The sequence below is a fragment of the Salipiger sp. PrR002 genome (assembly GCF_010500775.1).
Lineage (GTDB): Bacteria > Pseudomonadota > Alphaproteobacteria > Rhodobacterales > Rhodobacteraceae > Salipiger.
In genome coordinates, this window is sequence record NZ_JAAGOU010000029.1 from 1 (window position 1) to 55,284 (window position 55,284).

40 protein-coding genes are annotated in these 55,284 nt (G+C 63.6%); 16 read left to right on the forward strand and 24 right to left on the reverse strand.

Annotated features, from left to right (window positions below):
• The 3 genes from G0A00_RS20755 to G0A00_RS20765 all read left to right on the forward strand — a co-directional run.
• The coding region (locus G0A00_RS20755) for a LamG domain-containing protein (RefSeq protein ID WP_164182829.1) at positions 1 to 1,623 on the forward strand (1,623 nt) is incomplete at its 5' end.
• Between the two features lie 398 nt (positions 1,624 to 2,021).
• Positions 2,022 to 2,882, forward strand: a complete 861-nt coding sequence (locus tag G0A00_RS20760) for a sulfotransferase domain-containing protein (RefSeq protein WP_164182828.1) — start codon at positions 2,022 to 2,024, stop codon at positions 2,880 to 2,882.
• A gap of 232 nt (positions 2,883 to 3,114) precedes the next feature.
• On the forward strand, positions 3,115 to 3,879 hold the full coding sequence (locus G0A00_RS20765) for a family 16 glycosylhydrolase (RefSeq protein ID WP_164214273.1): 765 nt from the start codon (positions 3,115 to 3,117) through the stop codon (positions 3,877 to 3,879).
• A 64-nt stretch (positions 3,880 to 3,943) separates the two neighbouring features.
• Here G0A00_RS20765 and G0A00_RS20770 read toward each other — a convergent pair whose 3' ends face one another.
• The gene (locus tag G0A00_RS20770) at positions 3,944 to 5,257 is read right to left on the reverse strand and encodes an O-antigen ligase (RefSeq protein ID WP_164182826.1); all 1,314 of its coding nucleotides are present in this window, start codon (positions 5,255 to 5,257) and stop codon (positions 3,944 to 3,946) included.
• Entirely contained in the window at positions 5,254 to 6,891 is a 1,638-nt protein-coding gene (locus G0A00_RS20775) for a GMC oxidoreductase (RefSeq protein ID WP_164214274.1), read from the reverse strand. The genes G0A00_RS20770 and G0A00_RS20775 overlap by 4 nt, the downstream gene beginning before the upstream one ends.
• A gap of 540 nt (positions 6,892 to 7,431) precedes the next feature.
• On the opposite strand from G0A00_RS20775, the gene G0A00_RS20780 reads away from it, so the two are divergent.
• The 4 genes from G0A00_RS20780 (at position 7,432) to G0A00_RS20795 (ending at position 13,260) form a co-directional block, all read left to right on the forward strand.
• On the forward strand, positions 7,432 to 9,489 hold the full coding sequence (locus G0A00_RS20780; protein ID WP_164182824.1) for an acyltransferase family protein: 2,058 nt from the start codon (positions 7,432 to 7,434) through the stop codon (positions 9,487 to 9,489).
• Positions 9,490 to 9,562: 73 nt separating this feature from the next.
• Positions 9,563 to 10,504: a hypothetical protein gene (locus tag G0A00_RS20785; RefSeq protein WP_164182823.1), complete on the forward strand. Its 942-nt coding sequence runs from the start codon at positions 9,563 to 9,565 to the stop codon at positions 10,502 to 10,504.
• A 174-nt stretch (positions 10,505 to 10,678) separates the two neighbouring features.
• On the forward strand, positions 10,679 to 11,368 hold the full coding sequence (locus G0A00_RS20790; protein WP_164182822.1) for a sugar transferase: 690 nt from the start codon (positions 10,679 to 10,681) through the stop codon (positions 11,366 to 11,368).
• Positions 11,369 to 11,772: 404 nt separating this feature from the next.
• Complete coding sequence (locus G0A00_RS20795) at positions 11,773 to 13,260, forward strand: oligosaccharide flippase family protein (RefSeq protein ID WP_255455367.1); 1,488 nt, start codon at positions 11,773 to 11,775, stop codon at positions 13,258 to 13,260.
• Positions 13,261 to 13,299: 39 nt separating this feature from the next.
• On the opposite strand, the gene G0A00_RS20800 is transcribed toward G0A00_RS20795, so the two are convergent.
• The 5 genes from G0A00_RS20800 to G0A00_RS20820 all read right to left on the reverse strand — a co-directional run bounded on the left by G0A00_RS20800 (position 13,300) and on the right by G0A00_RS20820 (position 22,666).
• Positions 13,300 to 14,367, reverse strand: a complete 1,068-nt coding sequence (locus G0A00_RS20800) for a glycosyltransferase family 2 protein (RefSeq protein ID WP_164182818.1) — start codon at positions 14,365 to 14,367, stop codon at positions 13,300 to 13,302.
• Positions 14,364 to 15,329: a glycosyltransferase family 2 protein gene (locus G0A00_RS20805; protein WP_164182816.1), complete on the reverse strand. Its 966-nt coding sequence runs from the start codon at positions 15,327 to 15,329 to the stop codon at positions 14,364 to 14,366. Before G0A00_RS20805 ends, G0A00_RS20800 begins: the two co-directional genes overlap by 4 nt.
• Positions 15,326 to 16,246 (reverse strand): glycosyltransferase, encoded by a 921-nt coding sequence (locus G0A00_RS20810; protein ID WP_164182814.1) that lies wholly within the window; start codon positions 16,244 to 16,246, stop codon positions 15,326 to 15,328. Before G0A00_RS20810 ends, G0A00_RS20805 begins: the two co-directional genes overlap by 4 nt.
• A 118-nt stretch (positions 16,247 to 16,364) precedes the next feature.
• Positions 16,365 to 20,549: a PQQ-dependent sugar dehydrogenase gene (locus G0A00_RS20815; protein WP_164182812.1), complete on the reverse strand. Its 4,185-nt coding sequence runs from the start codon at positions 20,547 to 20,549 to the stop codon at positions 16,365 to 16,367.
• Positions 20,550 to 20,896: 347 nt separating this feature from the next.
• Positions 20,897 to 22,666: a hypothetical protein gene (locus G0A00_RS20820; protein WP_164182803.1), complete on the reverse strand. Its 1,770-nt coding sequence runs from the start codon at positions 22,664 to 22,666 to the stop codon at positions 20,897 to 20,899.
• Positions 22,667 to 23,203: 537 nt separating this feature from the next.
• On the opposite strand from G0A00_RS20820, the gene G0A00_RS20825 reads away from it, so the two are divergent.
• Positions 23,204 to 24,391, forward strand: a complete 1,188-nt coding sequence (locus tag G0A00_RS20825; protein ID WP_164182801.1) for a glycosyltransferase family 4 protein — start codon at positions 23,204 to 23,206, stop codon at positions 24,389 to 24,391.
• Positions 24,392 to 24,425: 34 nt separating this feature from the next.
• Here the strand turns inward: G0A00_RS20825 and G0A00_RS20830 are convergent, their stop codons facing one another.
• Positions 24,426 to 26,030 (reverse strand): glycosyltransferase family 39 protein, encoded by a 1,605-nt coding sequence (locus G0A00_RS20830; RefSeq protein WP_164214275.1) that lies wholly within the window; start codon positions 26,028 to 26,030, stop codon positions 24,426 to 24,428.
• Positions 26,031 to 26,477: 447 nt separating this feature from the next.
• Positions 26,478 to 27,170, reverse strand: coding sequence for a GntR family transcriptional regulator (locus tag G0A00_RS20835; protein ID WP_368667731.1), 693 nt, complete (start codon positions 27,168 to 27,170; stop codon positions 26,478 to 26,480).
• A gap of 196 nt (positions 27,171 to 27,366) precedes the next feature.
• Between G0A00_RS20835 and G0A00_RS20840 the strand changes: the two genes are divergently transcribed.
• Positions 27,367 to 28,299, forward strand: a complete 933-nt coding sequence (locus tag G0A00_RS20840) for a hydroxyacid dehydrogenase (protein ID WP_164182795.1) — start codon at positions 27,367 to 27,369, stop codon at positions 28,297 to 28,299.
• A 38-nt stretch (positions 28,300 to 28,337) separates the two neighbouring features.
• Here G0A00_RS20840 and G0A00_RS20845 read toward each other — a convergent pair whose 3' ends face one another.
• The 3 genes from G0A00_RS20845 to G0A00_RS20855 form a co-directional block, all read right to left on the reverse strand.
• Positions 28,338 to 29,336 carry a formylglycine-generating enzyme family protein gene (locus G0A00_RS20845; RefSeq protein WP_164182794.1) on the reverse strand — a complete coding sequence of 333 codons (999 nt, stop codon included), beginning with the start codon at positions 29,334 to 29,336 and terminating at the stop codon, positions 28,338 to 28,340.
• A gap of 77 nt (positions 29,337 to 29,413) precedes the next feature.
• Entirely contained in the window at positions 29,414 to 31,048 is a 1,635-nt protein-coding gene (locus G0A00_RS20850) for a chloride channel protein (protein ID WP_203595462.1), read from the reverse strand.
• Between the two features lie 201 nt (positions 31,049 to 31,249).
• Positions 31,250 to 32,683 carry a sulfatase gene (locus G0A00_RS20855; RefSeq protein ID WP_164182790.1) on the reverse strand — a complete coding sequence of 478 codons (1,434 nt, stop codon included), beginning with the start codon at positions 32,681 to 32,683 and terminating at the stop codon, positions 31,250 to 31,252.
• Between the two features lie 346 nt (positions 32,684 to 33,029).
• Here G0A00_RS20855 and G0A00_RS20860 point away from each other — a divergent pair, with 346 nt between their 5' ends.
• The 6 genes from G0A00_RS20860 to G0A00_RS20885 are packed head-to-tail and all read left to right on the forward strand — an operon-like array spanning position 33,030 to position 39,698.
• Positions 33,030 to 33,995, forward strand: a complete 966-nt coding sequence (locus G0A00_RS20860; protein ID WP_164182788.1) for a tripartite tricarboxylate transporter substrate binding protein — start codon at positions 33,030 to 33,032, stop codon at positions 33,993 to 33,995.
• Positions 33,996 to 34,052: 57 nt separating this feature from the next.
• The gene (locus G0A00_RS20865) at positions 34,053 to 34,535 is read left to right on the forward strand and encodes a tripartite tricarboxylate transporter TctB family protein (protein WP_164182787.1); all 483 of its coding nucleotides are present in this window, start codon (positions 34,053 to 34,055) and stop codon (positions 34,533 to 34,535) included.
• Between the two features lies 1 nt (position 34,536).
• Entirely contained in the window at positions 34,537 to 36,030 is a 1,494-nt protein-coding gene (locus G0A00_RS20870) for a tripartite tricarboxylate transporter permease (RefSeq protein WP_164182785.1), read from the forward strand.
• Positions 36,027 to 36,746, forward strand: coding sequence for a FadR/GntR family transcriptional regulator (locus G0A00_RS20875; RefSeq protein WP_164182783.1), 720 nt, complete (start codon positions 36,027 to 36,029; stop codon positions 36,744 to 36,746). The genes G0A00_RS20870 and G0A00_RS20875 overlap by 4 nt, the downstream gene beginning before the upstream one ends.
• Positions 36,747 to 36,760: 14 nt before the next feature.
• Entirely contained in the window at positions 36,761 to 38,194 is a 1,434-nt protein-coding gene (locus tag G0A00_RS20880; RefSeq protein WP_164182780.1) for a sulfatase, read from the forward strand.
• A 31-nt stretch (positions 38,195 to 38,225) separates the two neighbouring features.
• Positions 38,226 to 39,698: a sulfatase-like hydrolase/transferase gene (locus G0A00_RS20885; RefSeq protein ID WP_164182778.1), complete on the forward strand. Its 1,473-nt coding sequence runs from the start codon at positions 38,226 to 38,228 to the stop codon at positions 39,696 to 39,698.
• Positions 39,699 to 39,861: 163 nt separating this feature from the next.
• On the opposite strand, the gene G0A00_RS20890 is transcribed toward G0A00_RS20885, so the two are convergent.
• From G0A00_RS20890 to G0A00_RS20925, 8 genes are read right to left on the reverse strand one after another with little or no spacing between them, the layout of a single operon-like run.
• Positions 39,862 to 41,235, reverse strand: coding sequence for an amidase (locus tag G0A00_RS20890; RefSeq protein ID WP_164182776.1), 1,374 nt, complete (start codon positions 41,233 to 41,235; stop codon positions 39,862 to 39,864).
• Positions 41,236 to 41,277: 42 nt separating this feature from the next.
• The gene (locus G0A00_RS20895; protein ID WP_164182774.1) at positions 41,278 to 42,351 is read right to left on the reverse strand and encodes an AbrB family transcriptional regulator; all 1,074 of its coding nucleotides are present in this window, start codon (positions 42,349 to 42,351) and stop codon (positions 41,278 to 41,280) included.
• Between the two features lie 11 nt (positions 42,352 to 42,362).
• Positions 42,363 to 43,775 carry an amidase gene (locus G0A00_RS20900; RefSeq protein WP_164182772.1) on the reverse strand — a complete coding sequence of 471 codons (1,413 nt, stop codon included), beginning with the start codon at positions 43,773 to 43,775 and terminating at the stop codon, positions 42,363 to 42,365.
• Between the two features lie 30 nt (positions 43,776 to 43,805).
• Positions 43,806 to 44,693, reverse strand: a complete 888-nt coding sequence (locus tag G0A00_RS20905) for an ABC transporter permease (protein WP_164182770.1) — start codon at positions 44,691 to 44,693, stop codon at positions 43,806 to 43,808.
• Positions 44,694 to 44,698: 5 nt separating this feature from the next.
• Positions 44,699 to 45,616, reverse strand: coding sequence for an ABC transporter permease (locus tag G0A00_RS20910; RefSeq protein ID WP_164182768.1), 918 nt, complete (start codon positions 45,614 to 45,616; stop codon positions 44,699 to 44,701).
• 7 nt (positions 45,617 to 45,623) lie between these two features.
• The gene (locus G0A00_RS20915) at positions 45,624 to 47,165 is read right to left on the reverse strand and encodes an ABC transporter substrate-binding protein (protein ID WP_164182766.1); all 1,542 of its coding nucleotides are present in this window, start codon (positions 47,163 to 47,165) and stop codon (positions 45,624 to 45,626) included.
• A 50-nt stretch (positions 47,166 to 47,215) separates the two neighbouring features.
• Positions 47,216 to 48,025: an ABC transporter ATP-binding protein gene (locus G0A00_RS20920; RefSeq protein ID WP_164182764.1), complete on the reverse strand. Its 810-nt coding sequence runs from the start codon at positions 48,023 to 48,025 to the stop codon at positions 47,216 to 47,218.
• Positions 48,018 to 49,007, reverse strand: coding sequence for an ABC transporter ATP-binding protein (locus tag G0A00_RS20925; RefSeq protein WP_164182762.1), 990 nt, complete (start codon positions 49,005 to 49,007; stop codon positions 48,018 to 48,020). The genes G0A00_RS20920 and G0A00_RS20925 overlap by 8 nt, the downstream gene beginning before the upstream one ends.
• Positions 49,008 to 49,147: 140 nt before the next feature.
• Here G0A00_RS20925 and G0A00_RS20930 point away from each other — a divergent pair, with 140 nt between their 5' ends.
• Complete coding sequence (locus tag G0A00_RS20930; RefSeq protein WP_164182760.1) at positions 49,148 to 50,080, forward strand: LysR family transcriptional regulator; 933 nt, start codon at positions 49,148 to 49,150, stop codon at positions 50,078 to 50,080.
• A 49-nt stretch (positions 50,081 to 50,129) separates the two neighbouring features.
• Here the strand turns inward: G0A00_RS20930 and G0A00_RS20935 are convergent, their stop codons facing one another.
• The 4 genes from G0A00_RS20935 to G0A00_RS20950 all read right to left on the reverse strand — a co-directional run.
• Positions 50,130 to 52,112: a TRAP transporter fused permease subunit gene (locus G0A00_RS20935; RefSeq protein ID WP_164182759.1), complete on the reverse strand. Its 1,983-nt coding sequence runs from the start codon at positions 52,110 to 52,112 to the stop codon at positions 50,130 to 50,132.
• Positions 52,112 to 53,062, reverse strand: coding sequence for a TAXI family TRAP transporter solute-binding subunit (locus G0A00_RS20940; RefSeq protein WP_164182757.1), 951 nt, complete (start codon positions 53,060 to 53,062; stop codon positions 52,112 to 52,114). The genes G0A00_RS20935 and G0A00_RS20940 overlap by 1 nt, the downstream gene beginning before the upstream one ends.
• A 318-nt stretch (positions 53,063 to 53,380) precedes the next feature.
• A complete protein-coding gene (locus G0A00_RS20945; RefSeq protein WP_164182756.1) occupies positions 53,381 to 54,079 on the reverse strand; it encodes a GntR family transcriptional regulator in 699 nt (232 codons plus the stop codon).
• On the reverse strand, positions 54,076 to 55,284 hold a 1,209-nt coding region (locus G0A00_RS20950; protein WP_203595463.1), incomplete at its 5' end, for a MalY/PatB family protein. The genes G0A00_RS20950 and G0A00_RS20945, both read right to left, overlap by 4 nt.

Sequence of the window (55,284 nt, forward strand, 5' to 3'; positions counted from 1 at the left end):
GGGACCAATCCGGGCGATGGCTCTGGCGGCGACACCGGGACCAATCCGGGCGATGGCTCTGGCGGCGACACCGGGACCAATCCGGGCGACGGCTCTGGCGGCGACACAGGGACCAACCCGGGCGATGGCTCTGGTGGCGACACCGGGACCGATCCGGACGAAGGCTCTGGCGGCGACACCGGAACCGGTGGTGGCGGGACCAATCCCGTAACCGGAAAGGGGCAGGCGATTGCCGGTGGCAGCGCGCTGGAACTGACCGACAGCGGGGCGACGATCTCGGATGTCGTGCTGAACGGCGATTTCACCATCGAAGCTTGGGCGCAACTGGCCGCGGGCAAGAACATTTCGGCGGCGGATGCGATCATCAGCGGTGCAGGCTTTGAGCTGACGTTCCGCGATGGCAAGCTCAATGTCGAGGTCGATGGCCAAAGCATCGCAGTCGCTTCGGTCGATGCGGTGGACGGCGTCTGGACCCACTATGCGGTGGTTCGCGAGGATGGCGTTGTCACGATCTACGCCGATGGCGAAGCGGTTGGCTCGTCTTCTTCCAAGTGGACGGGGTCGGTGACCCTCGACACGCTCGCGGATGGGCAGAACTATTCGCGCGGTTTTGTCGGGGCCCTCGATGAAGTCCGGGTTTGGGACGAGGCCCGCAGCCAGTCCGAGATCGCCGATGGCCGGTTCAACGAAGTGGCAGCCGATGCGGCAGATCAGCCGCTGCAAAGCTTCACCTTCGAGGACAGCTTCGATTTCGGGTCTGGCACAAGCTATGTGGAATCGACCGTTCCCGCGCCTGTGGACAGCGGCGACACCGGCGGCTCGCTCCCCGTGGCAAAGCTGGAAGTTGGCGGTGCAACCTTTGGGCAAAGCTCGGGGGATGCGTGGTATCAGGCCAGCTTCCAAGAGACCATGGACAACCCTGTGGTGATCCTTGGGCCGCTCAGCTCGAACGGTTCGCACGCAGCCTTTGGTCGCGTCAGTCAGGTGACGGACACGGGCTTTAGCATGCAGATCGAAGAGTGGGACTATCTCGACGGCGGTCATGTGGCCGAAAGCGTCAGCTGGATGGCGCTGCCGAGCGGCACCCACAGCCTGTCGGACGGTCGGCAATTAGTCGCCATGGCGGTCGAAACCGACGCGCTTGGCGAAGCGACCGTCGATCTTTCGGGGCTGAACGGCGAATTCGCGGTTCTCACTCAGATCGGTACTCACACCAACGCCGAGGCGATGGTCGTGCGCAGCGATGTGGCGAGTGACGGCACGCTTGATCTGTTCCTGCAGCGGCAGGAAGGAGACAAAGGCAGCTTCGCGTCCGAGACCGTCTATGTCGTGGCGGTCGAAGTCGGCACGTCCGACCAGGGCATCTCTGCGGGCGTGACGTCGGGGATCAACCACAAGACGGGCACTGTCGATTTCGCTCAGAGCCTGTCTGATGTGGAGCTGATCGCGTCGATCTCTTCGAGCAAGGGCAGCGATCCGGTCGCGCTGCGTCTGGAACAGCTCGCCGCTGACAATGCGAGTGTCTATCTTCAGGAAGAACAGGCGCGCGATAGCGAGGTCTCTCACCTTGCCGAAGACGTGAGCTGGTTTGCCGCATCGCAGGGTCTTTACGACCTCGGCTGAACGGCCTGATCCGTTGTGAACTCTTTCCGGCCCGCCCCTGCGCGGGCCGGAAACGCGCGTCTCGCTTTGTTTGGTACGCGACACTTCCGCGAATTTTGCGTGGTGCTTGCCAAATGCGGCGGCGCAGAACGCGCCTGTTCCGCCAATATTTTGCGCAGCTTTCCGCTGTTTTTTGTCCCGCCCAGAATTGGCAGCCGTTCCTTTGGCAGCGATGGGGTGTTTGTGTTAGGGTCGAATTGAATGTCTTGAGCGAGATCCCACCCAAATTACTTTCTGACCTGACCGCGTTATATTTCCTTTCGTATCAGATGCTTACTTTTTGACCTTGATGCTCTGAGCTTGCTGGGCAGGCATGCATTCGCACCGCTCTTCAAGCGCGATTTCAAAGGTGAGATGCAATGAAGCAGGAGATGCTGGCCGCCGATGCCGCGCTGCGCTTGCCGCATTTTATTGTGGTGGGGGCGATGAAATGCGGCACGACCACGCTCTACCGCCTGCTCGCCAATCATCCAGATATCGATATGTCACGCGACAAAGAGCCGGATTTCTTCCTGAAAAAGAGGAACTTCGACAAGGGTCTGGAGTGGTATTCCGATCAGTTTTCCGGAGAAGGTTCGGTGCGCGGGGAGGCAAGCCCCAACTATTCGAAGTGCCACATCTTTCGGGGTGTGCCCGAGCGTATCGCGCAGCTGACGCCGGACGTGCGCTTGATCTACATTGTGCGGGACCCGGTCGTGCGGGCGGAGTCGCACATCCGGCACAATGTCATCATGGGCAATCTAGAGGTCGGCCTTGATGAGTTTGTCGCGCAAGAGGATTACCGGCATGTGCTGGACACAAGCCGCTATGCGCTTCAGCTCGAGGCATATCTCGAACATTTCCCGGCTGAGGCGATCCTCGTGGTCGATTTTGACGAGCTGACCCAAGATCCGCAGCGCGTGATGCCGCGCATCCATGCCCATATCGGTGTGGCGGATCGAGAGATTTCAATCGCAGGGGTGCAGAATGACAGCGGCCAACTCGCGCGGGTGCCCGCGCCCATTCTCAGGCTTGCTCAGACCCCGCAGGGCCGGGCGGTCGCAAGACGGATCGGGCGCGGCTTTCGAGATCGGCTGCGATCAGCGCTGGCCAAAGGCACTTCACGCAAGCCGCCGCCGCTGCCCGAGGAGCTTCGCGCGCGGCTGCGCGCCGATCTGACCCCGGATGCCGCGAGGTTCCGCGAGCTTACCGGCCAGACCTTTCCAACTTGGTCGCTATGAAAGGCGTCGGCCCGCCGCGGCGCGCGCTGAACGTCCAAGCCATCTTTCCCGCCGATTGCCTGCAAATCTCCCGCAGTGATCTGTTCAGAAACCTCGAGGTGACCTCATGACCTTGGCACTCCATGGCTCTCGTCTCTGGCCCGATGCAGCGCGCGTGAAGGGTTTCGCGCTTGCCGCGTGTCTTGCGGCTCAACCATGCGTCGCGCTGGCTCAGGAGGGCAGGAACCGCGAGATGGGCGCGCCGTTCCGCACAGTGTTTCCCTTCGCCGGGCTGACGTCAAATTGGTGGCGGGCAGAGTATGACCACTCCGGTCCTTGGCAGGAGACCGGCTGGCGCAAACAGGCAGTGACGGTCGACGAGTCTGGCGTGACCCTGAGCCTTGCACCCACCGCCGTCGAGAACCGTGTGCCTCTGGAGGAGATGAACACCAATGGCGCGGCCCTCATTCAAGAGGGCAAGATCGCCAAGAAGTTTGTCAGCGGACAACTGCAGAACACCAAATGGTTCAGCTACGGCCGCTTTGAGATCGTCATGCAGGCCGCTGCGGGCGAGGGGCTGATTACCGGGTTCTACCTCTATACGGGCGAACATTTCGGCGACAGCCACGAAGAGATCGACATCGAGATCCTCGGGAAGGACAGCACCAAGGCCCAGTTCAACCGGTTCCTTGATGGCAAGCAGCTGCAGGAGCACCCTTGGATGGATCTGGGGTTCGACTCTGCGGAAAAACCGAGGCTCTACGCCTTCGAGTGGGCCGAGGACTCGATCTCTTGGTACGTCGAGGACAAGCTGATGTTTCGGTTTGAGGGGGCCGAAGAGATGCCGAGCCTTCCGATGAAGATCTTCATCGATCTATGGGCGGGGGGACCCAAACATGCGACGTGGTCGGGCATGGCGCCGGAAGATGCGGAGGCTGAAATGCTGGTGCAATGCGTGTCCTACTCGCTGCCGGGCGGGGACACTCCGACCTGTGGCGACCTGATGACCGGCGACTGACCACCGGCTGTGACATACGCAGTTTTCCACGGGTTCTGCGTTTCGAGTCGCAGGCCGCCGGCGGCTATTCCGCGCCCGTGGAGGCGGTGCGCTGCGCCGCATCCGGCACAGCACCGCTTCCCCCTGTTCGCCGCTGAATGCCGTGCCGCACGACCCTTTCGGGCAGAAAGATGGGGTTGCGGTTCTTGATGGCATAGCATGCGCCGATCCAGATCAGCATGTTTGCCAGAACGAAAGGGCGCATCAGGTCGCTTTCGACCATGGTGCGCACGGTCTGAACCAACGCGCCCGTCAGCAGGAAAACGAAGGGCATGCCGCCGCGCCGGAACACTAGAAAGGCCAGATGCGTCAGCGCCCATGCCAAGGTGACAAGGATGCATCCCAAGCCGATAAGGCCAAAATGAACCGTGATTTCGTAATAGGCGTTGTGGAACGAGAAGACCTGGTTCGGGCTTTTGTGAAATTCGGCAAAGATTTCCTGCACAAGCGGGCTCTCTTGGTAGCGCCAGAAGCCGCCAGCGCCTTGTCCGATGATCGGGTTTTGCCGGATCACGTCTTCGGCGTAGTTCCAAAGCTCGGTTCGTCCGGTCAGAGTTTTGGACTTGCCGACGCTTCCAAGGAAAAGTTCAAGCAGATGCTCACGTTCCTCGATCAGGAACGGGGCAAGAGAGGCCATCGCGCCGAGCACGATCAGTCCGGCGGCTATACGGTCTGCGGAGCGCGAAAAGAAGCTGAAAGCGCCGATGATACAGACCACCGTGAACGACAGGACAAGCGCCGTCGCCGAATGACTGGCGAGAATGAGCAGGAACGCCAGCGCGGCGAGCGCGACCGCGACCAGACGTAGCCAAGGCCGGACCCAGCGGTCGCAGGCAAGACAGAGCGCAGCCGCCCACAGCACCACCATTTTCGCGCCGAGCATGTTCTTGTGGGCGAAAATGCCGGTCATGGCACCATCGTGGATTTTCGTGAAGAAGACGCTGAGGATGCCGCAGATCCCGGTTGCGATGAAGGCAGCGATCAGCACCTGTCGCGGGCTCATCCACGCGGCGAAGAGCACGCAGATCAGCGAAGTCAGCAACATCTGCAACCCGCTTCGGAAGGCCACATCCGGCTCCACGCCAAGCGGCGAACTGGCGAGGGCCCAGAGGGGCAGCAAAAAGAGCGGCCACGCGCCGATGATCAGAGGAAAGGTTGCGCGGCGGTCTCGGAAGGTCGCGTAACTAAAGTAAATCGCAAGAGGGTAGAGCACGAGGTGATCGTTGCGGAAGGTGTTGAACGTCACCAGAAACCAGATGATGGCGAGGCCGAACTCGAACGGGCGCACGGGCGCAGAGTGGGTCGGGGCGAGCGGCGTTTTGGCTTTTGCGGTGCTCATGATGCGCTCGAGCTGCGCTGTGCGGCGGCGCCCGTTCCGGCGGCGATATGCTCGGCGATCCGCATGGACAGCGCGACGATCGAATGCGTCGGTTGCACGCCAGCGCTGCTGCGGAACACGGCGGCTCCGGCGATGAACAGATCGGCGATACCATGCACCTCACAATCCGGCCCCACCACGCTGTCTTTGGGGTCTGCGCCCATGCGGGCCACGCCTGTCTGGTGATAGCCATCCTGTGCAAGCGCCCGGATCGCGGCTCTGCGCGCCCCGATGGCGGCGTCATATTGCAGTTCTGCAATGCCGCTGCTCGAGAGCGACTGAGCAAGCATCTCATGTCCGCGCACGACTCGGTCGATGTCCGGTTGCGAGAAATCCAAGGCAATCCGGATCTTCGGCAGTTTGCCCGGCTCGACCGGGCCGGCAAGTTCGATCCTGTTCTCTGCCCGCGACTCCTGCTCGGCATGATAGGCGAGGCGGTAGCGGTGCGCCCCGTTCGGAACGAGATGATCGAGCGCCTGCCGCCGCTGGCTGAACCGCGCGCGGATCACTCCGGGCAATCCGCGCAGAACGGTTGGGCCATCGCTCAGAACATTTTGCAGATGCGCCGGGGCGGCAGAGGTGCGCTGCGGGGCCGCGACGCCGGGGCCGAGCGGATCGGTATTCTGCTCAGGCCGCCGGAACGCACGTTTCGCGAGGAATTTGGCCGACAGCAGGCCGGATCCATGCTCGGCATCGGCGATCGGCCAGTTCTGAGCCCAGAAGAACATGTTCACACCCTCCGCCATCGCGGCGGAGGTGCTGCGGAAAATCCGCCGGACAGAGCCGCGCTCTGCGAGCGGCCGCCAGCCAAACGCGTCGACCTCATCTTCCCGGCGAAAGACGATGCTGGCCACACTGCCGGTGAGATGCCCGGCGTAATAGCGGCCCAGGGCCTGCAGATGGCCAAGCTCTTCGGGCCAGCGGACCTTGTCTGCCAGCAGCAGCCGCAGGGTTTCGATGCCGCCCTGCGCCAGCACGGTCTTTGGCGCTCGAAGTTCGAGTGTCTCTGGGATGCCCTGCGCGCGGACCCGAAGCCCCTCGCAATGCGTGCCGCCGCGCGGGCTCTTGCCGAGGATAATGCCTGTCGCGGTGGCGTTCAAAAGCACGTCGGGCCCATAGGGGGCCTCCATCCGCGCGCGATGCCATTGCAGCAAAGAGCCGGTGTTCGCCAGCACCTCCTGAGCGTTGAGGTCAAAAGGCTCGGTCGTCTGCGGATCAAAGAATGGCTGCTCGGGGGGGGAGGCCCCCAGAAATATTGCGGCGGACTGGTAGTGCCGTGCGAGGTCCGCGTAGTCCATCGGCCATCCGCTTGCCAAAAGATCATGCGGCATGAGGGGGATGGTGCGCCCTCCCCAGAGCCAAGAGGTGCCGCCGAGCGCGCGGCAATGGGTGATCGAGGCGGCGGCATGTGCCTGCGGTGTTTCATATTCAGCATCAGGGCCGGGGCTGGGCTCATGCGAGCCCGCCTCGACGATCAGCACGCGGTGGCCAGCTTCGGCCAGCGGAAGCGCAACAGAGAGCCCGGCAGGACCCGCACCGGAGACGATGCAATCATAGCTTTTGCTGCGGGCAGTGCGCGCGTCGATCAAGGGCATCGCCAGACCCTCAACCGGCGGCGACGCGCTGTGGCGCAACATGGCGCGCTGATGATCGTATGCTGGTTTTTCGTGCTTTGGCTGGATTTTCCGGCACATCCGAAATTCGGCAATTGTCAAAACGGAAGAACGCCAAGGATATGTTTGAGATCAAGCGCATAGGATAAATTCCGCAGGCTGAAAATGGATCAAATAAATCTAAAGTAAGTGAATTGCAGGATGTGCCGACCCGGCAAGCCACGCAAGCCTTGAATTGCGAAACTATAGGCGTCTACCGTTCCAGAATAGGAATCGAGATTATCTCAACGTCTTTCGTGCTCATTATTTCAGCCATGATTGGGAAACCGCTGTGTCACCCCAACACGAGGATTTTGACGACTGCAACAGCTTCGGGTGCGGGGCCGAGATATGGGATTTATTCCATAGTGGCAGTGCCTTTCATGACGTTTCTCACCCCGGAGGACCGTCTGATGGACCGGCGCGCGGAAGGCCGTGTAGGCGATCCCCGCTGCCCAGAGGCGGAACACGGATGCGCGCAGAATGATCGGATACCGCCGGGATATCGACGGGCTGCGCGCCGTGGCCGTGCTTCCGGTGGTCCTGTTCCACGCGGATGTCCGGGTGTTTTCGGGCGGCTTCGTCGGCGTTGACGTCTTCTTTGTCATCTCGGGCTTCTTGATCACCACCATCATTCATCGCGAGATCGAAGCGGGCGAGTTTTCCATCCTGCGCTTTTACGAGCGTCGCGCGCGGCGCATTCTTCCGGCGCTCTTGCTGGTGATCGCGGTGACCTTGCTGGCCGGCTATTTCCTATTAATGCCAGCTGATTACGCCGCTGCCGGGCGGGCGGGGCTTGCCGCGGCGCTGTTCGTTTCGAACATGCTGTTCTGGTCCGAGACGGGATATTTCAGCCCGGGCATCTACGATCAGCCCCTTCTCCACACGTGGTCGCTGGCGATCGAAGAACAGTTTTATATCTTCTTTCCGCCGTTGATGCTGGCGATCGCGGCCCTGCGCTGGAGGCCAGCGTTGCCGATCGCGGTGCTTACGCTTTTGTCCTTGTGCCTGAGTGGCCTGACGACCGAAGCGCGCCCTGCCATGGGCTATTACCTGCTGCCTTGGCGCGCTTGGGAGTTGGGGCTTGGCGCGCTGGTTGCCCTGCTGCCGCTGCGCAGCATGGGGCGTGTCCCGCGCGAGGTCATGGGGCTTGCGGGGCTCGTCCTGATCGGGGCCGGTGTGCTGGGCTTTGATGAGGCGACCGTCTTTCCGGGGTGGGCGGCGCTGATGCCTGTGGCCGGTGCCGCGATGATCATCGCGGCGGGCGGCAAGATGAACACGATATGCGACCGGCTGCTGAGCGTCCGGCCATTCGTCTGGACGGGGCTGATCTCTTACTCGCTGTATCTTTGGCACTGGCCCGTCATCGTCTTCTATCAGCAGATCGTCTTTGACAGGCCAGATGTGCTCGGCTGCGTGCTGGTTGTCTCGCTCTCCTTTGTGTTGGCTTGGGCAAGCTGGGCATGGGTCGAAGTGCCCTTTCGGCGGCGGAGCAGCAGCCCCACGGTCTCTGCGCCTCGATCCGGCGGGCCGGTGCGGACCCTTCTGGTCGCTCTGGCGGGCATCACGGTGGTCTCGCTCACGGCGCTGGGGGTCACGGCGGGGGGCGGTCTGCCCTCGCGGTTGCCGGCAGAGGCCGCGCGGCTCGCCGCCTTCTCGGATGGTCAGCATCCGCGACTGCGCGAATGCACCGGGCGCGACGACGCGTGGCGTGCACCGGGCGATCCCTGTCTTTTCGGGGCCAAGGCGGAGGTTGCGCCTACGGTCGCGCTCTGGGGCGACAGCCACGCGGGCGCGCTGCTTCCCGAGGTCGAGGCCGCCGCGCGTCGCAGCGGGCGCAGTTTGGCCTATCTGGCGCGGGCAGGATGCCTTCCGGTTCCCGAAACGGAGCGGTTGGACGGCCAGACCGGACGCTGCGCAGAATACGGAAGCGGTGCGCTCGACTACCTGCTGCAAAGCGAGACGATCGAAACCGTCATTCTTGTGGCGCGATACGCGCTGGCGTCCAAAGGATATATGGCCGACTACGGGCTGTCCGAGCGCGACTGGAGCCCAACGCGCTATGCCGATGTGACGAGCGGCCCATGGCCGGAGGCTGACCGCCTCGAGCGGCTCATGGCCAAACTGGACGAGACGGTGGAGCAATTGCGTGCCGCCGGGCGCACTGTCGTCATCGTCTATCCCATTCCCGAGATTGGCTACAAAGTGCCGGAGACATTGGCCAAATACTCGCTGCAGGGGCGCAGTACCGAGCCGTTTGGTCTGCCACGAGACGTGTTCGAGGAGCGCAACGCCGCCGTGCGTGCCGAGCTCGACAAGATCGTCGCGCGGCACGACGCGCTAAAGATCGTACCCAGTGAGGTCTTTTGCGACGAGGAGATGTGCCATGCCATGCGGGATGGGACGCCGCTTTATTATGATGACGATCATCTAAGCGCTGCGGGAGCGGCCTTTCTCGGCCCCGCCTTCGACGGTTTGATGGCAGGACGCGTGGTGCAGACGCGCGGCCCGGAGCGCGATGCTTTGCGCCGAACGCCTTGATCCCAGCGTGGGCACGCCGGGACGGGATTGAACCGATAAGACCAAGGACCGCAGCACAGAGGACGAAACCGCAATGAAACAGGCACTTCGCGCGCGCTTCATCTCGACTGCCCTGCGTTTCAAGGGCTTTGAGCCCGAAGACGCCATACTGCTGTCCTGCGACCCGCGCAGCGGCTCGACGTGGCTGAGCGAGCTTCTGTGCGAGTCCCGCCCCAGCGCGGTCATCTGGGAGCCGTTTCACCTCGACAACGCCCCGCGTGTTCGGGATTTGGGGTTCTCTTGGCGGCAGTACATCCCGCCGGATGCCGACTGGCCCGAGGCCGAACTGTTCATCCGGCGCATGCTGTCCGGCGGCTACATCAACCAATGGACCAGTTGGGCAAGTCCCGTGGCGGATTTCGTGCGTGCCGAGCATCTTTTGGTGAAATGCTGCCGAGCCAACGGGTTCTTGCCGTGGCTGGTGCGCCGCATCGCGTTTCGGCGCAAACCGATCCATTTCCTGCGGCACCCTTTCGCGATTGCCGCGTCGCAGAAGCGCATGGGGAATTTTGGAACGGCGGGCATGGATGAGGTTCTGTCGCGCGGCAGGTACTCTGAATATCTATCTGAATATGCGGGATTTATTCGCGGACTGGAGACGGATGCAGAGCGGATCGTCGCCATGTGGTGCCTGATGCAAAAGCCCGCGCTCAGCGATGCGCTGACCCAAGAGCGCACAATCCGCATGCACTACGAGACGCTCAAGCTTTACCCGGAACGCGAGGTGGCGCGATTGTTCCACACATGGGGCGAGCCGGTGCCCGAGGGGGTTCTTGCCCGCGTCAACCAAGCCAGCCGCATGACCGTCGATGGGGCGCTGCTGAATGACCCCCTGTCGCAGGTCGGAAAGTGGCGGCAAGAGTTCAGTGACAGGCAGGTGGATCGGTTGGCGCGGATTTTGACACAATTGGGTGTAACGGAATACAGCGACGCGTTGCTGCCCGCCACGGAACTATTGCCAAGCGATGAAAAATAACGCGAAACGGACCATCCTACATCCCGCGATTTGCGCTTTTCCGCCATTGGGGAAAAACGTCTTGATGTGTGGCGTCTCTTGCGTAGCATAGGGAAAGAAAAAGTATATTTCAGATTTTTTACACGCAATTTGAGTTGTTCGGTGCTGTGGTACATTTAACAGCGAGGACTTTTCATGGCACATCGACCCGATGTCTCTCGGCTCGACGACACGCCCGATATTTCGGCGACAAGTTCATGGACGCGGAATTCGCGAGGGAAACGCGTGTTCGACGTGGGCTTTGCGATGCTGATGATCCTGCTCTTCCTGCCGGTCTTTGTGACGATCCTCGTTGCGATAGTGCTCACCGATCGTGGACCGGCGATTTACGCGCATACGCGTATCGGGAAGGGGGGGCGCAAGTTTCAGTGCTACAAGTTCCGCACGATGGTGCTGGACGCTGACACCCGGCTCGACGCGCTGCTTGCGCTGAACCCGCATCTTCAGGCCGAGTGGGAGGGGACGCGGAAGCTGAAAGAAGATCCTCGGATCCTTCCCTACATCGGCAGTGCCCTCAGAAGATCGAGCCTCGATGAGCTGCCGCAAATCCTGAACGTGCTCAAGGGAGACATGTCGATCGTCGGGCCGCGCCCGATCGTTGAGGACGAACTCAAATACTATGGCGTGGCGCAGCACCTCTATTTGCAGGTCCGCCCGGGTCTCACCGGCCCTTGGCAGGCGACCGAACGCTCGGATTCGAGCTACAGCAAACGGGTTAAGCTCGACGCAACCTACGTGCAGTCAGGCTCATTCGCGACCGACCTTCAGGTGATCTGGACGACGGCGCGCAAGTTCGTCACCCTGTCCGGGCGCGGGGCTTATTGATTGCGCGGACCGCTCAACGGAGCTTGTGCCGCTTTTTGCCCGGGCTCCTGGGCTTCGCTTTGGGGTTTCCCTTGGGGCTTCCCAGAGCGGGCGTCCAGCAAGATTGAATCAAGCAAGACAAGCGGCCCGCTTACGATCCAAGCACCCAGCAGCCACAGCCAAGTGCGTCCTCCGAAAAGGGTGCTTAGCAAGAGCGCTGAAATCATAGCCAGCACAAGGATCGCGAAGCAGCGATACATCCACATGCTGGACGATGGTTCCTTTTTTCGTTTCATTTCAACACAGCTAAACCGATTACATGGAGCTTTCATGCCACAGGCGCGCGTTTGGTCGAACAGTTTGCCTTGGATCAGCTACATAGCAAGTAAGCGCTGCTCTCGCAAATTCCAGATCTGTGATCAGTAATGGCAGGTTTGGCGGGAAATATACCTAGAGGTATATATTCAGGCGGCTTTTTCTCGAGCATCAGTGCGCTGATCGGGGCTCGCGCGGTTTTGACGCTGCTGCAACTTGCAAGCGTGCCCCTTCTGGCGCGCGTGCTCGACATGCATGACTTCGCCATCATGGCTCTTGGCATGACCATACCGCTCTTCGCCAATACGCTCAGTGACGCTGGCCTTGGACGTTCGCTGGTCCGCAGGCAGGAGTTCGACGCCGACGAGTGGAGCACGGTGTTCTGGTTTCTGGGCTTGGTCGGGCTCGCACTTGCGGTGGCGGTTGTGGCGACGGCGCCGATCTACGCGGCGGTGATGCACGAGCCAGAGCTGATCGGCGTGGTCTCGGTGCTGGCGGCGGTGCCCTTCATTCAGGCCTGTATCTCGACACACCAATCGGCGCTGGAGCGCGATTTTCGCTTCGATCAGATCTCGAAGGTCACGGTGACATCAGGAATTTTTGGGGTTCTGCTCGCATTGGGGTTGGCGCTGGCCGGGGCTGGATACTGGGCCTTGGTGGCGCAGCAGATTGCCACGGCGGGGCTGCGGGGTGCTGCCTTCGCTTGGCTCTCGGGGTTCAGGCCGCATCTGGCGTTCAGTCGGCGTTTGCTCATGCCGCATCTGAACTTCGGCAAGAACACCTTGCTGTTTTCGGGGGTCATGACATTGCAAAGCCAGACGCCGGTTCTGGCTTTCGGGCAGGTCCTCAGTAGCCACGCGGTCTCGCTCTGGTCCATGACAGAACGGGCCGCACGGCCCGCGAGAACCGGGCTTGCGGGGCCGGTGGCGCAGGTCACTCTCGTGTCGATGTCACGGCAATGGCGCGAAGGGCGCGGTGCCGATGAGGTTGCGGCGCTCTATCTTGCGGCGACCCGGCTGTTGGCGACGCTGCTCTTTCCCGGGTTCATCGTTCTGGCGCTCGCGGGCGAGACCGTGTTCGTCTGGCTGCTGTCCGAACCGTGGCGCCCGGTGGCAAGTATTTTCGCCCTCGCGGTGCCGGCGCTTCTTCTGGAATCGATTTCGTCGAACGGTGCTCGGGTCTTCATGGTGGCGGACCGGACCGATCTGAGGCTTCGCATGGCGGTCGAAAGGCTGCTGCTCGGAACGGTGATCTTTCTCGCGGCGCTGCCCTTTGGACTGGAGATGGCGGTTGCGGTGCGCAGCCTCTTTGCGGTGGCCTATATGCCGCGCTACTGGGGCTATCTGTGCCGCTGCGTTCCGCTCGACAGATGGGCTGCCGCGCGCGTGCTGGTGCTGCCAACTGCGGTTGGGGTCGTGGTTGGCCTTGCGGCCCGGCAAGTGATCGCCGGGGGCGGCGCGGGGGAGACCGTATCGGCGCTGCTGACGCTTGCCTGCGCGGCTGTGTCGGTGGGGCTCGCCGGCCTCGTGGGCATGGGGCCGCTGCGGAGTGATGTCGCACGGCTGCGGGCCTCGGTGCACCGGCGCGCCGACGGGTAGGGCGAGAGCGACTTGAGAACGCTTGCAGATGTGGCGGCGCTACCCGAGGGTGCCAGCTGACTGCCTGCGCCCGGCCCGCCATGCGTCGGGGCTTGCCATTGTCCGCAAGAAGCCCGCACCCCACGCATTATGCGCGATCCCCAGCACAACTCCGGCCCAGAGACCGGTCAGATCCCGCGAGGACACCGCGGCAAATATCGACACGGCCACCAGCAAGATCAGATAGGAAATCGGCCATGCGAGCGCGACGGGAAAGACAGGCGCAAGGGCGCTCGAGCCCGCCATGCCGATGAGATTGAGCGCCGGAATGATCTGCCGCAGGCGCGGACGGATGCGGTGCTTCAGAACGGTCCGCCCCCGGCCACGGCCGTAATTCCAGTACTGCCGCATGAGCGCGCGGGGCGTGCGGCGCATCTTGTAATCGACGCGAATGCTCGCATCCATCCAGATGCGGCCACCGGCCTCGAGCAGCCTGCGGTCGAATTCGGCGTCTTCATTGTGGCTGAAACTTTCGTCGTAGCCTCCGATGCGCCGGAACCAATCCAGCACGAACCCCGCATGATGCCCGTGGTCGACCCAGCCTGAACGCATGCCGCCGCGATGCGCAGCGCCGCCGGATCCGAGCGGGGTATCGACGATCCATGCGCTGGCGCGCTGGAACGGCGCATCGCCGACCGCATCCATCACGCTGACCACCGAGGCCACCTGCGGACGGGCCGCGATGACTTCGACAATCCGGCGCACATAGCCCGGTGGATAGATCGCATGCGCGTCGCAACGGACGAGCACGCGGTGGCAGGGGCGCGCCACCTGCTGCACCGCCCGATTGACCGCAGCCGATTGAATACGCATGGGATTGTCGATGAGACTGAGGTGCGGGTCCACCTCGGCCAGCTCTTTTACAATGGCGCGCGTCTCATCCGAGCTGCCGCCATCGGCGACCACGATTTGCACGCCTTGCATGAAGGGATCGGACGCCCTGAGCGAATGCAGACAGGCCTCGATCGAGCGCGCCTCGTTGAGCGCGGGCACGACCACAAGGATCTGCTCCGGCAGGAACGTCCGGGGCATGGGCTCTTGGTTGAGATCGGTTTCGTCGCGCATCATGGTTGCCGCGCGATTGGGTGACGAGACGACTGACGCGCGGGGTCCGCGGCTTTGACTTGAATGCCTCCGTAATGTTCCTGTTCTCGCACCCCAAGGCAGCGCCCGGCCGCCCCAAGATGAAGCGCCCCGCGAATGAGCCAGTAATTTCGGCGGCGCTGGTCGGCCACCCGCAGCAGCGCGGACGCGCCGCACAGGAACGCCTTGCAGGTGGACAGCGCCAGCACGCGGACGCGCGTCGACGCGGGGCGCTCGCTGGTGACGATGGCCGCCCGCGCGGTGCTTTGGCCCGCCCGCAAGCGTCGCTGCAACAGCCAGCCAAGCGAAAGCCGCCGCGGATCGACCTTTTCGTACACCAGCGCTTTCGGGGCGAAGGTCATCCGCGCGCCGAAAGCGTGGAGTTGCGCGAAGAAGACGGTGTCTTCACCGCCCGCGCGCCCCAGAGCGATATCGAAGCGCAGCCTGTCGAGGCCGGGGGCAGAGCGCCGGATGAGCACATTCGCGCTGCAGCCGGTGGTGATCTTTACCCCCGGCGCAGGCGGCTTGGTCGAATGAAAATCCCCCTCGACCATCCAAGCAGGGGTTTGAGCCGGGTAGATCGAGACCGCGGGTCCAAAGACCACATCGGCAGAGCTTTCCGCAGCGGTCGCGAGAAGTTCTGCCAGCCAGCCGGGGCTTACGGTTTCATCGTCGTCGATGAAGGCCACAAAATCTCCCTGCGCGTAGGCGAGCCCGGCATTGCGCGCCACAGAGATATTCCGGGCAGGGACATGCTGGTAGGTGACCTGAAAGGGCAGGGGGATCTCGGTGGTTATGGGTTTGGCCGAGGGCTCATCGTCGTTGTCGGCGATGAACACACAAAGCTCATAGCCCTCGGGCACGACCACATCCCTTAGCGAGCGGAGCGTGTCCGCGAGGGCCGGACGCCGGAAGGTACAGATGCACAGATCAATGCGTTTTGTCATCGCGCATACTCCTGTCGCTTGAGCCCCATCGCTCCTGAGAACACCCCGGTGCCCCGCGCGATGAGCGCCACACCGTCCGCCAGTCCCGCGCGGCCTTTCACCAGCGCTGCGGGCAGCTTCAAAACGCCAAGACCAAGCATCGCGCCGCCGGACATCGTGCAGTAGAGCAGCGCGTAGCCCAGTGGCCTGCGCAGCAGCACCGTGTTGGCGCGCGTGATGCCGTAGCGATATTGCCGAAGGATCGCCCACCGCCAGTTCAGGCGGCTTTTCTTCTGCACCTCATAGACCTTGGCCTTTGCTGCAAAACGCCCCTGTCCGCCCGCCGCAGTGAGATCCCTGAAGAACAATGTGTCCGAGCCGCCGTCGTAGCGGAGCGCGGAGTCAAAGCGGCAGTTCTTTTCCGCGACGAAGCTCAGATCGACCATCACGTTGTTGGTCCAGCCCTCAGAGCGCGGGCTGAGGTCGGGGTAGATTTTGTGACGAAAGAAATCGCTGTGAAGCCACCAAGTGTCGCTGTGGTCTTCGACGGTCATCACAAGCGGCCCCTGCACGAAAGCCGCCCGGGTTTTCTGCGCCACGTCGAAGAGTTCGCTGAGCCAGTCGGGGGCCACCGTTTCGTCGTCATCCACGAAGGCTAGAAAGCCTTGCCGCCCGGCCTCGGCGATCGCCCGGTTGCGCGCGATGGGAATGCCGGGCTCCGGCTCCGAGACATAGCGCACCGGCCATGGGCATCGCGCCGCAAAGGCGGACACCACGGGCTCTGCGCTGCGCGCCCCGTCGTTGTCGACGACGATCACGCTTGCATCGATCCGGTCGCTGATCTCGAGCGCCAGAAGGGACTCGAGCAGACATGCCAGATCCGTCTGACGCGCAAAGGTGCACACGGCGATCGCGACCGGCGTCTTAGGCGGTGTCATTTCCGGACCCTCCGGACATGCGATGCACTTTCCGGCTGGCGCGTCGCGCGCGCGACCGCAGACGGCCAAAGTGCGCGAAACGCTTTGCGAGAGCGCACCCGATCCGGCCGCCCGCCGGTCAGACTTCCCATGTGGCCAACCCGTTCGCAATCAGCAGGGAAATCGTTCCGGTGTCCGTGTCTGCGCCGGAGGCAATGACATAGTCGATCGACACCTGAACGCTGTCGCCCGCGGCCAAGCCAGAGAACTCAAAATCCCGATCCCTGAACTGAAGGCTGCCATCGTCGAAGACGCGGAAAATGCCGCCGCCATCCGCGAAGGCGCGCAGCGAGCCTTTGGAGTCAAAATTGCTGAAGGACTGAGCTACGCCATTGGCCTTGTAGCCGTCGATCTGCACCAAGGCGAAGCCGGAGCCATCGTCGGTGTCATTGTCGAAGATGTTGATGCCCAGATCCGTCCATTTGCCGTCGGCGATTTGGGACAGATCGATCTGGATGTCATCGTCAACCGCAGCGAGCGTCGTCGGCGAAGTATTCGTCACAGAAATCGTGGCGGTGGCGGTGTTGGACCATTCGCCCTCTGTGTCCTGAACACGGTAGATGAAACTATCGACACCTTCGAAATCGGGGTCGAAGGGCGTGTACTCGGCATGCCCATAATGACCCGCGGGCAGCCCGCGATCGATCAGTTCCTGCGCGGTGTCCATGATTTCGACGGTGCCAAAGCTCGGCCCGCTGACAATCTCGACCATCTGCATATTGAGCGCGCCGTCGGGATCATAGTCATTGTCGAGGATATGCAGATGGTTCGCCAGCGGATCGAAGCCGACAAGCAGGTTGAAACTGTCATCCACGGCGACCGGGGGCACATTCCCCACATCGATATCAACCGTGTTGAAGGCGGTTGCGGCGCCAAGCTCGTCCGTCACCGTAAGAGAAACGGTGTAAACGCCGGTTCCGGTGTAGGTGTGGCTGGGGGTCGCCTCGGTCGATGTTGTCCCGTCCCCGAAGTCCCAAGCATAGCTCAGCGCATGGCCCTCGGCGTCGCTGACGTCGACATCGAAGGTCACCTGATAGGGCACCGTCGGCGAGCTTTCCTCGCCCGGGTCGAGAACGATCCCGGTGCCTGTGGGCGCAGAGTTCGTCGGGCCGGAGGCGCCATTGGTGATCAAGAAAGTGATCGGTGCGCTGTCCGTGTCACCGGTGGAGCCAATCGTGTAGCCGATGGAGAGCGAAACGCTTGCTCCGGGCGCGAGACCGGCAAACTCAAAGTCGCGGTCTTTGAACTCGACGCTGCCGTCGCTGCCGATCCGCACCAGCCCGCCGCCATCGGTCCAAGTCTTCAGACGCCCGGCGTTGTCGAAACTCGTTGTGGTGTCGGCGATGCCATTGGCTTTGTATCCATCGAGCTGAACGAGGGAAAAGCCGCTGCCACTGTCGGTGTCATTGTCGAAAATATTCAGCGGCAGATCTGTCCAATTGCCGTCGGCGATATCCGCAAGGTCGATGGTCACGCTGTCGGCCACCGCATCCAGAAGCGCGACTTGCGAGCCTTGGACATAGACCGGGGCCAGAGTGCTGTCGGTCTCGGGCACCACGAACAGACGGCTGGCGCTGGTCAGCTGCGGATCATCCGACCAGTGCGAAAAGACCCATTCATAGCCGCCATCGACATAGGTGTCGGGCACGGCGATCTGATGGTTGAACCCGATGATATTGTCGCGCAGTTGATCGCCGGTGAACGCCAGCCCGTCGATGGTGAAGGTGAAGCCTTCGACCTCGGGCATATCGTAATTGGTCGTGCTTTCCTCGGGGTAGATCATCACCGTCTTGGTGGTCGAAAGGCCCGAGCTGTCGATGGCCGTGAGCGCCACGAGATAGCCGACATTCTCGTAATAGTCGTGGCCGGTGGTGGGGATCGAAAACTGAATGCCGCCCGCGACATTCGTCGCCGCTGTAAGCTCGGGGTGGAAATGCTCGTTGTGGGCCAGGTTCACCGACCAGAAGACATCCGGGCCGGTGAGTGTGCCGTCCTGAGCGTCGAATGCCGAACCGGTGAAGGTCAGGACGTCTCCGGCGCGGAAGGTCTGACCGTCCAGGGGGGTGTTGATGGTGACCTCGGGCGCATCCCCCACGGTGATCACCACCGGGTTAAAGACAGTCTGTGCGCCATGCTCGTCGGCGACGATCAGTTCGACCGTATATTGCCCGGCGGCGGTGTAGGTATAGGACGGGCTCTGCTCGGTCGAGGTGGCACCGTCTCCGATGCCGTCCCCGTCGATGTCGGGCCCGTCTCCGAACGACCACAGATAGGTGAGGGCGTCGCCATCGGGATCAACGGCGTCGGTCTCGAAGGTCACTGTGTAGGGAACCGTGGTGCTCGACTCTTCGCCGGGATCGAGCAGGATGCCCACGCCTTCGGGTGCCGAATTCGAGCTGCTGTACTCAAGCCGGTTCACCGCGCCTTCGAAGGTGAACACGTTCCCGGTCTGGAAGGTGGTGATGTAATAGAGCGAGCCGTCGGGGGCTTCGGCAAATGTAAGCACCTGCCCGGTCGCGTTCTTGAAGTGGTTGTCGGACACCAAGACCGGCTCGCCGGACGAGTAGTCGATGACCATGTAGCGGATCCAGTTGCGGACCCAGTCTCCGTAGAAATAGACGCCGTAGTATTCCGATGGGAACTGATCGCCGCGATAGACCACCCCGCCCGACACCGCCGCGCCTGTGTCGCCATAGCTGGGCAGCTGATCTTGCCCGGGGGCCGAGGCGTGGACGTAGCTGTAGATCGGGCTTCCGGGATCACTGGGATCGGGCCCATAGCCTTCGTAGTCGGGCCAGCCATGGTCCGCCCCGGCGGCGGCAATATGGATGTCTTCGGTCGAAAAGCGGCCGTTGCCGCCGACCTCGCCGATCCACAGCGTGCCCGAGACCTGATCGTATTCCGCGCGGAAGGGATTGCGCAGCCCATAGCTGAAGATCGTGGTGATCACGCCCTCGGGGTCGAGCGCGAGGTTGGCGGCGCTGGTGGAGATGGCCGACAATGTGTTCACGCTGGGCGTGTAGCTCGCCGCGACCGCCGCATCGTAATAGGGATTGTCCGCGGGTATCGAGCCATCGGTCATGTTGATCCGATGCACCTTCCCATCGTCGTGGGTCAGGTCCTGCGCGTTCAGGCTCTCGAATTCTTCGCCGATGGTGATGTAGAGCTTGTACGGGCTTGGGTCATTCGCATCGATTGGCTCATAGGCGACCGCAAGACCGCCGCCCTGATGGTCCGCGTCCGAGTAGGTATCATACTCGCGCCATAGAACGGTCTCTGAGCTGAGGTCGCCGGTGCTGGTCGCGCCGCCCGCGTTTTCCTGATGCACAAAGCGCGAGACGGTCGTGCGCTGCTCTGCAAGGTTCGTGTAGAGCAGGTAGAAATAGCCGTTCTCATCGAAGTTCGGATCGACAACGATATTCAGCAGCCCCGCCTCGCGCGAGTTCTCGACGTAGGGGCTGAGGTCCATGTAAACCGCTTTGGCGCTGCCTGCGACGCTCGGATCCTCGACGATGATCACCTCGCCGCTCTTTTGGATGACCAGCGCGCGCCCGTCGGGAAGGAAGGCAAGATCGGTTGGCAGGGTGAGCCCGGTGACCGTTCTGGTGTCGATGAAGCCGCCGACATCGCCAACCGGCGTGTCGAAGACGGTATCGTCCTGAATGATCGCGGCGCCGGTCGGCAGATGCAGATCATGTCCGGTCTCTGCGTTGCCCGTCGCATCCACGATATGACCGGTGTCGTCGTCGAACCGATAGTAGCGCTCGAGGCCGGTCGGGATGCCGGAGCTCAGGTCCAGCGCGTGGTCGGCATTGGCGAGGATCTCGGCGCTTGGGCGGGCCAGCGACCAAATGCGGACCTCATCGATCCGCCCCTCAAGCGCTCCGACCACGCTGGAAGCCAGTTCCGAAACATAGAACGTGTCTGTGTAGTTCTTCGTGAGCGAGTTCGCCTCGTTGACGCCATTGACGTAGAGTCGGACGACCCCGTCTTCGCGCACCAGCGCGATGTGGTTCCACTCACCGGTGTTCAGTGCGGAAACGCCCGTGACCACATCGCCCCAGTCGGAATCGTAGAGACGCGGGATCCCATTGAAAAAGTTGATGTCGTTGCCGCCGTCCAGCGACGAGGACACCGCGCCATCGTTCTTTGCGATCTCTGTGCCGGGCTCGAAGTAGATGTTGAACTCTATGGTGAAGTTACCAGAGAGCGATATGTCCTGAACGTCGATGCCGACATTGTCAGTCTCGAGGACTTGGTTCATGACTAATTCTTCCCAGAAAATAGGTTGAGAATAGTATGTTGGGGGAGGTAAATTCAGCCGCGAGGGAAATTCACGCAGCAGGAACAGATAAATACATGGTTGGTAATTCAACGACGAAAATTTTATTTAGGAAACCGACCTGTGTCAACGACTATACTCTGGGTTGTGGTCGAGTTTCGCTTGTTTGAAGTCGTCGATTGAGGTTTGAGAAATTTTCTTTCTTATCCGTAGAATAGGTGAACCCGGCGCCTTGCCTATGGAACTGGCCGAGCTGAATATTCGCGCAGAAAATCAATTGTAAAAATCCAGCGCAGTTTTCTGCGCATACTCCTAATGATCATAATGCGTTAGTCGTCTGCCTCGGGCGAGAGCGCGTCCCATTCGAGCACCGAGACGCGCCCGCCTTGGGCCCGCGCCAGCCAGTCACGCGCCGCAAAAGCGTTGGCGCAGGCTCCATCCGCGCGTTCGAAGGTCACCGGGGCGTAAAGTTCGCGGAACCTTTGTTGAGAGAAAAGCTGCGAAACCCCGGTGGACGGGAACCTCGCGGTGGCCGACCATTGCTCGCTCTGGCACTTGCGTTTGTTGAATTGCGCAACGACGTCTGGGGGGTACTTCCAGAAGGTGTCGACGTCGAAGCTGGCGTGGTTTCTGACCCCGATCTTGATGGGATTGGCATGCGCCATTTCTACCCAGTTGAGGCCCATCAGGTCGCGCAGCTCTCCATCGAACGTCAGCGCGACGCCGCCTGCCGCGACAACCCCGATGCTGGGTGTGGGGGAAAAGCCGTTCATCATCTCGCCGAACGCCTCGCCGCGCGCCGAGAGCTGGTATTCTTTTGCGACATCAAAGCGGGCCTGCCGATAGTACAGATTGCTCAAGGCGATCCACACCAAGAGACTTGTCACTGCCGCGGCCAAGAGGGTGCTGCGGGGGACCTCCGATGCCACGGATCCCAGCCGCAGACCGCCAAGGATGAGCGGGAAAAGCAGGACCGGCATAAGCGGCTGATAAAAGCGCCAGAGCGTGAAGTGATCCCCGCCGAGCGCGACATATACGAGCAGCAGGCCAAAGACAGTCGCGCAGACGAGAAGGCCGCTGCGTTGTCCTGCTGCGGGTCCGCGCAGGACCGACGTAAGTGTCGATCCCGCAAACAAAATCCACGACAGCAGGATCACCTCTGCAAAGGGCATCCCCAAGATGAAACTGCTAAGATATTTCGCCCCGTCAACGACGTTTTGCATCCGATCCGCGGACACTTTGGCATAATAGGTGTTGGGAAACGGGACGCCGAAATAAGCGAGCCGCGCGATGGTGAGAGCCGCGCAGGAGGCAAGGGCTGCGCATAGGGCCAGCCCGCTCACGCGCCATGTGCGCGGGCGCAAAAGCAGCGCGAGGCCGATCAGTCCCACGGCGACGGCAACGCCCTCGGGCCGGGTCAGCGGCAAGGCGATCGCCGCGGCGAACAGGGGCCACCCCATTTGCTCTGCCGGATCCGGGCGCTCGACGAGGAGCGACAGCCGGTCTAGCAGCAGCATGATCAACGCGCTCCACAGCGCGATCTCCATCATCGACCAGACCGACCAGATGAAGAACCCCGGCAACCCGACATAAGCGATGCAGGCGACAGCGACCGCCTGACTACCTCGGGCACCGGCCATGCGGCGCAGCAGGCCAAGCGAAAGCCAGATCGCGCAGACTGTCAGCGCCGCGCTGATCGAGAGGATCGCCAGCTCAGGATTGTCATCGAAGAGATAAGGTATGACGAGGATCATCACCCACAGGAAAGACGTCGCGCCTTCCACGTGTTCTCCGCCCTCGTTGTACACAAAGCCAAAGCCGCGGGCGATATTGTCGGCGTAGGATCGCGTGATGGCGGCGTCGTCGATGCCATTCGTTCCCGGAGCGCCTGCCAGCCACCAAGACAGCGCGGACATGATCGCGACAACGACGAAAGAGGCGAAAAGGTCACGCAGTTCCGGACGAATGTCCGAGCCGCTGCGCGCGGCCGAGGGCGCTGCTCGTGCTTGCAAAGACATGATCGAATCCAGGTGCTTAATAGGTAAGAAGAAATTCGGGATTTTGTGCGCAAAATTGTGCGCGACGGTCTGCCAAGGCACTACAAGCCTTGAAAAAATCGCAAATCGATGCCTAGCTTACATAGACGCTATTAAATTGTACTTCAGACCTTGTGTCTAGATGCGCGTTCCGGTCGGGAATTCGAGCGGGTGCAGAGATTCCCGACGGTTTCGGACAGGATAAGGTCAAGCGTGACAACTGCAGGCAGAGGTAAAGCCGGAGGAAGCAGTGGCGGTCGGCTGGTCTGGATGACTCTACTATGCCATGAATGGCTTCGCGAATTGAAGGTTTTGTCCGCGCGTATCAGGTGAAGTTCGCGAGAATTTGATCGCTATGTATTAGAGTGCTCAAAATTCCATCTATTTCGCAGCTGTTCGGAATTTTTGGGTTTGGGGTGGTTATTTGAATTGTGCCGGACTTGGAATTGTAAATTTGCGATGCGCTTCTCCTAAGGATTGAGGATTGAATGATCTTTATTGATTATGTCGGTCTTTTGGAATTCATATTGAGTGCGCCTCAAGGTTGGCGCCGGATCACTGGCCGAGCAGCCTGCTCGAGCTTTGTGCGAGGCGGCGCCGATGCTTGATGTTCTATGTGTGATAGACACCCGCTTCACCGGGGGCACACCCGCGGCGATGGGCAGTGACATTGCGGTGTTTCTTGAGGCTGGGCTGCAGGTTGGCGTGGCCGGCGTCCGCAGCGCCTATCTTTCCGACATGCCCGATGGCTGGAGCAGCAAGGTCAGCGAGGTGATGGCAGATCGCCGATTGCAGTGGGTCGCGTCGAAAGAGGGTGCGCCGATCGCTGCGCAGACGGTCTTTCTGCATCATCCGATGACCTTCTTCTACGGCCTCGAAAAGCCTTTGCGCTTGCAGGCGGACCGGGTCTGTCTGGTGGCGCATCACCTGCCGTTCCGGGCAGACGGTTCGATGCAATACGATCCAATCGCCACATCCCAGCGCATTTACCGCAAGACCGGCGCGCGGCCCGAATGGCTCCCGGTGTCCGGTGTGTGTCGCGAGCAGCTTGATGCGTTTCGCCCGTTTATCCGGTTGTCGGCGCTGGACTGGCCGAATGTTTTCGATGTGGATGCATGGAAGCCGCGCCGCGATCCTTTCTCCGATGGGTCTTTGGTGATTGGCCGCCACTCGCGCCCAGATCCGCTGAAATGGCCCGACCGTGCGGCGGATGTTCGGGGCAGCCTGCCGAACCTGCCCGGCGGAGAGATCCGCGTGATGGGCTGCCCTCGGGCGGAGATGACGAAGCTCAACGTCGACATGACCGGCTGGAAGGTGCTTGAGTTCGACGAAGAGCCCGTTGCCGGTTTTCTCGATGGGCTGGATGTTTTCGCCTATCACTATCACCGTGCCTATAGCGAATGCTTCGGGCGGACCGTCGCCGAGGCGATGTTGATGAAGGCGGTCTGCGTTCTCGATCCGCGGCTCGAGCCGACGTTCGGAAACCTCGCCGTCTATTGCCCGCCCGAAGACACCGCGCAGGTGATCACGCGGCTGCAGGGGGATCCGGTCGCGGCCCGTGCGCTGGCGTCCCGCGCCCGAACCGAGATCGTGCGGCGACACGGCACCTCCAGCGTCATGCCGCGACTGGAGGTCTTGAGGGGCAAGACCCCGCAGCCCGCTGCCGTGCGCCCAACTGCCGAGCGGAAAATCCCAAGGCATGTGATCGCCAAAAAGCTGGTCGGCATGGTCCGGCGGCGCGAGTATTTCGAATGGCAGATCGCGGCCCGGGCGCATCACGGCGAGTGACCATCCGCCATACTCTTTGAAGCCGGCGCACCGCCTAGTCAGGGCACGTCCGGCGATAATAGGTGAACGACACGGTCTTCACCCCCGGGCGGGCGCGCTCGGTGCTCGGGGGAACATCCAGCATTTTCTGTTCCATAGCATAGCATTGCCCGAACTCTTCCATGCCGCGCAACTCGACCCCGGTCAGAAACCATTTCTCCGCGTCGGCGATGTCGATCCCCTCCGAGCCGCCAAGGATAAGGTAGTCCGGCGCGCGGGAGATCACATAGGCTCCATCGCCCTTGCCATGGCCCGGCATGTTCTGACGGCGCGCCAGCACGGGCACATCCTCACGCAATGCGATCGTGCGATCGTTGAGCCCGAGCATGTCGATGAACCGATGCGACGGCGCGTAGAAGGGGGTCGACCCCGCCGTATTCAGGCCGACAAGCGACCCGACAGGCCAAGCCTCCTCGATGTAGCGGCCCACCACAGAGCCATTGTAGGCCGCCCAATCCATCCGAAACGACCGCGCGTTGACCGAGGCAGCGGTCAGCACGGCAAGGATCACGAGTGTCGCGGCACCGGCTTTCGGTGCCTGAAGCGTGGCGAGTGTCGCGATGCACAGCAGCGCCGCCGGCCCGGCCATGGGCAGCAAAACGCGCGCGGCTGCCATGTGATCCCCCCCGGACCAGAGCACATAGGCCAGAAAGCCAAGGCACACTGAAAGCAGCACGATGGCGGGCTTGCTGATGCGTCCCCAGATCAGCGCGACGATGGTGCTCAGGCCAGCACAAACGAGCACCGGCAGATACAGGGTCGCGGATTTCAAGAAGTAGTCTGCCACCTTCCCGAGGCGGTGCGACAGCTCGAGCCCGACCTTGGCGTGGAACGTGTTGGGCACAACATCGCCATAGTAGGAATAGCGCCAGCCCATGTGAATCAGGAAGACCACCAGCGGGATACCGGCCACAAGCAGCGCCGACCATGCGTTTCGTTTGAACTGGCCTCTGGCGGTCAGCACGAGGCCCACGGTGGCGAAGATGACGATGATGACCGCATCGGGCCGCGTCAGGATCGCCAGCGCCAGAAACGCGCCTGACAGGGCAGCATATCGCGTTACATGCGCGCGCTCTGTCAGCGCAGCCATAAGGACCGCGACCGCCCAGCCGATGAGAGCAGCCGACACCGGCGCTTCGAGGCCGCCGAACAGCCAGACCGCCAAGGACACGTTGCCAAGCCCAAGAGCCACGGCCAGCGCATGTAGCAGCTTTTGATCCTGGGCGAGTTGCTTCGCGCCAAAATAGAGTGAGGCGACGAACAGGCAGACGGCAGAGCCATTGATCACACGCAACGCAGTAAGCGGCTCGAAGCCGATCTTCATCAGCCCAGCGGTCATCAGGACATAAAGAAAATTGGTATACCCTTCGACGCGCTCGCCAAGGTTCCAGCTAAGCTCTCCATATTCCAGAAGATTCCGTGCGTATTTCAGCGAAATGAAGGCATCGTCATGCAAAAAAAAGTGATTGCGCCAGATCGCGACGACAAAGAGCAGTAGTCCTATGGCGATAACAACCGCAGGGCCATATGTTGCGATTGAAGAGTTGCGTTCGTCCGAGGGGACGCTTCGGCCGTCAAGCCTCTGTTTCATTGAAACCATTTGGCGAGTCCTTGAATCCTCAGGAGATTGGGGCGCGCGCGAATTTTCGCGGAGTTGAATGCTTGGTGGGTCGTTCGGCCATGGCCGGGCACGAGAAAGACTCATGCATTTCCGCTTTGGGGGGATTTTTTATCGTGAACTTCGGAAATGTCTGAAAGGACAGTGTCTTGCTAAAAGTCGTCAGGCCGAAAATTGTCTCGCGCGTGCACGCGAATTTCTAAGGTTAATTCCAAAAGACTAGGAACAAGGCAAAGACCTGTCAATGCGGCGACACGCAGGTTGGCACGCCTGTGAGGCCCGGCAGGCAATTCGCAGCCAACCGCCCGCGCCTGACCGCATTCGAGCGTCGTGGGTGCGCGGTCGTGGGTACGCGGCAGTCAGCGGGACGTATCACTATGGGCCAAGACGGCGCGGCCGCCGCTTGCGGCATGGGGTTTCTGTCCGGTGTCACGTCTCAGCGGGCTGGGACAGGGTGATGCAATATCGATGCGTTTGCGTCAGGCACTGAACCGTGCGCAACTCCACCGTCCGATCAAGGAAGTCGATGGCTTCTCGGTATATTTTAAGGACGGGCGCCCCCTCGTCGAGGCCGAAAGCGCGGGCAGCAGAAGCCGAGGCCGCGCCGATCCGAAGCTGCTCTTCGGCTTTGAGAATGATCACCGAATAGGCCTGCTGGTACAGAACATAGATCGCATTGGGCAACGGCGCGCGCTCCTGAAGGCCGGGAAACAACCTTGCCGGGACAACCAGAACCTCATGGGTGGCGTTGCGGCTGTTGAGGCTGCGAATGCGGACAATCTCTATGACGTCTTCGGGCGCGCCGAAAAGTTTGGCGGTTTCATGTGCTGTGGCCGGGCGTTTGACCACCACCTCGCTTTCAAGATGCGGAGGTGTCAGAGTGCCGTCCGGTGCCCGAAGCCGGAAGAAGTTGAACATCGAGGTTTCCGGCGTTCGCACGGTCACGAAACTGCCGCGCCCCTGACGGCGCTGGACGAGCCCGCGCGCCTCAAGCTCCATCAGCGCTTTGCGCGCCGTTCCCTGACTGACACCAAGGTCTTTGCCCAGTTGCGCCTCGCTTGGCAGCATGGCGCCGGGCAGCAGGTCGCCGCTGGCGATCCGACCGATGAGCGTATCAATCACGACCTTGTAAAGGGGAGTGCTCATCACTGTCTCCGTGTGGGCATGAGGAGAGCCGGCAATTCCGGCGCTACGCGGTAAATGCCCTTTGTCATGTATAAGTAGTCTTATATAAGAATCGATGAGGTTTTGGGAGGGCCGAACTCATGAAAAAACTCTGTTCGCGATGGCGGCGACGCGCGGCCTCTGAGGGCTTGGGATGAAAGTCGTCATTTCCGAGTTCATCGACGAGCAGGCCTTGGGGAATTTCGGCAGCGAACTCCGCGTCGATTATGACCCGGCCTATGTCGACACTCCGGCGTCGCTCCGAGCCGCATTGGCGGATGCCGAGGCTTTGATCGTGCGAAATCGCACTCAGGTGGATGTGGCGCTGCTTGAGGCCGCGCCGCGGCTTCGGGTGATCGGGCGCCTTGGCGTGGGGCTCGACAATATCGACCTTGGGGCCTGCCGCGATCGGGGCATCGCACTGCATCCTGCGACCGGTGCGAATGCGCTGCCCGTTGCCGAATACGTCATCGCGTCGATGCTGGTCCTTTTGCGGGGCGCGTATTTTTCAAACGCCGAGATGATCCGTGGCGATTGGCCACGCGGCGCCTTGATGGGCGGCGAAGCGTCCGGGCGGATCATAGGTCTGGTCGGATACGGAGGCATTGCGCGGGGTGTCGCCGCGCGTGCTCGCGCCTTGGGGATGACCGTGGCGGCGTTCGATCCCCATATTCCGGCCGAAGATCCTGCGTGGGCCGAAACGCGGCGCTGCACGCTGGAGGAACTGCTGGGCCTGTCGGATGTCCTGTCGCTCCACGTGCCTTATGCGCCCGAAACGCGTGGCCTGATCGGTGCCGATGCGATCGCCAAGATGAAACCGGGGGCCATCATCATCAATACGGCGCGCGGCGGCATTCTTGATGAGGACGCTCTGATCGAGGCGCTGCGCGACGGGCGTCTTGGCGGCGCCGCGCTCGATGTGTTCGAGGTGGAGCCGTTGACCGCCGAAGCCGGAAAACGCTTCGACGGGATCGGCAATATCATCCTGACGCCGCATATCGCCGGCCTGACGCATGAGGCCAACACGCGCGTGAGCGAGGTCACTGTGAGAAACGTCCTGCGGGAACTGGGCGTCGCCGAGACCTGACACCCGGCACGTGCACCGGAGCGGGGCCCAAGCCAATGTTAGCTGTTGCCGCCACAGGCGACGCGAAACCCGCTGTTCGAGGTGGAACTGTCGGGGTCGTTGCTGGTGCGCGAATGCACGTGGTACCGGTCGCAATAGCTGACATGGCACAGAAACGATCCGCCGCGCTGCACTTTCGACGTGCCGCTTTCCGGTCCCTTCGGATCGCGGGGCACGCTCTTGGATGGAACGCGGGGGCCGAACCAGTCCTGCACCCACTCCCAAACGTTGCCGGTCATATTGTAGAGCCCAAAGCCATTGGGCTCATAGCTCCCCACCGGCGCGGTCCCGATGTAGCCGTCGGCGGCGGTGTTCTCGTCGGGGAAGCGCCCCTGCCATGTGTTCATCGCAAAGCGCCCGCCGGGTTCCAGCGCATTGCCCCAAGGGAATTTCATCCGCTCCAGCCCGCCGCGCGCCGCCCGCTCCCATTCCGCCTCGAAAGGCAGACGCAGCCCGGCCCATGTGCAATAGGCCAGAGCGTCGAACCAAGCGATATGGGCCACCGGATGGTCCTGCCGCTCGGTGATGTCGCTGCCCGGACCTTCGGGGCTTGACCAGAAGGCGCCATCGACGCGGCGCCACCAGCGCAGACCGGGCGGAGAGACGGGCCAATCCTCGGGGCGGTCAAGCAGCAGATGGAACACGTAGCTCCAGCCTTCGCGTTCTGCGACTGTGCGATAGCCGCTGTCCGCCACGAAACGCGCGTATTCCGCATTGGTCACCGCGTGCGGCGCGATGGCGAAGGGAGAGACATGCACCTTTCGGCGCGGGCTGTCGAAATCGGAGGCAAAGGTCGACTTGCGCGCCCCCATCTCGAAAAAGCCGCCGGGAATGTCGCGCAGCCGTGCGCGAAGCTCTTGCCGAATTTCCTGCGAGGCCTCGGGCACCGCCAGCGCCGCGCCGAGATAGTCTGCCTCTGTCTGTCCGTTGCGCTGGCCGGGGCGCTGGCCGCCGCAGCAGGCTTTCTTTTCGGTCGTCATGTCTGTTTGATGGGTCATCTTTGCCATCTTTCTTCGCGGGCGAGGCCTTTGAGGTGTATCGCGCTCTTGCGGGCGGAGTCCAATACGCCTCTGCCTCAGTCGGTGGCGCCGATTATGTCCCGCCGCTGTTTTTCCAGTTCCTCGCTGTAGCGCCGCAGCGTGTGAGCCTCGCTCAAAAGCCCCACAACACGCGGGCTAAAGCGATCGCTCACCACGGCAAGCGCCTCGGCCCTGCAGGTCTCGAATATCTCTGCCGCCTGTCTGGCGTTCATCGTGGGGTAGAGTACGTCATCGCTGTGGTGGAAAAAATGCGACAGCTCGCCCTGTGGCTCCGAGGCATTTGCATCCGCGTGAACCTCGGCGACATTGACCATGGCCACATAGTTCTGCGCGTCGTCGGTTATGATGACGCGCTGGGTCGAGCCAAGGGGAAAGCTCGCGCGGAACTCGTCAGGGCTGATCCCCGCCCGGGCCGTCCGCAGATCACTGCGCATCAGGCGGCGCACGGTCAGATTGCGCACCCAGCCGACGTCATGCGCGCCGCGGATGGTTTCGCCGCGCAGATGGAAGCGCCATGTAGAGAACGAATATCCAAAGGCATGGCGTGCCACGAGCGAAGAGGTGATCGAGGCCACCAGTACGAGCACAGTGATCGGAAATTCCCCGGTCAGTTCGAGCGCAAGGAAGGTCATTGCAAGCGGGCCGCCGATCACCGCCACGCCAAAGGCGCTCATGCCGATCACCGCGAGCGCGGTCGAGGACATAAGCCCCGGGGCGATCTCTTCGAGAGGCACTGCGAAACTTTTGCCCACCAGCGCCCCGAGCAGAAGGGAGGCGAAGAACAGCCCGCCGCGAAAACCGCTGCCAATGGTGATCGCCGAGGCCAGCGCTTTCAGCGCGAAGATCGCCAGCAGGCTCCCCAGCGTGACGCCGGGCTCTAGGCTCAGGTGCATCGCACCATGCCCGGACGAAAGCACTTGCGGCGTCACGAGGCCAATGGTCCCGACCAGAGCGCCGCCAACCGCCGGGCGCATCCACGCCGGGATGCCGCAGCGGCTCGACAGGCGCTCGGTGCGCACGACGGCGATCATCACCAGAATGCCAAGCGCGGCGCAGAGCGCGCCAAGGGTGATTGCCGGCACGATGTCGAGCGCGGAGATCGAGCCGATGGGTCCGATCTCGATTTCAAAGGATTTTCCGGTCAGGCTCCGCGAGACGAGGGTTGCGGCGATCACTGCGGCGATCACCGGTGCGAGCGAGACAGAGGTATAAGTCCCGATCACCAGTTCGAAGGCGTAGAAGGCTCCGGTCAGCGGTGCACCGAAAGCCGCCGCGATGGCCCCGGCCGAGCCGCAGCCAACCAGCACCCGCATGTCCTCGCGCCGCAGTTTCAGCTTCAGTCCAAGCCGCGACGCGATGCCTGACGAGAGCTGCGTATAAGCGGCCTCAAGCCCCGCCGACAGCCCAAAGCCGTTCGAGGCAAGGTTCTGCAGCGTGAGCCACAGGCCGTCGGACAGTGACATGCGGCCACCATAGAGCGCGTTCGCCTCAATCGGATCGACAATCGCGCCGCGCCGCCTGCGCAGCGTGACAACAAGGGCCGTCAGCGCGCCACCCGCCACGGGCACAGCGATCAGCGCCGCGCCGCCCGCAAGTTCGGCCCCGCTTAGGCCGGTCATGAAGGGCACCCCGTAAAGCAGGCTGTGCAGAAGGTGTGACAGGGTGCTCACCCCGCTCACCACCGCACCGGCACAGGCACCCACCAAGGTTGCGAGCAGGAGAAAGCCAAAGGCATTCCCCCGCGCAAGGATGCGGCGCCTTCCCCAGGACAGGCGCGCCGCAATGGCGAGCCCGTGGTGTTTCTTGAGGTGTTTACTGGGGACCGGCGCGCCGCATTGGCTCGGAAAGGACGGGGGAAGCTGCATGTGGCGTCAGGCGTCGAACTGCCATCCTTGCGTTTTCACACTGCTTCGCAGGCGCCAGTTGAGGATCTGCGTCAACAGATCGCGGCGGGTGTCCTCATGCGCCGGGTCCGACCACAGGTCGTTGACCTCGGTCGGGTCGGCCTCCATGTCGAACAATTGCCCGCATCCCTCGACGAAGTAGATCAGTTTCCAGCGTGGGGTGCGGATCATCGTCATGAACTCTGTCCCGTCGAGGATCCGGTCGCCCGCGTGCTCGGAAAAGGCCACCTCGCGGCGCTCTTCGGGGCGCTCGGCGGCGAGATAGGGCACAAGGCTCTGCGCCTCCATGAAAGCGGGCACTTCGCTGCGCGCGGCTTCAAGAATGGTCGGACCAAAATCGAAGAGCGAGACCATGTCGTCGACAACCCGGCCCGGCGCGGCGCAGTCGGCGCTCCAGATCATCGCGGGGATGTGGCAGCTGCCTTCATACATCGACCATTTCTGGCTCAGGCCGTGGTCGTTGAGGGAATCGCCATGATCGGAGGTGAAAATGACGATCGTATCCTCGAGCACGCCGCGCCGCTCCAGCGCGGCAAAGAGCTTGCCGACCTGATCGTCGATCAGCGTCACATTCGCGAAATAGTGCTGCCGCTGGGCCCGCATCTGCGCTTCGGTCGGGGATTCGAGATGCGCCACCGAATCGTGGTCGACCGAGATATGCTGTTGCCGCAGACGTTTGATCGCCTCGGGCTGGGCTTGCATCGCGGCCTCATCGCGGATCGGCAGGGGAATCTCCCGGTCCTTGTAGATCTCAAGATACTCGGCAGGCGGATCATAGGGCGGGTGCGGTCCTGGCAGGCCGATCTGCAGAAAGAACGGACCGGTGTCGGGATAGGTGTCGAGCCATTCGCAGGCCAGATCGGTCACAAAGACATCCGCGTGCAGGTCGGTCGGCAGCTCCCACGTGAAGGCGCCAAGCCGCTCGCGGTAATCCTCGCGCAGTCGGTAGGTGCGGCGGCTCGGTTTCTTTTCGCCGCGCGCAAAGATCGCCTTGTCCCAATTGTCCATGAAATAAGGCAGGCGCGAGGTCGCCCGATCCTTGTTCTCGACCACGTGGCGCTCGTGAAAGCCAAAGGATTGCTCGAAGGGCGACGTGTGCATCTTGCCCACGTTCACGCAGCGATAGCCCGAATTTGCCAGCCGGCCGACCCAGCTTTGAGGCCAGCGCTCGTCGTTGCGGAACACCCCGTTGGTATGCGGGTAAAGCCCGGTGAACAGGCTTGCCCGCGACGGCGCGCAGGACGGCGATGTGACGTACATATTGGAGAACGAGACGCCCTCACCCGTCATCTTGTCGAGGTTGGGCGTCACCATATGCGGATAGCCATGCGCTGCGATCGTGTCGTGGCGCTGCTGGTCGGTGATGATGAAGACGATGTTGGGTTGCTTGGCTGAGGGCATGCGGCGATCTCCTGCAGATGTCGCGTCCGATCCGGCGGCGTGATGCCATTTTGGTCTAACCTCTGGGATTCCCAGAACTGGTCCTACCGATGTGTCCTCCGGTGACGGCGGCGCGGTGCGACTGAGTCTGCACTCTCCTTTTATCGCTATTTCAATAACATAAAGGCCATTATTCGCGCGTTCAGGCGCCTGGTGGCGCGCCTGTCTGGCACTGACCTTGCCATAATCGGTTAGACCAAGCGCCAGTTTGGATCAACCAAAAACGTATTTACTAAATTTTGGTCTAGACAGTTTGGCCGGGGGGTTTGTATGACTTTGGCAATGACATCTGATCGAGGAGGAGCACATGTCTCGCCGTAACTTCCTGAAACAGAGCCTTGCCGGTGTGGCCGGGCTGAGCTTGCCGTCCGTCTTTGGGGCGACCGCTGCCCGCGCCGAGGGTTTCCCCGAAAAGCCGATCCGCGTGGTCGTTCCCTTCAAACCCGGTGGTCGGACCGATGCGGTCGCACGTCTTCTGGCCGAAACCATTCAGGAGAAAGCGCTTCTGCCGCAGCCAATGGTGATCGTGAACGCCGATGGCGGCGCCGGGTCGAATGGCGTCCAGCAGATGAAACGCGGCGGTGACGACGGCTACACCATCATGCATTGGTCCCACCAAATGCTCATCGCCGAGGCCATGCAGATCGCCTCCTTCGGGATGGATGATTTCCGCTCGATCGGGTTCACCGGCGGTGGCAGCCCGGTCTGGTGCGTTCGCGAGGATTCGCCCTTCGAGACCCTCGAAGACCTCGTCACCGAGCTGAAGGCCAATCCGCAGTCGCTGATCGAGGCGGTGGGCATCGGGTCGGTGCCGCATTTTGTCGGTGCCATGCTGGCCAATGCCGCCGGGTTCGAGACCCGGCTGGTCACCGCGAACTCTGGGGCGGATCGCCTGCGCCTTCTGCTCGGGGGCAGCGCAGACATCGCGCTATTTGCCGCGCAGGAATACATGGCGCAGGGGGAGGGGCTGCGCCCGCTGGTCTATTTCGGCGAAGAGCGGCTTTCGCAGCTTCCCGACCTGCCGACAGCGACCGAGCTTGGCTACGACGTGACCTGGTCGAACCCCAACTGGTGGCTTGCGCCTGCAGGGACGCCGGACGAGGCCGTGGCGGCGATCGGTGCCGCCCTCGAAGAGGCGATGAAGGATCCGGCGATCCTGGAATACTTCGAAGGCAACACGCTGGCGCCCTATTGGACGGGCAGCGAGGACTCCGAAGCGCAATCGCGCGAGATGCTGGCGCGTCTGAAGGACGTTGCCGCGACGATTCAGTGACATCGCTCGGGGCCGCGCCAGTCGCGGCCCTGAAGATACGCCTCGGAAGGAAAAGCCATGTCTCTCCGGAACCCTCTCGTCCGGGACCTCGGGCTATGCGGTGCGGCCCTGATCCTTGCGGCGCTGCTGCTGATTGGCGCGGCCTCGCTCCCGGCCCCTCGTTTTGAACCGCTCGGCTCTGCGGCGCTGCCGCGCGCGATGGCTGTGGTCATCGCGCTGCTTGGTCTCATCGTCGGCATCGGAGCGATCCGGCGCAAAGCCGGGAAGCTGCCCGATCCCGAAGATGAGTTCGCAATCGAGGCCCCGCCCGGAGGCGCGTTCAAATCGCTCGGGGTGTTTGTCGGCCTCGTCGCCTTCGTGTTCTCGCTCGACCGTCTTCACGTGCCCTTCGAGGTTGCGGCCACCTGTTTCGTCGTATGGTCTGGCTGCGTGATCGGCGGATGGAGCCTGCGCTCGGCTCTTGGGCTGGCGATCTTCGGAGCGGCCCTGTCTCTTCTTGTCGCCTGGGTCCTGCGCACCTGGCTCTATATCGAGTTTTGACATGATCGACGCATTTCTCACGCTGCTTCAGTGGCACAATCTGCTTTACCTTTTGCTTGGCACCGCGGTCGGTATCGTCGTTGGCGGTATCCCCGGGCTGACCTCGACAATGCTCATTGCATTGACGCTGCCGCTGACCTTCCACATGGACCCGGTCTCGGCGATGACACTGCTGATCGGCGAATATGTCGGTGGCATTTCTGGCGGGCTGGTGACCGCGATCCTGCTGCGGATGCCGGGGACGCCAAGCTCTATCGTCACCACGTTCGACGGCTACCCGATGGCGCAGCAGGGCAAGGCGGAGCGGGCGCTGGCGCTTGGCATTTTCGCCTCCGTCGCGGGCGGTCTGATCTCTTGGGCCTTTCTTGCGGGCATGTCACCGGCGCTGGCGCGCTTCGCGCTGGGGTTCGGGCCTTGGGAATATTGCACGCTGGTACTCGCGGCGCTCTTCATGCTGGCCGCGCTCGCGCAGGGCTCGCTGGTGCGCGGCTTGCTGGGAGCGGCCATCGGCATGGCCCTGTCGCTGCCCGGCATCGACCCTTCGGTCGGTATTCCCCGGCTCACCTTTGGCTCGGACGCGCTTTTGTCGGGGTTCGGACTGTTGCCGGTGCTGATCGGTGCCTTTGCAATCAGTCAGGTGCTGCGGGATGCGGCGACCGAACTGCCGAAGGAAGCGCTTCGCCCGCCAAAAGGCCGGTTGCAGATCTTTGGTTCGGATTTTCGCAAGCACGGCGGCAATCTGGTACGCTCATCGCTGATCGGCACTTGGATCGGCATCCTGCCCGGGATCGGCAGCAATATCGCGGCGATCATCTCGTATTCGACCACGCGTCAGATGTCGAAGACCCCCGAGGCTTTTGGCAGCGGTGAAGAGGCGGGCGTGGTGTCTTCGGAAACCGCCAACAATGCCGCCATCGGTGGTGCGCTGATCCCGCTGATCACCATGGGGATTCCGGGGTCTGTCACCGAAGCCATCCTGATCGGCGCGCTGACCATCCATAACCTGCAGCCCGGGCCGCTGCTGTTCCAGAACTCGCCCGAGATCGCCTACGGGGTGATCGCCTCCTATCTGGTCGCCAACCTCTTCATGCTGGTGCTGATGTGGGGCTCGGCGAAATGGATCGCGCAGCTGATCCGCATTCCGCGCTCTTATCTGCTGACAGCGATCTTGGTGTTTTGCGTCGCCGGCTCCTACGCGATCAACAACTCCTTTGTTGATGTCTGGACCATGATTGCCTTTGGCGTGGTTGGGCTTGCGCTTGAGGGCGCCCGCATCCCGCTCGGTCCCTTTGTGATAGGCTTTGTCCTGACGCCGATTGCCGAGGAACAGCTTCGGGCCGCGATGATGATGTCGGGCGGTGATATCACCGCCGTTCTGCAGCGACCCTATGCGCTTGCGTTCCTTTTCATGGCGTTGCTGACACTGGTATGGCCCTTCGTCGCGCAACGGATCACGGCACGGCGCAGGGCAAATTCAAAGGAGGAACGGGCATGACCATGGCAGGTCCCTCAACCTCGCGCAGCACGACGCGGCGCTATCTCAAAATCGCGCGGGAACTCGCGGACCAGATCGACAAGGGTGACTATCCGGTGGGTATGCGCCTGCCGCCCGAGCGCGAACTTGCAGTGACCATGGGAGTCAGCCGCACGGTTCTGCGCGAGGCGCTTCTGGCGCTCGAGATCCGCGGCTATGTCGAGGTTCGCATCGGCTCGGGGGTCTTTGTGCTTCCCGAAAGCTACCGGACCGGGCCCTCGCGCGGCGACATCGAAGAAATGCGCGATGCCGCGCCCTTCGATGTGCTCGAGATGCGGCGCATGGCCGAGGGCGAGGCGGCCTTCATGGCGGCGCAGCGCGCCACCGATGAGCAGATGGCGGCGCTCGAAGAGGCGCTGGCGGACATGGAAGCGAGCCTCGAAGACGTCACGCGCTACGACGTGGCCGACGCCCGTTTCCACGCGATCATCGGCGAAGCCAGCGGCAACCAATTGCTGCAGGCTCTGATGCGGCAGCTCTGGGATTACCGCTACGGCGAGATGTGGTCGCTTTGGTACAACCAGACGCGCTCGATCACCAACCGCCGCAACACCGTCGTGCACCACCGCCGCATCTTGGCCGCGATCCAGCGCGGCCTTCCCGATGTCGCGCGCACCGCGATGCAGGCGCATATGGATGAAGTCAACGAGCGGTTCTTTGCGCTTGTCATGGAATAACGAAGGAGCCGCAGATGGAGGACCCGCGTCCGGACATCATCCTCATCGTCACCGACCAGCAGCGCTATGACACGATCCGTGCGCTGGGGGCGTCGCATATGGACACGCCGAACATCGACCGGCTGGTCGCGCAGGGTGTCAGCTTCGATCAGTGTCATGTCACGGCGCCGTCCTGCGTGCCCTCGAGGGCAAGCCTGTTTTCGGGCTACTATCCGCATACCAACGGCGTGCTTGCCAATGGCACCGAGTGGAGCCGGACCTGGGTCTCTGATCTGGCGGATGCGGGCTATCACTGCGTCAATATCGGCAAGATGCACACGATCCCCTATGACGCGAAGGCCGGGTTCCACGAGCGCTACGTGGTCGAGAACAAGGATCGCTTTCTCGAGGGGCGCTGGTTCACCGACGAATGGGATAAGGCGATCCTGAACGCCGGTCACCAAAAGCCCGGACGGCTCAGCTATCGCGCGCGCGACGACTACCGGCAGGCGCTTGGGGCCTTTGAATGGTCCCTCGACGACCGGCTGCATTCCGACAGTTTCATCGGCGGCTTCACCGAATGGTGGCTCGACACCAAGCCCATGGAAAAGCCCCTGTTCCTGTCGATCGGCTTTCCCGGGCCGCACCCGCCCTACGATCCGACGCCGGAATATGCCGAGAAATATATGGCGCGGGATGTGCCGGTGCCGCATGTCTCGCAGGATGAGCTCAACCGGCTGCCGCCGCCTTGGCAGGAAAAACGCCGTCATGACAACGCGTTCGATCATGACGCTGTGCACTGGAATCTCGACCCCTCGGAAGCCGAGTTGCACCGGATGCGGGCCTTCTATTACGCCAATGTCGAGATGATCGACCGCGAGGTCGGTCGGATCCTCGATGCGCTGGAACGGCGCGGGCGGCTGGAGCAGAGCGTGATCATCTTCACCTCGGACCATGGCGACAATCTGGGCGACCACGGGCTCAGTCAGAAATGGGCACCCTACGAACAAGTCACCCGCGTGCCCATGGTCGTCAGCCAGCCGGGCCGCTTCCCGGCGCGGCGCTTCGACGGGCTGGTGCAGCTGTTTGATCTGGGGCCGACAATCCTCGAACTCGCGGGTCTCACGCCCGATGACTCCTTCGAGGCGCGGTCCCTGCTGGACATCCTCGAAGGCCGCTCGGATGCCGCGCGGAGCCATGTCTATTGCGAGCAGGGGGGCGATCCCAGCATGACCGGGGCCGATATGGTGACAATGATCCGGTCACGCCGTCACAAGCTGGTCGCCTTTCTTGGTCAGGACTACGGGCAACTCTTCGACCTCGAAGCCGACCCGGGTGAGACACATGACCTCTGGGACGCGCCCGGTGCCGCGCAGATCAAAGCCGATCTGCTGGGAGAGTTGGGGCGCTGGCATCAGCAAAGCGCCTATCGCACGCGCCGCGCCCGGGCACAGATGATGGACGCATAAGCGTCTGGCGGCACGAGGGAAGGGGCCGTAGATGACCAATCGCCCAAACGTTCTTTTTATCACCGTGGATCAATGGCCCGCGCATCTGATGGGCGGCGCGGGGCATCCGGCGGTGGAAACTCCGACGCTGGATACGCTTGCCCGCTCGGGCACAAGGTTTGACGCATGTTATTCCGAATGCCCCATCTGCATCCCGGCGCGGCGCTCGATCATGACCGGCATGACCGCGCGCGGCCATGGGGACCGCGATTTTCAGCCTTCGCTGCCGATGCCAGAGGGGGTGCCGACGCTGGCCGGGGTCTTTGCGGGCGCGGGCTATCAGGCATTTGCCACGGGCAAGCTTCACGTCTACCCAATGCGGGACCGCATCGGCTTTCATGACGTGCTCAGCGCCGAGGAGGGGCGTTCGCATCTCGGAGGGCCGGATGATTATGAGATCGCTCTGGCAGACCGTGGCCACGCCGGGGCGCAGTTCCTCCACGGCATGAGCAACAATGAATACAGCTGGACCCCGTGGCATCTGGAGGACGATCTTCATGTGACCTCCTGGACGGCCCGTATGGCCGCCCGGCAGATCCGCCGCCGCGATCCGACGCGGCCGGGGTTCTGGTATGTGTCCTTCACCCATCCGCATCCGCCACTTGCGCCGCTTGCCAGCTATGTCCAGCGCTACGCCGGGCGCGCGGTTCCACAGCCCGCCGCCGCGGAGTGGCAAGACAACGCTCCATGGGTGCTGAGGTCGATGCAGAACCGCTTTGCTCCGATGACCGCAGAGCAGATGGCTGACATGCGCCGGGCCTATTACGCGCTTGCGACCCATATCGATCATCAACTGCGGCTCGTCATCGGTGCGCTGCGCGAGGAAGGCATTCTCGACAATACCATCATCCTGTTCACCGCGGACCATGGCGAGATGCTGGGCGACTTCGGGATTTTTGGCAAACGGGTGATGTTCGATGCCTCGGCCCGCGTGCCGCTGATCCTCGTCGATACAAAGGCCTCTGGCCGCATCGCGCGCGATGCCACCAGCGATGCGCTGGTCGGGCTGCAGGATATCATGCCGACACTGCTCGATCTCGCGGGGATTGACTGCCCGGGGACCGTGGAAGGCCGATCGGTCCTTGCGGACAGGCAGCGCGAAGAGTTCTACGGCGAGTGCCAAAGCGGCGCGAGGGCGGTGCGCATGCTTCGAAGCCGCACGCACAAGCTGATCTGGTATCCTGCAGGCAACCGATTGCAGTTGTTCGACATGATTGCAGACCCGCAAGAGCTTCATGATCTCGCAAACTGTCCGGAGCACGCAGATGTGCTCGGCCAACTCAGCCGCGCGCTCGTCGATCACCTCTATGGCGAGGATCAAGATCTGATCGCAGGAGGCTGTCTTGGCGGGCTGCCCGAGCCGGAGCTGAGCACGCCGGACAATCGCGGGCTTTCGGGTCAGCGAGGGCCGCATTTCCCGCAGCCCCCTTCCAGTGATCCCTCTGCCGCGGTCGGTGCCAGCTAAAACGGAAGACAGCGGGCCGCGCGCTCTTGCACAGCGCAGACGCCCGTCGCCTTCGCCAGCTCCACCAGCGGCAAAACGGCTGAGCGGGGCGTGACCCCAGCAGGGACGGGATGGGCCGCCCCTGCTGGCTGAATGGTCACCCGCTCAGACGGCGCTCACCCTGTCATGCGAGGTCTGGGCGTCTTTGGGCCCAAGGATGCGCCTCTTCATAGTGCTTGGCGAGGGTGACCAGATCCCAGTCCTGACCGAATGGGGCGATCATCTGGAAGCCGATGGGCATGCCGTCCGCCGCCGGATCGCAGGGGACCGCGATGGCGGGCAGGCCGCAGCCATTGACGAAGCCGGTGAAGGCGCGGTGATAGCCGGGGCCGAACTCATCGGCTTTCCAAGGCATCGCCCCCGCCGCAGGGGTCATCACGTAGTCATAGGTCTCGAAGGCGGTGGCCATTTGCTCATAGAGCGTGCGGAACCCTGCCAGTGCTTCGACGTAGTCCACCGCGCTCAGCGATTGGCCGGTCTTGATCATCGGCGGATAGGGCGCGCCCACCTTGCCCTCCCAGTCGATGTCCTGCAGCAGCCACGCAAGACCTGTGCCGCCGATCATCGGCCAGTATTTCTCGAAGATCGACACGTCGATGGGCGCCTCGCCCACGGTCACATCATAGCCGAGCGCCCGCAGGTTGTCGCAGCCGGCGGCGCAGCTTTCCGCAATGGGCGCCTCGACCGTCTGGCCGAGAAACTGCGGCACATAGAGGATGCGCGCCCCGGGTTTCGGCGTGCCGATCTCGCCCTTCTCAAAGCCGAAGGACGCGCGATCATGCGGGTGCGGCCCCTCGATTGCCGAGAGGGTCATGGCAAGATCGTCCACGGTGCGCGCAATCGGGCCGATGATCTCGAAATCATGCAGGATCTGCGGCAGACCGTTGATCCGCGCAACCCGGCCCGTGGTCGGCTTCAGCCCCACAAGGTTGTTGTAGGAGGCCGGACGCCGGATCGAGCCGCCGCCATCGGTGCCAAGCGTCACCGGGCCCGCACCCGCAGCCACAGCCGCTGCGCCGCCGCCGGTAGAGGCGCCGGGGGTCAGCTCGGGGTTCCAGGGGTTGCGGGTGGTGCCGAAGGCGAGGGTGCTGACGTTGCCGCGGCCCATGGTGAATTCGGAGACATTGGTCTTGCCGAGCAGCACCGCGCCCTGCGCACGCAGGCGGGCCACCGGGGTTTCGTCCTTCTCGGGGACCTGCCCCTCGAACAGCGTGCTGCCCCAAGCGCAGGGCATGCCCGCCACGGTGATGTTGTCCTTGATCGACACCGGCACGCCATCGAAGGCCCCAAGCGGGGTGCCTTCGGCAAAGCGCGCGTCGGCTTCGGCGGCGCTGGCCTTGGCGCCTTCAACGTCGAGATGGGCAAAGAGATTGAGGACCGGGTTCACCGCCTCGATGCGGCTCAGCACGGAGGCAAGCGCCTCGCTTGGCGTGAGCGTGCCGTTGCGGAAAGCGCTGGCAAGCTCGGATGCGGTGAGTGTCCAGGGGTCGGCAGTCATGATCGTTCCATTGCTAGGAGGAAGGGCGGCGCGCATGTTGCGTCACGCCCTGCGGGAGGAGGGGCTTTCAGGGTCTTTTTCGGTGCTGCGCAACCACAGGGGCGCAAGCAGCATCAGGCCGAGAAGGCGCAACACATGATGGACGCTGACGAAACTGGGGTCCAGATTGAGCGTGTAGGCCATGACCGTCATTGCCTCGATTCCGCCCGGTGCATAGGCAAGCCAGACCTCGACGAAGGGCATGCCAAGCATCAGGTGGGTGACGGCGGCGAATCCGGCGGCGACCAGCACGGCAATCAGCACGGCGCCAAGGGCAGGGAGGATGGCGCGGGACAGCATCGAGAGGTCGACCATCGACACCCGCGCACCGATCAGCACCCCCACGAGCACCAGCGCCACGATCTGCAGCACCGGCGGCAGCGCACCGCTGGCCAGCCCCGCGCCATGCATCAGCGTGGAGACCACCATCGGCCCGATCAGCGCGCCGCCCGGCACCTTGAGCTTGGTGCAGATCTGCCCGGCGGCAAAGCCGAGCACGAAAAGCAGCCCGAGGTCCAGCGGCGCGGCCACGGCCCGGGCCGACTGGTCGCCGGTGACCGGGGTGATGACCATCAGCAGCGGCACACAGGCGACCAGCACGATTTGCCGCACGATCTGTGCCACCGCCACATCCGGGAAGCGCCCGTTGCGCTGCTCGGAAGCCATCAGCAGCACCGCCGTCAGCGCTCCGGGCACCGAGCTCAGCCGTGCGGTCGTCGAGTCCCACCCGTGCATTTTCCGCAGGTAAAGGCTTGAGGCCCCCATGGTGGCGATGACCGAGACCGCAAGCAAAGCGAGGCTGAGCGGCCATGCGCTGGCGTCCGCCAGCACCGCCGGAGAAATGCCGCTGCCCATAGAGATGCCGAGCGCCACAAAGATGAAGCTGCGCAGCAGCGGCGGGATCTTCGCGCCGTGGCCGGTTAGGCTGAGCGCGACAGAGACCGCCATCGCGCCGCACATCCAGCCCGCCGGGAAATTCGCCAGCTCCAGCGCAAGCCCCGCCAGCGCGGCCAGCGCCGCTTTGGGCGCGAGCGCGGCGTAGGGGCGCAGCTGCGCCGCGAGAGTGTCTTTTCGCATCGGTCCGGCCGTCACGACATGCAGCCGGGGCGCTTGCCGCCAAGCGGATCCGTCGCCTCGAGGGCGGCACCAAGCGTCAGCAGCATTTCTTCCGATCCGAGGTCGCCGACAAGCTGGATGCCCACGGGCATGCCGGACGCAGAGAGCCCCGCAGCGATGGCCAGACCCGGCGCGCCGCAGGCGTTGACCCACCCGGTGTAGGCGGCATGGCCGCGCGGGCCCGCCTCGATGCCGTCGATGGCCTTGGGGAAAACCTCGTCACGGGGCCATGGGTTGGCGGCAGAAGCAGGCGTGACGATCACGTCCCACTGTTTGAACGCCACGCCCACGTCAGCGCGCAGCTGTGCGATCGTGCCGAGCAGGTCAAGGTAATCGCTTGCCACGATGCCCGCTCCGGCCTCGGCCTGCTGCACGAAGGGGGCAGAGACCTTTGCGGCAAACTCCGGCTCGCGTGCGGCAATCATCGCAAGGCCGACATTGCCGATCATGCCCCAGCGCGACAGCACGGGGCCAGTGTCGAAGGGCAGATCGTCCGCAACGCTCACCGAATGGCCAAGGGCCTTCATCTGCTGCACCAGCGCGTCGCAGGCGGCAAGGATGTCGGGTTCGACCGGCGCGCCGGGCAGGCGCGGCACATAGAGGATGCGCAGGCCGCGCGGCTCTGCACCGGGAACGTCCGGCATCATGGGGAACCCGCGCGAGGCCGGGTCTCGCGGATCGCCACCGGCCAGCACCGACATCGCAAGGCGCAGGTCGTCGGCGCTGCGCGCCAGCGGGCCGACCACCTCGGCGTCGAGCAGGATGGCGGGGAAGCCTTCGCCGCGCGCGATCCGCCCTATGGAGGGTTTGAGCCCGGCGATCCCGGCAAAGCCCGCAGGCCGCCGGATCGAGCCGCCGCCATCGGTTCCCAGCGCCAGCGGCGCAAGGCCTGCCGAGACCGCCGCCACCGCGCCGCCGCTCGACCCGCCCGGGGTCAGCGCAGGGTTCCACGGGTTGCCGGTGCTGCCGTAGACGCTGTTCGCTGTGTAGCCGCGCAGGGTGAACTCGGGCACGTTGGTCTTGCCCAGCAGCACCGCCCCGGCGGCGCGCAGCCGCGCCACGGGCACCTCGTCATGCGGGGCAATGTGATCGCGGTACAACTCCGAGCCCCAGACCGCGGGCATGTCCTTGGCAAAGAGGTTGTCCTTTAGCGCCACCGGGATGCCGTCGAGCGGCGACAGCGGCGTGCCTTCGGAAAAGCGGACGTCGGATGCGGCAGCCGCCGCGCGCGCCTCGTCGGTTGCGACAAAGGTAAAGGCGTTGAGCTCGGGGTCGATGCGGGCGATGCGCTCGAGATGATGTTCGAGCAGGGCGGTCGCGGTGAAGGTGCCGTCGCGCAGGCCCTTGGCCATGTCGCGCAGGCTCAGAAGGTGAAGGTCGGTCATGTGGTTGCCTCTTTCAGTCGTAGTGCGGCATCAGCGGCGGTTGCCCGCTTCGAAGCGGGCCCGGAGCCCTTCGCCCAGCAGGGCGATGCCCGCGACGAGGATGAAAATCGCGGCGCCGGGGAAATTCACGAGCCACGGTTCGAAGAAGACGAAGTCCTTGGATTCCGCGATCATCAGTCCCCAAGACGTCGCTGGCGGACGGATGCCGAGGCCAAGGAAGGACAGCGCCGCCTCAAGCATGATGGCATGGGCCATCTCGAGCGTGGCGACGATGACAAGCGGGGCAGGCAGGTTGGGCAGGATCTCGGATAGGAGGATCCGTCCGTCAGAGAACCCCGCCGCCTGCGCTGCCTGCACGAACTCCGCCTGCCGCAGCCGCATGGTCAGGGCTCGCGTCACCACAAGGAACTGATCCCACAGGAAAAAGGCGAGGATCAGCATCATCAGCCCCAGCGAGTTGCCCAGCAGCCCCACCAGCGCCACGGCGGCGAGCATGATCGGCAGACTGAGCCGGACGTTCAGCAAGAACATCACCGCCGCATCCACGCGGCCGCCAAAGAACCCGGCGGCGAGGCCGAGCGAGATGCCGATGGTCGCCGAGATGGCGATGGTGCCAAAGCCCACGACCAGCGACATGCGCGCGCCATAGAGCAGGCGGCTGAGCACATCGCGGCCAAGGTGGTCGGTGCCCAGCGGGTGCTCCCATGTGCCGCCCATGAAGGCGGGGCGGATCATCCGGTCGGCCAGCGATTGCGTATAGGGTGAATGCGGTGCCAGCATCGGTGCAAATATGGCGACGGCCAGCACAAGCAGCAGGATGGCAGCGCCGATCCACAGCCCAAGGTTGCCAGCGACGGGACGCAGGCGCAGCCGGAACAGGCCCGCTGGGGCGGTCTGCGCAGGGACAGTGTTGGGCATCAAGGTCACTCCAGCCGAATTCGCGGGTCGATGGCGCGGTTGAGAAGATCGGCCAGAAGGGTCAGCAGGACATAGGCCGCCGACACGGTGAGCACTGCCGATTGCACCACCGGGTAGTCGTTTTGATTGATGGCTTCCCATGTCAGGTAGCCGATGCCGTTGATGGCAAAGATGGTCTCGATCACCACCGATCCGCCCAGCAGAAACCCGAACTGCACCGAAGCCACGGCGACCACTGGCACCAGCGTGTTGCGCAGCGCGTGGCCAAGATAGACCTGCCACCGCCGCAGCCCCTTGGCGCGGGCGGTGCGGATATAGTCAGAGCCGATCACTTCGATCATCCCCGCCCGGGTGATACGGATCAGCGCGGGCATGGCGTAAAAGCCAAGGGCAAGCGCAGGCATCAGCAGGTGCTGAAGGTCGGTGCCGCCGGTAATCGGCAGCCAGCGCAGGGTCAGCCCGAACAGCAGGATCAGCAGGAAGGCGAGCCAGAAGATCGGCGTGGCGCCCCCGATCAGCGCCACCAGCAGCACCGCGCGGTCGAGCGTGCCGCCCGGTCGGAGCCCGGCGGCCATGCCCATGGGGATCGCCAGCGCCAGTGCAAAGCCGATGGCCATGGCACCAAGCGCCAGCGTCACCGGCATCCGCTCGAGGATCAGGCGGGTGACGTCCTGCCCGTAGTAGAACGACCGGCCCATATCGCCGCGCAGCAGGTCTCCGAGCCAGCTTAGATATTGGATCGCGATAGGCCGGTCCCAGCCGTATTGGGCGCGCAGGAACTCGACGTAGTCCGCGCCCGAGCCCTCACCCGCCAGCGAGATCGCCAAGTCGCCCGACAGTTTCAGCATGGTGAAGCTGAACGCCGAAATGGTCAGCAGGACCAGCACGGCCAGCAGGCAGCGGCGGATGAGGAAGCGTTTCATGGTGCGATCACTTCCAGGTGGCGCGCCAGAACTCGACGTTCTCGTCGTCGGGGACGGGCACATCGACATCCGAGGACATCACGTAGTTGATCGGCACGGTGAAGAGCGGCGCCCAATAGGCCTTGTCGGCGATCTGCTTGAGCGCGGTCGAGAAGAGCTCGGCTCGGCGGTCCTGATCGGCGATGCGCCCGGCTTCCTGAATGGCTTCGGTGACCACGGGATCGCGGGACTGATCGTCGGGACTTTCGCCAAAGAAGAAGGTGGTGATCGCACCGGTATCGGCCACGCCAGCCGAGCCGAAGTCGTCAATGACCAGCGGGGTCTGGTGGTCGCGGCGCGACTGGATCACCGCCGAATACTGCTGCCACACGAGGTTGCCGCGGATGCCGATCTCGGACAGGTAGCCAAGGATCGCCTCTGCCACGGGGCGCGAGCGATAGCCGTAGATGTCGATGTCGAAGCCGTCGGCGTACCCTGCCTCGGCCATCAACGCGCGGGCGGCCTCGGGATCGTAGTCATATTCGGTCACATCCTGCTCGCAACCGTATTGCGCCGGGTTGCAGGCCGAGGGGATGGTTTCCGACGAGCCGCCGATCAGCGACTTGGCAATCGCCTCACGGTCGATGGCATGGGCGATCGCCTTGCGCACACGCACATCGGTCAGCGGGCCCTCGGCATCGGTGAGGCCAGCTGCATCCATGGTCAGGAACGCGACGCGGAAGGTCGGTGCGTTGATCACCTCGAGGTTGGGCATCTGCGCCAGCTTCTGCGCCTGATCATCGGGGATGTACCATGCCCAGTCGATGCCGCCCGAGATCAGCTCGGCGACTTGGGTGTTCACATCGGGAATGGCGCGGTAAATCAGCGTGCCGATCTCTGGCACGTTCTTGGGGCCGTCTTTCATATAGCCGTCGAAGGCCTTGAAGACGATGTCGTTGCCGTCCTTGCCCTCGATCATATAGGGGCCCGAGCCGACGGGATGTTCGGCGAACTCCTGCAGGCCGACCTTCTCGCGATAGGCTTTCGGCAGGATGGGCAGCTGCACGATGTATTGCATCGCGAGCGGGGTCACTTCCTTGGCGATGACACGAACGGTGTAGTCGTCGACCACCTGCACGTCGTCGATCCAGCCGGGCGTTGTGCGGTTGAAGACGTTGTTTTCCGGGTTGGCGGCGTAGAGGAACGTATAGGCCACATCCTCGGCAGTGAGCGGATCGCCGTTGTGGAAGGTCACATCGTCGCGCAGCTTGAACTCATAGGTCAGGTCGTCGATCTGCGACCATTCCTTGGCGATCAGCGGCTCGAGCTCGAAGGTCTCGGTGTTGCGGTAGACCAGCGTGTCATAGGCAAGCAGCCCCAGCAAAAAGCCCTCGCGCCCCGGCGCATGGTAGCGGTCGAGGCTGGGCAGTTGCGCGCGGAAGGCGGCGACAAGCGTGTCGTTGGACTGATCCGCCAGCGCGGGGCCTGCGGGCAGGGCGGTCAGCGCGGTGCTGGCCGCAAGGGCGGCCATGGCAAGCCGCCGGGTGAGTTTCATGGAAAGGGAAGGCATGGGAGGTATCCGGTTCTCTCTGTTGGGGTTTGTGGTTTCTTCTTGGTTATTCAGGGGCCCGCCGCGATGCGGTCGAGCGCGGCGCGGGCGCGGTCCGGGTCGATGGGCAGCACCGCCGCGAGCAAGCCGCGCGTGTAGGCGTCGGAGGGGTTTTGCAGGACGGCCTCTGCCGGGCCTGTCTCGACCAGCTGGCCGCGGTTCATCACCGCCACCCTGTCGGCGAGATGCGCCACGACGCCGATGTTGTGGGTGACCATCAGCACTGTGAGGTTCAGGCGCTGCTTCAACTCATCCAGCAGGTTGAGGATCTGCGCCTGCACCGACACGTCCAGTGCCGAGGTCGGCTCGTCACAGACAAGGATGCGCGGCTCTGCGATGAGGGCGCGGGCGATGGCCACGCGCTGACGCTGCCCGCCCGACAGCGCCGAGGCACGGCGGTCGGCCCAGGATGGCGCAAGGCCCACCTGTTCGAGCATCGCAGCGGCTTTCGGCGCCCAGGTCTCGCGCGCGACACCGCGTGCGATCAGCGGCGCGGCGACGATGCGGCCAAGGCTCTGGCGTGGATTCAGCGAAGAATAGGGGTCCTGAAAAACCGGCTGCATCAGCTCGGCACGCTTCATCCGCGACCAGTGACGCAGGTCGGCACCAAAGCAATGCACGCGGCCCTCGTCCGGCTGTTGCAACCCAAGAAGGATGCGCGCCAGCGTGGATTTGCCCGACCCGCTCTCGCCGACGAGCGCCAGTGTCTCGCCCGCGTGCAGACGCAGGGACACATCGCGCAGCGCGTGGGTGACATGGCCGCCGCGACCGGGAAACCTGCGCGAGACGTTCACCGCTTCAAGGGCGATCTGCTCAGACATGGGCGCGCTCCGGGATGTCCATGGTGGGGCGCAGGCAGCGGCAGATCTCGGTCGAGCCTTCGGGGTGCGCGGGGATCTCGGCCGTTGCGCAATGCGGCAGTTCCTCGGCGCAGCGCCCGGCGAAGGCGCAGCCCCGCATAGAGCCGATCAGGGTCGGCACGCGGCCCGGAATGCTGCCAAGCGCGCTGCGCGCCCGCTTGCGCGGGTCCGGCACGCAGGACAACAGCGCGCGGGTGTAGGGGTGGCTCGGGCTGAGGAGAACCTCGCGCACGGTGCCGGTTTCCACCACCTCTCCCGCATACATGACGTTCACCCGGTCGGCGATGGCGGCCACCACGCCCAGATCGTGGGTGATCAGGATCAGCCCCACGCCATAGCGTGTCTGCAGACGCCGCAGAACCGCCAGAACCTGCGCCTGGACCGTCACGTCGAGCGCTGTGGTCGGCTCGTCGGCAATGATGAGCCGGGGCTCGGCGATCAGCGCCATGGCGATCATCACCCGCTGGCGCAGACCTCCGGACAGCTCGTGCGGGTATTGGCTCAGCCGGGCAGCGGCATCGCGAATGCCTACCTCTCCTAGCAGGGCAATGGCCCGCTCGCGCGCGGCGGCGGCAGAGCGCGAGACGTGGCGCAGGTAGGTCTCGGTCAGTTGTCGCCCGATGGTCAGCGTCGGGTTGAGGCCGGTCATCGGGTCCTGAAAGATCATCCCGATGCGCGCGCCGCGCAGATCCTCCAGCGCGCGGGGCGACAGCGCGTCGATGTCCTTGCCCTCGAACCGCAGATAGTCGGCGCGGCGCTTTGCGGTGGCGGGCAGCAGGCCCAGCACTGCCATGGCGGTCATGGATTTGCCGCAGCCGCTCTCGCCGACGATGCACAGGGTCTCGCCGGGCTCGACGCTCAGGTCGACGCCGCGCACCGCGTGCAGCACGCCAGCGGGCGTGTCGATGTCGACGCGCAGATCTTTGATGTCCAGTAACGCCATGTGGTCGGTCCGGGATGCTGAAATGAGTGGCCCCGAAGACGAGGCAGGCCCCGGCAGGCCGCGCGGGGATGCCCCTGTTATTGCACCTCCGGATCATCAGAAATAATACTAATGATCTATGAGGGCATAAGGGAATGCTTATGAATATGAACCTGCGTCAGCTCGAGACCTTCCGGCTGTTCAGCCGCACCCAAAGCGTGACGGAAACGGCGCGGCTGATGCGGGTCTCGCAGCCAGCGGTCAGTCAGACATTGAAGGAGCTTGAGGGGCAGCTTGGGTTTTCGCTTTTTGTGCGCTCGCGCGGGCGCACCCGGCTGACGCAGGAAGCGCGCGATCTGCTGCCTTCGGTGGAGCGGATCTTTGTCGATATGACGGTGCTGCGCGGCAAGGCCGAAGAGCTGCGCGACCTGCGCGGCGGGTCGCTGTCGATCGCCACGGTGACCACCTTCACCGCCGCCGGTCTGCCAAAGGCGATCTCGGCTTTCCGGCACGAGCGCGAGCGGGTGCGCATGCGGCTCGAGGTGTTTCCTGCCAACGAAGTGGTGCGACAGGTGCGGCAGGAATACGCGGACATCGGCTTTGCTTTTCAGCCCTTTGACGAGGTGGGCGTGGCCTCTCATCCGCTGCTCGAGATGTCGATGATTTGCCTGATGCCCAAGGATCACCGGCTGGCGGGCCGGGCCAGCGTGTCGGCCGCCGATCTGGAGGGAGAGGTGATCGTGGCGCATGGCAATCAGTCACCGCCCGGCGTCATGCTGCGCGAAAGCCTGCGCGACGAGGTCAACACGCTCGATATCATGCAGACCAACCAGTCGACGGCGGCGCTGCATCTGGTTCAGGCGGGGCTGGGGGTGGCGCTGACCCATCCGATGGTGCTGCCCTTCGATCCCGAACGGCGGCTGCATGCGGCGATCTTCGAGCCAAAGGTGAAGTTGACGCTGGCGATGCTCTATTCCCGCGCAAGACCGGTGCCTCGGCTGGTGCAGCGCTTTGAGCGGCACCTGCGGCAATGCCTCGTGGATTACGCGGATGAGGTGACGGCACGTGGGCTCGATTGCCGGTTCGTCGCCTGAAAGGTGACGCGCCGCGACCGTTTGGGGCCGCGGCGCGCAGGTGTGTTGGTTAGCCGTGGGCGGGCGCGGCCTTTGGAGCGCGCAGGACGTAGCCTGCAAGGATCAGCAGGCAGAGCGCTCCGGTGAGGTCGGTCGTCCAGCCCGGAAAGACCAGCGCAAGCCCTCCGGCCACGGCCAGAGCACGTACCAGCACGGGCAGCGGGCGGCGCAGCCAGCCAACAACCGCAGCCGAGATCGCGCCGATCCCCAGCAGCGCCGTCGCCAGCGACAGCGCCACCTGCAGCGGCGTGCCATCGCCCAGAGGCGGCGGTCCGTAGACGAACATGAACGGGATGATGAAGCTCGAGATGCCCAGACGGAACGCCATTGTCGATGTCGTCCAGGGGCTCGTGCCCGCCACCGCCGCCGCCGCATAGGCGGCGATGGCCACCGGGGGCGTGATCGTCGAGATCCCTGCGCAGTAGAGGATGAACAGATGCGCCGCGATCAGCGGGATGCCCGCTTTGACCAGCGCTGGCGCCAGCAGCGCGGCCAAGATCACATAGGCCCCCGAGGTCGGCATGCCCATCCCCAGCACGATGGCCATGACCATAGTCAGCGCCAGTAGCAGAAGCGTGCTGTCCCCGGCCAGCGTCAGCACGATGGTGCTCATCCGCAGGCCAAGGCCGGTCTGGCTGATCACGCCGACGAGGATGCCACCCAAGGCGCAGGCCACGGCGACCGATCCGATCATCCGCGGCGCCTCGATCATCGCCTCGAGGCAGACGTCAAGGAACCGGCGCCGGTTCGCGCCATCCAGTATCAGCACCATGCCCGCCAGCGAGGCAATCGCCCAGACCGCCGCGCGGGCGGGGGTAAAGCCCTCGACCAGCACCCAGATCATCACCCCGATCGAGATGAAGAGATACCCGCGCTGTGCGAGAATGCGCATCAGCGGCGGCACGTCTTCGGCACCCGGGCGCAGCTGCAGCCGGCGCGCCTCGAGATCGACGACCACATAGACCGCGAAGAAGTAAAGCAGCGCCGGGATGATCGACACGAGGATGATCGACACATAGGGCACGCCGATGAATTCGGCCATGATGAAGGCGGCGGCCCCGAGGATCGGCGGGGTGATCTGACCGCCCGAGGAGGCGACAGCCTCGACCGCGGCGGCAAACTCACCCTTGTAGCCCGCCTTGCGCATGGCCGGGATGGTGAAGGCACCGGTGGTGGCGGCGTTGGCGGCAGGGCTGCCCGAAAGCATGCCCATGAAGGCGCTGGACACCACGGCAACCTTGGCTGGCCCGCCCATGGCGCGGCCGGTCAGCGCTCGGGCGAAATCGGTAAAGAACGCCCCCGCGCCAGAGGCGTTGAGGAAGCAGCCGAACAGCACGAAGAGGAAGATATACCCGGCAGAGACCCCGATCGGCGTGCCCCAGATGCCTTCTTGCGTCAGATAGGCGCTTTCAAGCACGCGCTCGGGCGAAAAGCCCTTGTGCCAGAACGGGTAGGGCAGATGGTTGCCCCAGAAGGCATAGGCGATGAAGCCCACCACAACGACCACCGGTGCCGCGCCCAGTACCCGCCGCGAGGCTTCGAGCAGGGCGAGCACAAGGCCCCATCCTGCCAGCTGTTGCAGGGTGGTGGGCGGCGAGAAATAGGGGATGCGCGCCTGCACCGCTTCGGCGTCGAGCATCAGATAGCCGCAGCCAAAGATCGTCAGCGCGAGGGCGACGGCGTTGCAGATCTGCCCGGCCCGGAGATTGCCGAACAGCGGCTTCGACGGGGAGGCGAGGAACAGCACTATCAGCGCAAGGCCGAGGTGCGCAGGGCGGAAAATTTCCGAGATCGGTTGCCCGCGTGCGCCCGCCCAGAGGTGGAACACCGACATGGTGATCGCCACGAGCATGGCGATCTTGGCAACGAAGCCCGCCTCGCGGAAGCGCGACAGCACGCTTTGCCCAGAATTGGGCCCAGAACTGGCAGAGGCTCCTTGCGGAGCCTCGCCTGCTGCCCCTAGGGGCAGCGTTTCGACGGATGCGTCGGTCATCAGTTGATCAGGCCCGCTTCGGTGAAGTAGCGCAGCGCGCCCGGGTGCGGCTCGGCACCGGAAAAGCTGCCCATGGTCTCGGGGGTGATCGACGCCAGCGAGTTATGCGAGGCCTGAAGGTCAGCGATATGCTCGACGAGGGTCTTGGCGATGAAATAGGCCTCTTCCTCGGGCATATCGGCGTTGACCACGATCATGGTCGAGGTCGACACCGAGGCCACGTCTTCGTCCTGACCTTCGTATGTGCCCGCCGGGATCACCGACGCCACATAGCCTGCGTTTGCTTCATTGAGTTTGGTGGCAAGCGCTTCATCGACCGGCACCAGTTTCACGTCGTTGCTCGAGAAGAGGTCGATGAACGAGCCGGTGGGCGCCGCGGTCAGCACGAAAAGCCCGTCCGCCGAGCGGTCTTTGACCGCGTCGATGTCGAAGTTGACGTTGCCGCGCGACAGGGTGAGGTCGTCGTCGGACAGGCCAAGCGCGCCGCGGGTTAGGGCAAAGAGGTCCTCGGTGGAGGAGCCGACGGTCGAGGTGGCGATCGACTTACCGGCGATGTCCGCATAGCTGTCGATGCCGCTGTCTTCCGACACGATCAGCTGCATGGCCGAGGGGCTCAGCATGGCGATGGCGCGGATATTGTCCATGGGCGCGGGGAAGGGATCGACGCCTTTGGCGGCGGCGGGCGGCACCGAAGCGAAGGTGATCGCCACATCGGCTTCGCCTTGGCCGATGACCATGACGTTGGACAGCCCGTTGCCCAGTTCCGCGTTCGCGGTGACGCCTTCGCCGGCGAAGATCTGGGTCATCGCCGCCGAGATCGTATACCACGAGCCGCCCTGCGAGCCGCCCTTGATGGTCAGCGTTTCGGGAGCCGTCTGGGCGCTGGCGCCAGAGGCGATCGCGGCGGTGAGGCACAGGCTGGACAGGAGGCGGGAGGGGGTCATGATCATGTAGGTTTCCTTGTTGGAGGTCATCGCGACTTGGTTCGGGAGGACGCCGCAATTTCCTTCTCTGGAAACGGAATGGGCGACATAAAGTCAAATAGGGAGTTTACATCGATACATAAGTGAAAGCTTATGTCGGCACATAACAAGTTGATATATATGGGCATTGATGGCCAGAGCCAGCCCTCCACCGGGCGCAAGGCTGGCATGTTCTGTCATTTCTTGTGCAAGTGATGTGCCACGCCACGCCGCGACGCGGGCCGGGGCTCTCGCCACCGCCTGCCTGCGTTCAATTGGCATGTTTCGGATTTGTCCGGAGACCGCTCAGAGTTCGAGCGGCGACGTCTCGTCGGCAATCAGCGCGCTGAGCAGACCGCGCCGGGTGTTCTCGGTGTGCAGGCTGATCGCCTCGCGCGCCGCGGCGCCGTCACGGGCCCGCAAGGCCGAAACAATACGGCTGTGGTCTTCCTCGGTCTCCGGCGTGACGTCGCGGATCGTCGCCCCCATGTGGAACAGGCGGGTGCATTCCTCAAGGTAGCCAGCGATCAGCGCCTGCAACCGCGGGACCCGTGCGCCGGTGGCTATCGCGGTGTGAAACCGGTTGTTCGCGGCGACAAACTCGAGCACCGGCAAGGTCTTGTCCTGCCCATAGGTCTGATGAGACAGCGCCTCCAGATCGTCAAGCTCGGCCTCGCTCATCCGCAGGGCGGCGAGCTCGGCAGCCGAGCCTTCGAGCGCCTTACGCACGGTGAAGATGTCGGTGATGTCCTTCACCGTCACAGGGGTGACCCGATAGCCGCGCCGCGGAAAGGCCTCGACCAGCCCTTCAAGGGTCAGCCGCGCCAGCGCTTCGCGCACCGGGGTCTTGCTCATCGAGAGCCGCGCCGCCAGTTCCTGCTCTCCAATGTCGGTGCCGGGCCGCAAGGCGCAGGTGATGATTTCCTCGCGCAGCCGCGCATAGGCCTGATCGGTCAGCGAGGGCGCCTTTGCGCGCCCGGCCGCGGCTTTCTGGTCTTTGTTCATTCCTGCCCCCCGTGATCCCGGACCGCCTTTGCCATGCGATGTAACGCCTCGTCCAGAAGCTCCGGGGTGCAACCGTAGTTGAGCCGCACCCAGCCTTCCAGACCCGGCCCGAAATCCGTGCCGCCGCTCAGCGCCACGCGGGCGCGCTCGAGGAAGAACTCGGATGCCGGGAGCGGCAGGCCAAGCGCGCGGCAGTCAATCCACGCGAGGAACCCGGCTTCGGCGGGCAGCATCTTGGCGCCGGGCAGCACGTCGGGCAGGCGCGCGGCCAGACGGTCGCGGTTGGCGGCCAGCTGCGCGCGGGCGGCGTCGCGCCAGTCGCTGCACTGCTCATAGGCCGCGCTCATGCCAGCAAGGCCAAGCACGTTCACGCTGTCGACCATGCCGCGTTTCGAACCCTCGAAACATGCGCGCATCGTGGCGTCGGGAATGATGGCGAAAGCGGTTTTGAGGCCGGGCACGTTCCACGTCTTGGAGGCGGCCATCAGCGTCACCGACCGAGCCGCGATCTCGGGCGAGAGCGATGCGGCGGGGATATGGCTGCGCCCGTCCAGCACCAGCCCGCAGTGGATCTCGTCGGAGATCAACACCATGTCGTGGCGCAGGCAGAGGTCGGCGCGAAGCGCCAGCTCGCTTCGCGTATAGACCCGGCCGGTGGGGTTTTGCGGGTTGCACAGCAAGAGCGCGTCCGAGGCGCGCGCAGCCTGCTCCATCTCGCCTTCGTCAGAGGTCCAGCGCCCGCCGTCGGGACGCTGCCAGACCGGGTGGAGCGTGAGCCCCCAATGCTCGGGCGCTGCGCGCAGCGGAGCGTATACAGGGAGCTCTTCCATAACGCCGCCGCCCGGCGTGGTGAACGCCGAGAGCGCCATGTTGAAGCCGCCCTCGACCCCCGGCAGGAAGACCAGCCATTCAGGCTCGATCCGCCAGCCGTGGTCACGCAGCATCGCCTGCACCAGAACCTCGCGCTGCGCATCCGTGGCCCGCCCGTAGCCGAGTACACCATGGTCGAGTCGCACCCGGATCGCCTCGGCAATGCGCGGGTCGGCGGCGAAATCCATATCGGCAACCCAGAGCGGCAGCACGTCTTGCGGGTAGCGGCGCCACTTATTGCTGTCGGTGCCGCGGCGGTCCGGCGCAGTCAGCGTGCTCATCACATCCCCCGGATCATGCCGCCGTCGACGCGGATCATCGAGCCGGTGACGTAG

Excerpts from the sequence above, each read along its gene's own strand:
- G0A00_RS20760 (WP_164182828.1), top strand. The coding sequence starts at position 2,022 with ATGAAGCAGGAGATGCTGGCCGCCGATGCCGCGCTGCGCTTGCCGCAT.
- G0A00_RS20765 (WP_164214273.1), top strand. The coding sequence starts at position 3,115 with ATGGGCGCGCCGTTCCGCACAGTGTTTCCCTTCGCCGGGCTGACGTCA.
- G0A00_RS20770 (WP_164182826.1), bottom strand. The coding sequence starts at position 5,257 with ATGAGCACCGCAAAAGCCAAAACGCCGCTCGCCCCGACCCACTCTGCG.
- G0A00_RS20775 (WP_164214274.1), bottom strand. The coding sequence starts at position 6,891 with ATGCCCTTGATCGACGCGCGCACTGCCCGCAGCAAAAGCTATGATTGC.
- G0A00_RS20780 (WP_164182824.1), top strand. The coding sequence starts at position 7,432 with ATGATCGGATACCGCCGGGATATCGACGGGCTGCGCGCCGTGGCCGTG.
- G0A00_RS20785 (WP_164182823.1), top strand. The coding sequence starts at position 9,563 with ATGAAACAGGCACTTCGCGCGCGCTTCATCTCGACTGCCCTGCGTTTC.
- G0A00_RS20790 (WP_164182822.1), top strand. The coding sequence starts at position 10,679 with ATGGCACATCGACCCGATGTCTCTCGGCTCGACGACACGCCCGATATT.
- G0A00_RS20795 (WP_255455367.1), top strand. The coding sequence starts at position 11,773 with ATGGCAGGTTTGGCGGGAAATATACCTAGAGGTATATATTCAGGCGGC.
- G0A00_RS20800 (WP_164182818.1), bottom strand. The coding sequence starts at position 14,367 with ATGATGCGCGACGAAACCGATCTCAACCAAGAGCCCATGCCCCGGACG.
- G0A00_RS20805 (WP_164182816.1), bottom strand. The coding sequence starts at position 15,329 with ATGACAAAACGCATTGATCTGTGCATCTGTACCTTCCGGCGTCCGGCC.
- G0A00_RS20810 (WP_164182814.1), bottom strand. The coding sequence starts at position 16,246 with ATGACACCGCCTAAGACGCCGGTCGCGATCGCCGTGTGCACCTTTGCG.
- G0A00_RS20815 (WP_164182812.1), bottom strand. The coding sequence starts at position 20,549 with ATGAACCAAGTCCTCGAGACTGACAATGTCGGCATCGACGTTCAGGAC.
- G0A00_RS20825 (WP_164182801.1), top strand. The coding sequence starts at position 23,204 with ATGCTTGATGTTCTATGTGTGATAGACACCCGCTTCACCGGGGGCACA.
- G0A00_RS20830 (WP_164214275.1), bottom strand. The coding sequence starts at position 26,030 with ATGGTTTCAATGAAACAGAGGCTTGACGGCCGAAGCGTCCCCTCGGAC.
- G0A00_RS20840 (WP_164182795.1), top strand. The coding sequence starts at position 27,367 with ATGAAAGTCGTCATTTCCGAGTTCATCGACGAGCAGGCCTTGGGGAAT.
- G0A00_RS20845 (WP_164182794.1), bottom strand. The coding sequence starts at position 29,336 with ATGACCCATCAAACAGACATGACGACCGAAAAGAAAGCCTGCTGCGGC.
- G0A00_RS20855 (WP_164182790.1), bottom strand. The coding sequence starts at position 32,683 with ATGCCCTCAGCCAAGCAACCCAACATCGTCTTCATCATCACCGACCAG.
- G0A00_RS20860 (WP_164182788.1), top strand. The coding sequence starts at position 33,030 with ATGTCTCGCCGTAACTTCCTGAAACAGAGCCTTGCCGGTGTGGCCGGG.
- G0A00_RS20865 (WP_164182787.1), top strand. The coding sequence starts at position 34,053 with ATGTCTCTCCGGAACCCTCTCGTCCGGGACCTCGGGCTATGCGGTGCG.
- G0A00_RS20870 (WP_164182785.1), top strand. The coding sequence starts at position 34,537 with ATGATCGACGCATTTCTCACGCTGCTTCAGTGGCACAATCTGCTTTAC.
- G0A00_RS20875 (WP_164182783.1), top strand. The coding sequence starts at position 36,027 with ATGACCATGGCAGGTCCCTCAACCTCGCGCAGCACGACGCGGCGCTAT.
- G0A00_RS20880 (WP_164182780.1), top strand. The coding sequence starts at position 36,761 with ATGGAGGACCCGCGTCCGGACATCATCCTCATCGTCACCGACCAGCAG.
- G0A00_RS20885 (WP_164182778.1), top strand. The coding sequence starts at position 38,226 with ATGACCAATCGCCCAAACGTTCTTTTTATCACCGTGGATCAATGGCCC.
- G0A00_RS20890 (WP_164182776.1), bottom strand. The coding sequence starts at position 41,235 with ATGACTGCCGACCCCTGGACACTCACCGCATCCGAGCTTGCCAGCGCT.
- G0A00_RS20895 (WP_164182774.1), bottom strand. The coding sequence starts at position 42,351 with ATGCGAAAAGACACTCTCGCGGCGCAGCTGCGCCCCTACGCCGCGCTC.
- G0A00_RS20900 (WP_164182772.1), bottom strand. The coding sequence starts at position 43,775 with ATGACCGACCTTCACCTTCTGAGCCTGCGCGACATGGCCAAGGGCCTG.
- G0A00_RS20905 (WP_164182770.1), bottom strand. The coding sequence starts at position 44,693 with ATGCCCAACACTGTCCCTGCGCAGACCGCCCCAGCGGGCCTGTTCCGG.
- G0A00_RS20910 (WP_164182768.1), bottom strand. The coding sequence starts at position 45,616 with ATGAAACGCTTCCTCATCCGCCGCTGCCTGCTGGCCGTGCTGGTCCTG.
- G0A00_RS20915 (WP_164182766.1), bottom strand. The coding sequence starts at position 47,165 with ATGCCTTCCCTTTCCATGAAACTCACCCGGCGGCTTGCCATGGCCGCC.
- G0A00_RS20920 (WP_164182764.1), bottom strand. The coding sequence starts at position 48,025 with ATGTCTGAGCAGATCGCCCTTGAAGCGGTGAACGTCTCGCGCAGGTTT.
- G0A00_RS20925 (WP_164182762.1), bottom strand. The coding sequence starts at position 49,007 with ATGGCGTTACTGGACATCAAAGATCTGCGCGTCGACATCGACACGCCC.
- G0A00_RS20930 (WP_164182760.1), top strand. The coding sequence starts at position 49,148 with ATGAATATGAACCTGCGTCAGCTCGAGACCTTCCGGCTGTTCAGCCGC.
- G0A00_RS20935 (WP_164182759.1), bottom strand. The coding sequence starts at position 52,112 with ATGACCGACGCATCCGTCGAAACGCTGCCCCTAGGGGCAGCAGGCGAG.
- G0A00_RS20940 (WP_164182757.1), bottom strand. The coding sequence starts at position 53,062 with ATGATCATGACCCCCTCCCGCCTCCTGTCCAGCCTGTGCCTCACCGCC.
- G0A00_RS20945 (WP_164182756.1), bottom strand. The coding sequence starts at position 54,079 with ATGAACAAAGACCAGAAAGCCGCGGCCGGGCGCGCAAAGGCGCCCTCG.